We start from the raw sequence: 55,437 nt of genomic DNA on the forward strand, positions 1-55,437 counted from the left end.
CAAGACGCTCGACTGGGATACCCCAGCCGAGCGTCTACGTGATCTACTCACCACCTGAAACCAAGTGGTGTTGCGACGACCCCTTGAACCCAAGCTCACGCGAGGGGCCTTGCCGTGCTGTGCGCCGCCAGGGACTCGAACCCCGGACCCGCTGATTAAGAGTCAGCTGCTCTAACCAACTGAGCTAGCGGCGCCCGACTCGTCCGCCGCTCGGCGGCCGACGGCATCCACCATACCGGTTCCCGGAGGGTGGTCCCGACCACGGGCGTCCCGGCCGGGGCCCGGTCCGGATCCGAGGGGACGCCCGCCCGCCGGCCGTGGGGTGGTATCACCCGTTCCGTGGCGGTACGGCCGGGTGGACGGTGTCAGATCGCCAGGGAGAGCACCACCGGTGCCGCCCTGCGGTTGAGGGTGTCCGCGGCCTGCCGCAGCCGGTGGGCGTGCTCGATCGGCAGGGACAGGGCCAGGCAGCCCACCGCGGACCCGGCGGTCAGCGGGACCGCCGCGCACACGGTGCCCACCGCGTACTCCTGGAGGTCCAGCACGGGCACGGTCGGGGGCTGTGCGTCGAGCTTGGAGAACAGCAGCCGCTCGCTGGTGATCGTCCGGGAGGTCAGCCTGGCGATCTTGTGGCGGGAGAGGTGGTCACGGCGGCCGTCGACGTCGAGCTGGGTGAGCAGGCACTTGCCGACCGCGCTGGCGTGGGCCGCCGAGCGGAAGTCGACCCATTCGTTGACCTTGGGGGTGCCCGGGCCGTCCGCGAACTGGGTGATCTTCACCTCGCCGTCGATGTACCGGCTGATGTAGACGGCCGCCCCCACCGAGTCCCGCAGCTCGGCCAGGGTGTCCTGGAGTTTGGCCGCGAGGGCCTCCTTGCGGGTCGACCCCGAACCCAGCAGGACGAGCGACTCGCCGGTCACGTACGCCCCCTCGGCCGTCTGCTCCGCGTAGCCCTCGCGGCGGAGCATGGCGAGCATCGGGGCGAGGTGGCCCGGCGGCAGTCCGGTCTCGCGCGCGATCTGGGCGTCGCTCACGCCGCCGCCGTGGCGTGAGATGGTCTCCAGGACGCGCAGGACGTAGTGCACCGAATGGAACGGCGCGGTCGGCTCGGGCTTCAGCGCCACGGTTTCCCCCTACCAGGTTGTTACCGCAACTTCCCCTCCACGATAGCGGCCAAGGACCCCTCGGCGGCGGGGTGTTGGCGCAAAAGGAGCGGCGCCCCAGCGGCCTGCGCTGGGGCGCATCTCCTTGGCATATGCCAAAGGCATACGTCTTCGGCGGGTCGGGTGGTCAGAGCACCGCGCCGAGGAACTCGCGCGTCCGTGCCTGCTCCGGATCCGAGAAGATCTTCTCCGGCGGGCCCGACTCGATGACCTTGCCGCCGTCGAACATCAGGACCTCGTCGGAGATGTCGCGGGCGAAGCCCATCTCGTGCGTCACGCACACCATGGTGATGTCCGTGGTCCGGGCGATGTCCCGCAGCAGGTCCAGGACCCCGGCGACCAGCTCGGGGTCGAGCGCGGAGGTCACCTCGTCCAGCAGCAGCACCTGCGGGCGCATCGCCAGGGCGCGGGCGATCGCCACCCGCTGCTGCTGGCCCCCGGAGAGCTGGCCGGGCTTCGCGTCCGCCTTCTCGCTCAGCCCCACCAGCTCCAGGAGCTCCCGGGCGCGTGCCTCGGCCTCCTCCTTGGAGAGCCCCAGCACCCGCACCGGCGCCTCGGTGATGTTGCGCAGCACCGTCATGTTGGGGAACAGGTTGAACTGCTGGAAGACCATGCCGATCTTCTTGCGCGCCTCGCGGCGCTCCTTCTCGGCGGCCGGGAACAGCTTCCTTCCGGCCACCGTGATGGTGCCCTCCTCCGGCGACTCCAGGGTCATCAGCAGCCGCAGGATGGTCGTCTTCCCGGAGCCGGACGGGCCGATCAGGGTCACGTGCTTGCCCGGCTTCACCGAGAAGCAGAGGTCGTCGAGGACCGTGTTGTCCCCGAACCGCTTGGTGACGTTGTCGAAGCGGATCAGCTCGCCGTTCGGCGTGCCGCCGGTCTCGGGGGCCGTGTCGGTGGCGGTGTCAGCGGGCAAGGCGGCGCTCCAGGGCTCGTACCAGCAGGGAAGCCGGATAGGCGATCAGGATGAAGGCGATGCCGATCACGGTGAGCGGCTCGGTGTACTGGAAGGTCGAGGCGCTCTCCAGCCGGGACTGCTGGAGCAGCTCCAGCACGCCGATCGCGGCCAGCAGCGGGGTGTCCTTCAGCATGGCGATGACGTAGTTGCCGAGCGCCGGGGTGATGCGCCGGACGGCCTGCGGCAGGATCACCGCCGACCAGGTCCGGTGGGCCGGCAGGCTCAGGGCCGTCGCCGCCTCCCACTGGCCCTTCGGCACGGCGTCGATACCGGCGCGGTAGACCTGCGCGGTGTACGTCGAGTAGTGCAGTCCGATCGCGATCGTGCCCGTCACCAGGGCGGAGAAGCGGATGCCCCACTCCGGCAGGACGAAGTACAGGAAGAACAGCTGCACCAGCAGCGGCGTGCTGCGGACGAACTCGGTGAAGGCGTTCACCGGCCAGCGCACCAGCCGGCTCGGGGCCCGGAAGGCCAGGGCCCAGACCAGGCCCAGGGAGAAGGAGAGCAGGGAGCCGAGCACCAGCACCTGAAGGGTGACCAGCAGCCCTTCCCAGAAGCGCGGCATGAAGTCCCAGACGGCGGACCAGTCCCACGTCACTTCGACGCACCCCCCGCCGCCTCGGTACCGCGGACCGGTTGGGCGCCGCGGCGCGCCAGCAGGCCGCCCAGCAGGCCGGGCTCCTGCTCGATGCCGATGTTCCGCTTCGACCGGCGCTCCAGCGCCTTCATCGACCGGGTCACCAGCAGGGCCAGCACGAAGTAGATCACCAGGCTGACCGTGTAGATCTGCGCGCTCTCCTGGGTCGCCAGGCGCACCAGGTAGGCGGCGAAGGAGACGTCCCCCACGCCGAGCAGCGACACCAGCGCGGTGCCCTTGAGCAGCTCGACCAGCAGATTGCAGAAGGACGGCATCATCTCGGGCACCGCCTGCGGGAGCAGGATCAGCCGCATCCGCTGCCAGGGGGTGAAGCTGAGGGCGACACCCGCCTCACGCTGGGCGGTGGCCACCGAGTTCAGTGCCCCGCGCACGATCTCCGCGCCGTAGGCGCCGTACGACAGGCCCAGCGCGAGGACCGCGGCCCACATGGGGACCAGCTGCCAGCCCATCAGCGGGGGCACCACGAAGAAGAGCCAGAACATCAGCACCAGGGCCGACGTCCCGCGGAAGACCTCGGTGTAGAAGCCCGCCAGGAAGCGCACGGACGTCGAGCGATGGGTTCGCGCCATGCCCACGGCGAAGGCGACGAACGCGGCCAGCGCGGCGCTGTAGACCAGCAGCTGCACGGTGATCCAGATACCGGGGAGCACCCAGTTCTGCCAGAGTCCGGCTGTCATTTCCGGCACAGCTCCTCGGCGGTCAGGGTGGTCATCTCGGACTCGGTGAAGCCGAAGGGCTTCAGGATCCGGAACAGCTCACCGCTCTTCTTCATCGCGAGGATCTCGTCGTTGAAGGCGTCGCGCAGCTCGGTGTCGGTGGGACGGAAGGCGAAGCCGCCCCCGTCGATCTGCTCCTTGCCGTCGACGACCGCGGCGAAGGCCTCGGTGGCCTCGGCGCGCGAGCTCCTGCGCACCACCTCGCGGGCCGTCAGGGCCGTTCCGGCGAAGACGTCGACGCGGCCGGACTCCACCGCGTTGAGCCCGGCCACCTGGTCCTGGAGGATGACGATGTCCTTCTCGGGTATCCCCGCGGCGACGGCGTAGCCGATCTCCGCGTAGCCCGTCCCGGTGGCGAACCGGGCCTTGGTCCGCACCACGTCCTCGTAGTCGTGCAGGTTCTTCGGGTTGCCCTTGCGCACGATGAACGCGTCGAGCATCTGGTACTCGGGGTCGGAGAAGATGACCTGCGCGCACCGGTCCTTGTTGATGTACATCCCGGCCGACACCACGTCGAACTGCTGGGAGTTCAGACCGGGGATGAGGGAGGCGAAGTCCGTGGCGACCGGCTGGATGGTGTCGATCCCCAGGCGCCTGAAGACGACCCGGGCCAGCTCCGGGGCCTCGCCCGTGAACTCGCCCCGGTCGTCCACGTAGCCGTACGGCACCTCCCCGGCGATCCCCAGGCGTACCGTTCCCTGGGACTTCAGCCTGGCCAGCGCGTCACCGGAGGGAACCCGGCCGCACCCCGCGGCCCCGAGCGCCCCGAGGGTGCCGACGGCCGCGGTGCCGAGGAGCACCGAGCGTCTGCTCATTGGTCGTGCGTGTCTAGTACGAGCCATGGCCGCGCGGCTACCCGGGTCCGCGTGGGGTATGCGTAGAAGATGGCCGACCGATATCTGACCGTGTCCCTTGACCGGCGCGGTGCCCGCTGCACCGCCCGGCTGCTCGACGACCGGGCCCCGGCCGCCTGCGCCGCCGTGTGGGGGGCGCTGCCGCTGAGCGGCGAGGTCTACCACGCCAAGTACGCCCGCAACGAGGTCTACGCCCTCTTCCCGCCCTTCGCCGACGCCGAGCCCCCGCTGGAGAACCCGACGGTCACCCCGATCCCCGGCGACCTGTGCTACTTCACCTTCAGCGGGGAGCAGCTCGGCACGGCCTCGCACGGCTACGGTGCCGCCCGGCCGGGGCCGGTGACGGTGGATCTGGCGCTGTTCTACGAGCGCAACAACCTGCTGCTGAACGGGGACACCGGCTGGGTGCCGGGCATCGTCTGGGGCGAGGTGGTGCAGGGGCTCGGGGAGATGGCCGCGGCCTGCCAGGACCTGTGGCGCACCGGCGCGGCGGGGGAGACGCTCTCCTTCCGCCGCGCCTGAGGCGCCGCCGGGCCCCGGGCGTCAGCGCGGCCCGCCCGGGGCGGGCGCCACCGCGGCCCCCGCCCCGTGCAGCGCGTGCGCCGCGCGCAGCACCAGCGCGTCCCGGTGGCGTGCCGCCACCAGCTGCGCGCCCACCGGGAGGCCGTCCCCGTCGGTCCCGCAGGGCACGGTGGCGGCGGGCTGCTGGGTCAGGTTGAACGGGTAGGTGAACGGCGTCCACCCCGTCCAGCGGTGGAGGCCCGAGCCCGCGGGCACCTCCGCGCCCGCCTCGAAGGCGGTGATCGGCAGGGTGGGCGTCACCAGCAGGTCGAAGCGGGTGTGGAAGCGGCCCATCCGCCGCCCGAGCGCGGCCCGCGCGTCCACCGCCGCCAGGTAGTCCAGGGCGCTGCGCCCCGCCCCCTCGGCGCAGATCTCCGCGAGGCCCGGATCCAGCAGCGCCCGCTGCCGCGGCCCCAGGTGCTGCACCACCCGGGCCGCGCCCGTGAACCACAGGGTGTGGAAGGCGTCGACGGGGTCGGCGATGTCGGGGTCGGCCTCCTCCACATAGGCGCCGAGGTCGGCGAGGGCGGCAGCCGTCCGCCGCACGGCGGCCGCCACCGCGGGCCGTACGGGCACCTGCCCGCCGAGGGTCGCGGAGTAGGCGACCCGCAGCCCCTCGACCCCCTCGGCCAGGTGACCGCGCAGCTCGCCCTCCGCCGGGGACTGGGTCCAGTCGCGCCAGTCGGGTGCGCTCATCGCGTCGAGCATCAGCGCCGCGTCGGCGGCGTCCCGCGCCATCGGGCCCACATGCGCCAGCGTCCCGAAGGGACTGGCCGGGTACAGGGGCACCCGGCCGTAGGTCGGCTTCAGCCCGAAGACCCCGCAGAACGAGGCCGGGATGCGCACGGAGCCGCCCCCGTCCGTCCCGACCGACAGCGGCCCGGCACCCAGGGCCACGGCCGCCGCACCGCCGCCGCTCGACCCGCCGCTGGTCCGCGAGGGGTCGTGGGGGTTGCGGGTGACCCCCTGGAGGGGGGAGTCGGTCACGCCCTTCCAGCCGAACTCGGGGGTCGTGGTCCGGCCCAGGAAGACCGCCCCGTGGCGGCGCAGGGCGGCGACCGAGGGGGCGTCCTCCGTCCAGGGGCCCTTCGGGTCCACGGTCCGCGAGCCGCGCAGGGTGGGCACCCCGCGCTGGAGCAGCAGGTCCTTGACGGTCACGGGTACGCCGTCCAGCAGGCCCCGCGGCTCCCCCCGCAGCCAGCGTGCCGCCGACTCCCCCGCCCGGGCGAGGGCGTCCTCGGCATCGATACGGACGAAGGCATTGACGGCCGGCTGGACGGCCTCGGCCCGTTCCAGGCACTCCCGGACGGCGTCCACGGGGGAGAAGTCCCCCCGTGCGTAGCCGGCCAGCAGCCGGTGTGCGGTCAGGTCAGTCAGGCGCGTGGTCATGCATGGGCACGTACCCACGTTCCTTGTCGACCACGTTCGGCAGGGGTTCTCCCGCGGCCCACAGCTCGAACAGGGAGACGAACTGCTCGCTCAGGCGGTCGCGCCAGCCGACCGTGTCGCCGCTCATGTGCGGGGAGACGATCAGGCCGGGGGCCTCCCAGACGGGGCTGTCCGGCGGAAGGGGCTCCTGCTCGAAGACGTCCAGCGCGGCGCCGCTGATCGTCCGGTCGCGCAGGGCGGCGACCAGGTCGGCCTCGACCACCAGGGGGCCGCGCCCGACGTTGAGGAAGCGTGCGGAGGGCTGCATCAGGGCGAAGCGCCGGGCGTCGAACATCCCCCGGGTGGCCTCGGTCAGCGGGGCGGCGCACACCACCCAGTCGGCCCGGGTCAGCAGCAGGTCGAGGTCCTGCCCGCCGTGGATGCCGGGCCGGGCGGTACGGCCGACCACGGCCGTGCGGACCCCCAGGGCGCGCAGTGCCCCGGCCACCGCGCGGCCGATCGGCCCGGCCCCGGCGACGACCGCGCGGCTGCCCTGGACCGGAAGGGTCTCGCGGTGCTGCCAGCGCCGCTCGCGCTGCCGCTCCAGGGTGGCGGGGAGGTCCTTGGCCATGGCGAGGACCAGGGCCGCCACGTACTCCGCGATGGGCTGCTCGAAGACGCCCCGGGCGTTGGTGACCACGGTGTCGGAGGCGGCGAGCTCCGGGCAGAGCAGGCGGTCCACCCCCGCGCTGGGCGTGTGCACCCAGCGCGGTCTGGACCCCTCGCCGGGCCAGGCCCGGCGGACCGCCTCGGAGGTGAAGTCCCACACCAGCAGCGCGTCCGCGCGGGGGAGTTCGCCGGCCAGGCGCGCCTCGTCGGTGAAGCGGACGTCCGCCTTCCCGGTGAGGGCGCCGAGGCGCGGAGGGGGGTCGGCCGCGAGGACCAGGAGTGAGGGTCGGGACATCGACCGGAAACCGCCTCGAAAAGTCTGGGATGTATGGATTGACCCACGCTTGCACTCGAATCTACCGTCGTCAACAAGGCGTCTGAAGGGCACGGTCATGGACGTCGCCTTCCTCGGTGGGCCCCTGCCGCAGCACGGTGTCGGCGTGGTCGCCCCCTTCGATTTCGCACTGGACCGCGAGCTGTGGCGCTGGGTCCCGGACGAGGTCTCGCTGCGCCTGACGCGCACCCCCTTCGTGCCGGCCGGTGTCTCGCTCGACCTGGCCCGGCTCGTCAGCGAGCACCACACGCTGCGCGAGGCCGTCCGGGCGCTGAGCGCCTCCCAGCCGAGCGTGGTCGCCTACGCGTGCGCCTCCGGCAGTTTTGTGGGCGGCGTCCTCGGGGAACGCGCCATGTGCGAGGTGATGAGCGCGGCCGGCGAGGTACCGTCGCTGACCACGTCCGGCGCACTGATCGAGGCCCTGCAGGAGCTGGGGGCACGCCGGATAGCCGTGCTCACGCCCTACACGGAGTCGGTGACCCGGGCGCTGGAGGACTTTCTCGCCCAGGCGGACGTGGCGGTCACGGGCCGGGCCTTCCTCGGTCTGACCCGCCACATCTGGAAGGTGCCGTACCGCGAGGTGGCGGACATGGCCCGCCGGGTGGTGTCGGCGGACGCGGACGCGCTCTTCGTCAGCTGCACCAACCTGCCCACCTACGACGTCATCCCGCAGCTGGAGGCCGAGCTGAGGATGCCGGTGGTCTCCGCCAACCAGGTCACGATGTGGTCGGCCCTGCGCGCCATCGGGGTGCGCGCGGTCGGCCCCTACCAGGCTCTGCTGATGGACGCTGCTGCGAGACCGGCCGAGCCGGAAGGACAGGAGGGCGTGACATGACCACCGTGGGGCTGCTGTACCCCGGGCATTCCGCAGAGGACGACTACCCGCGCATCGAGGCCCTGCTCACCGGGGTCAACGTGCCCGTGGTCCACACCGACATCGGCGAGGACGCCCACCGGGTGGACGCCCTGCTGCGGATGGGGGAGGAGGACCGCCTCGCCGCCGGGGTGGAGGAGCTGCGGCTGTCCGGGGCCGAGTCGGTGGTCTGGGCGTGCACCAGCGGATCCTTCGTGTACGGGTGGGCGGGCGCGCGCGAGCAGGTGCGCTCCCTGGCGCTGGCGGCGGGCCTTCCGGCGTCCAGCACCTCCTTCGCCTTCGTCCGTGCGGCCCAGGCCGTCGGGGCGGCTCGGGTGGCGGTCGCGGCCAGCTACCCGGAGGACGTGGCCGAGCTGTTCGCGCAGTTCCTCGGGGAGGCCGGGGTGGAGGTCGTGGCGACGGTGACCGGCGGGGTGGCGACCGCGGCCGAGGCGGCGCGCTGGGGGCCGGGGCAGCTGCTCGCCCTGGTGCGGGCGGCGGACCGCCCGGAGGCGGAGGCGGTCCTGGTGCCGGACACCGCGCTGCGCACGGTGGCGCTGCTGCCGGAGCTGGAGGAGGCGGTGGGCAAGCCGGTCCTCACGGCCAACCAGGTGACGGTCTGGGAGGGGCTGCGGCTGGCCGAGCGGCACGGTGTGCGCGCCGACGAGCTCGGCGCCCTCTTCGCGGGCCGGGACTGACGCCCGGTCCGGGTCGCCCGCCCCGCCCCGGTCCCGGTCCGGTCCGCCCCGGGGAATAAGCGGAGACTGCCTCCTGTTTCCTCGCGGAGTACCCGCGACACGCAACAGGAGGCTCCCCGGTGAACGCAGTGGACGAGATCCGAGGCACGGCGGCCGGCTCCGCCCCGGTACCGCTGTCCGTGCTGGACCTGGTCACCGTCGGCAGCGGACGCACGGCGGGGCAGGCGCTGCGGACCAGCGTGGAGCTCGCCCGGCTGGCCGAGCGCCGCGGCTTCCACCGCCACTGGGTCGCCGAGCACCACTCCATGCCGGGCGTCGCCTCCTCGTCCCCGGCGGTGATCCTCGCCCATCTCGCCGCGCACACCGGGCGCATCCGCCTCGGGTCGGGAGGGGTGATGCTGCCCAACCACGCCCCGCTGGTCGTCGCCGAGCAGTTCGGCACCCTGGAGGCCCTGGCGCCGGGACGGGTGGACCTGGGGCTGGGGCGCGCCCCGGGGACGGACGGGGCGACCGCCGCGGCGCTGCGCCGCACCGGTACCGCCGAAGAGGGGGCGGACGACTTCCCCCGGCACCTCGGCGAGCTGCTCCGCTTCCTCGACGACGACTTCCCCGACGGCCATCCCCACGCCCGGATCCACGCGGTGCCCGGCCCGGTGCAGAGCACCGTGCCGGGCGGGGTGCAGTCCCCGCACCGGCCGCCGGTCTGGCTGCTCGGCTCCTCCGGTTTCAGCGCCCGGCTGGCGGGGGAGCTGGGGCTGCCCTTCGCCTTCGCCCACCACTTCTCCGCGCGCCACACCGTCCCGGCCCTGGAGCTGTACCGGGACAGCTTCCGCCCCTCCGCCGTGCTGGACGCCCCCTACGCCCTGATCGGCGTCGCGGCGCTGGCGGCGGAGGACGAGCGCGAGGCCCGGCGGCAGGTCCTGACCGGTGCGCTGGCGATGCTCCGGCTGCGCACCGGGCGGCCGGGTCTCGTCCCCACCCCCGAGGAGGCGGCGGCGTACCCGTTCACGGCCGCGGAGCGCGAGTTCACCGAGGCGTGGCTCGCCGACGTCGTCCACGGCACCCCCGACGCGGTCCGCGAGGGCCTCGACGCACTGGTGGCGCGCACCGGCGCCGACGAGCTGATGCTGACGGCGAACGTCCACGGGGCCGAGGCCCGGCTGCGCAGCCACGACCTCCTCGCGGACGCGTACGGGCTGCCCGCCGGGGTCCCCGGGGACGTTGCCGCCGGGTAAAACCTGGGGGCCTCGCCGGCGGGTGGTCCAGTGGTCAACATCCGGCCCCGCCGCCGCTTAAGAGATCCTTAAGCCGCTCGTCACCCCGGTGACGAGCGGCTGATTTCTGTCAGCTCACCGCTCTGACAAGGGGTTTCGCCGCGGGAAAGGTCTAGTTCCCGGTTTGGTTCAGACCATTGACGGGGGCGTCCGCGGATCGCTATCACTGCTCCAGTCCCCCTGCTCCACCGTCCGATCCGCACCCCCCGGAGGCTGCACATGCGCTCCCGCAGACCGATGCTCGCGGCACTCACCACCGCCGCGCTCGCCGCAGGCGCCCTGGCCGGCTTCGCCGGCCTCGGCACCGCCCAGGCGTCCGACACCGCCTCCGCGGCCGCCTCCGACGGCGGGGTCAGGATCGCCTACTACGACCAGTGGAGCATCTACGGCAACGCCTTCTACCCCAAGCACCTGGACACCCGGGGTATCGCGGGCAAGCTCGACGTCATCAACTACTCGTTCGGGAACATCCACCCGACCGATCTGACGTGCTTCATGGCCAACAAGGCCGCGGGTGACGACAACAACCCCAGCGCCGGTGACGGCGCGGGCGACTCCTACGCGGACTACCAGCGCTCCTTCAGCGCCGCCGACAGCGTCGACGGCGTGGCCGACAGGTGGGACCAGCCCATCGTGGGCGTCTTCAACCAGTTCAAGGAGCTGAAGGCGAAGTACCCCCACCTGAAGATCAACATCTCGCTGGGCGGCTGGACGTACTCCAAGTACTTCCACGACGCGGCCAAGACCGACGCGAGCCGCAAGAAGCTGGTCTCCTCCTGCATCAAGCAGTACATCCAGGGCGACCTGCCGGTCGAGGGCGGCTTCGGCGGCCCGGGCACCGCCGCGGGCATCTTCGACGGCATCGACATCGACTGGGAGTACCCGGGCTCCTCCGGCGGCCACCTCGGCAACCACCACGGTCCCGAGGACAAGCAGAACTTCACGCTGCTGCTCGCCGAGTTCCGCAAGCAGCTCGACGCGTACGGCGCGGCCCACGGCGGCAAGCAGTACCTGCTGACCGCGGCCCTCCCGGCCGGCCAGGACAAGATCAGGTACCTGGAGACCGACAAGATCGGCGCGTACCTGGACTACGCGAACATCATGACGTACGACATGCACGGCGCCTGGGACGGCGACGGGCCCGCGTACCACCAGTCGCCGCTGTACTCCCCGGCCTCCGACCCGACCGACCCGATCGCGCCGGGGACCGCGAAGTACTCCGTCGACAACGCCATCGACGCCTACATCGACGGCGACGCGGCCTACGGGATCACCGGCGGCTTCCCCGCGGGCAAGCTGACCCTCGGCTACGAGTTCTACTACCGCGGCTGGAAGGGCGTGCCCGCCGCGAACAACGGCCTCGCCGGCACCGCGACCGGCGCCTCGGCGGCCCGCCCGCTGAGCCGCCAGGCCGGCATCGCGCACTACAAGGAGCTGGGCGGCATCGTCGACAACCCGGCGACCACCTTCTGGGACGACGAGGCCAAGGCCGCGTACTTCTACAAGGACGGCGAGTTCTTCACCGGCCTCGACAAGCGGGCGATCCAGGCCCGTGCCGACTACGCCCGCCAGCGGGGCCTCGGCGGCGCGATGATGTACTCCCTGCTCGGCCTGGACGAGAACACCACGCTGCTGAACGAGATCGTGGCCGCGACCGGCGGCACCACCCAGCCCCCGGTGACCACCCCGCCCACGACCACGCCGCCGACCACCACGCCGCCCACCACGACCCCGCCGACCAGCCCGCCCCCGTCCGGCGGCTGCACGGCCGAGGCGTGGGCGCAGGCCACCGCCTACAGCGGCAACGCCCAGGTCTCCCACAACGGCCGTACCTGGAAGGCCAAGTGGTGGACGCAGGGCGAGGAGCCGGGGACCACGGGTGAGTGGGGCGTCTGGCAGGACCTGGGAGCCTGCTGACCCGCCACCCCTCCGCCCCCCACAGGCCGCCGCCCCCGCTCGGTATCCAACCCGGACGGGGGCGGCCGGCGTCCTCACGGGTGCCCACCCGTCCGGGCCGGTGCCCACCCGTTCCGGCCGGTGCCCGCGCGGGTGCCGACTCGTGTCAGCCCGCGGCCGCGGTGTGCCGGGGGAGCGCGGTGAGCATCTCGTGGATCCGCTCCGGCGCCACGGCCCGCGAGTACAGCCACCCCTGGCCGGTGTCGCAGCCGATCCGGCGCAGCCGGGAGGCCTGGCCCGAGGTCTCCACGCACTCCGCGGTGACCGTCAGGCCCAGCCGGTGGGCCAGCTCCACCAGTGCCTCGACGATGGTCTCGTCGGCGGGGTTGGCATGGGCCTCGTCCTGGAAGCCGCGGACGAAGGACCCGTCGAGCTTCAGGGCGGAGACCGGCAGGCGGCTCAGATAGGCCAGGTTCGAGTAGCCGGTGCCGAAGTCGTCGATCGCGATGCGCACGCCCATGGCGCTCAGTGCCTGGAGCGCCTGGAGGGGGCGGCCGGCTGACCCCATCACGGCGGACTCGGTCAGCTCCAGCTGGAGCAGCCGGGGCGGCAGGCCGGTCTCCGCCAGGATCTCCGCGACGTCCGCCACCAGGTCCGAGTCCCAGACCTGCCGCACGGCCACGTTCACCGAGACGAACAGCGGCTCCACCTCCGGGTGGTCGAGCTGCCAGCGGCGCGCCTGGCGGCAGGCCGTGTGCAGGACCCACCGCCCGAGCTGCACGATCGAGCCGTCCTCCTCGGCGATCGCGACGAACCGATTCGGCGTCAGCGTGCCGAAACGGGGGTGGTTCCAGCGCACCAGCGCCTCCACCCCGCGGGTCACGCCGTCCGCGAGACCGACCAGCGGCTGGTACTCCAGGGTGAACTCCCCGCGCTCCACCGCGGGGCGCAGGGTGGAGGCCAGCGCCTGCCGGGTCATCCGGGTGGCGTTGCGCTCCGGGTCGAACAGGGTCCAGCGCGACCTGCCGTCCTCCTTGGCCCAGTAGAGCGTGGTGTCCGCCGCCTGCATCAGCCCCGTGGCGCTCGTCCCGGCGGCCGCGCGCTCCACGACGCCGATCGACGCCGACACGGACAGCCGCTGGCCCGCCAGGTCGAAGGGGCGCTGGAGTGCGGCGAGCACGGAGCGGGCCAGGTCGGCGAGCTGCTCGGTGCCGGTGGAGTCCTCGACCAGCAGGGCGAACTCGTCCCCGCCCAGGCGCGCCACGAGATGGCCGCCGCGTTCGGCGCAGGCGTTCAGCCGGGCCCCGACGGCCGCCAGCAGCCGGTCGCCGACCCGGTGGCCGAGGGTGTCGTTGACCGCCTTGAACCCGTCCAGGTCCAGATAGCACAGGCCGATCCGCCCGGTGGCGCCGTGGTCGTAGGGGGTCGATTCCAGGGCCGCGGTCAGCCGCTCGAAGAACAGGGCGCGGTTGGGCAGCCGGGTCACGGGGTCGTGCAGCTGGAGGTGGCGCAGCCGGGCGTGGAGCTCCCGGCGGTCGCTGATGTCGGCGACGGAGAGCAGCACGTCGCCGGTGTCGGGCACCGGGGCGACGGTGACCTCGGCCCACAGGGTCCGCCCGTCGGCGTGCTTCAGCCGCCGTGTGCAGCGGAAGCGGGAGCGGCTGCCGCGCAGCACCTCCCGGTAGGCGTGCCAGGTGCGGGCGTCGGACGCGAGGTCGACGAGGTCGGCCGCGCAGCGTCCGCGCAGTTCGCCGGGGCGGCCGCCGAGCAGGGTGGCGAGGGCGTCGTTGGCGCGGATGACCAGGCCCTCGGGGTCGACGACGGCCATGGCGAGCTGGGCCGCGTTGAAGGCGGCGCGGTAGTCGCACAGCTCGGCGAAGCTCTGGCCCGGATCGTAACCGTGGGTGATGACATGACGGCCGCCCTGCGGAACTCCGATGCCCGGGGGCTCCTGTCCTTCGGGGATACCGCTCACCGCTCACTCCCGCATGCAGCGCGTCGTCCAGGGTCGTACGCATCCGGTCGGCGGCGGGCCGGCCGGGGCGTTCGGTGCAGAAATCCCGGTGGATGTCGGGGAAAGTGTGCCGATCATAGAGGCTGCCGAGCGGGCCGTTCCAGCGTCGCCCAGGGGGGCGAAGGCGCCACGTGATCATGGTCGATCGTTTCTGCGCGGGTCATGACCGGGGTCGGATGCGGTCCGACCGAATGTGACGTTGCGTGAGTCGTCGGAGTGTCGCGGCGATCCGACGGCCCCTCCGGCGCCCGGGCGCACCGCTCACCCGTGTGGTGCACTGGAACAGGCCAAGTCCGTACGAACCGGCACAGGGTGGGTGAGGCATCCCGCAATCCCGAGCCGGAGGTCCACGTGGAGGGTCAGCAGCCGCCCCGGGGAACACCCGGGAGAGTGGAACGGGTGCGCCCCCGCAGCGCCGCCGCGGCTCTCACCTCCCTGATGGCGTTCACGGCGACCTCCCTCGTGGCGGGCCCGGCGGTGGCCGCGACGCCCGCCGGACCCTGCGCCCTGCCCCGCACCGCCGCCCACCACTCGCTCGGGCTGGACACCTGGAACGCCGCCTACCCCAGGCCCGCCTCCTCGCTGGAGGCGGTCATGGTCTTCCTCTCCTTCCCCGACTCCGCGCCCCTGACCACCCCCGCCGACCTGGTGGCGGACCACTTCCCGGCCACCGCCGACTTCTTCCACCGCGCCTCCTACGGGGCCTTCGAACTGCGCACCAGCGCGCTCACCGAATGGATCCCGATGCCCCGGGCCTCGGTGTTCTACGACATACGGCGCGACTGGGCCCCGGACCGGCGCAGCGCCTATCTGAAGGACGCCCTCGCGGCCGTCGACCCGGCCGTCGACTTCTCCCGCTACGACGTCGTCTACCTGGTCGCCGACCCCGACGCCCCCGGCGTCGACTCCGACGCCACCAAGGTCGTCAACTTCGACCGCCCCCTCACCGTCGACGGCACCGAGATCCGGCGGGTGGTCACCGTCTTCGAGCGGCACCCCCCGGACCGCAACGTCCTCGCCCACGAGACCGGCCACGTCTTCGACCTGCCCGACCTCTACCACCGGCCCGTGGACGGCAACGGGGACTGGGACACCCATGTGGGCGACTGGGACGTCATGGGCAGCCAGTTCGGACTCGCCCCCGACCTCTTCGGCTGGCACAAGTGGAAGCTCGGCTGGCTCGGCCCCGCGGAGGTGCGCTGCGTCAACGGCGGCGGCGCGGCCCGCGTGGCGGCCGGGCCGCCGGGCCGCCGGGGGAGGATCGTCACCCTGGAGCCGCTCGCCGCCGCGCCCGTGCCCGGCGGCAGCGTCGGAGGGCGGCTCGCGGTGGTCCGCACCGGTCCGGACAGCGTGCTCGCCGTCGAGGCGCGCGCCGCGGTCGGCAACGACGCGGACACCTGCACCGAGGGCGTGCTGCTCTACCGGGTGCGCGGCGACGAGGCGTCCGGCGGGGGGCCCGTCGAGGTGATCGACACCCACCCCGAGACCGAGGCGTGCACGGACCGGTCGGTCTACCCGCCGCTCGCGGACGCGCCCCTGCGGGAGGGGGAGACCTTCACCACCCGCGACCCGGACGGCGGGCGCACCCGCGTGGAGGTGATGGACCGCACCGCCACGGGGGCCTGGACGATCAGGATCACGACCGATTGACCGGCCGGAGCCCTGCGGGAACGCCGGAAGGCCCCCCGCTCTCGCGAAGGGCCTTCCGGTGTCTGTGCGCCGCCAGGGACTCGAACCCCGGACCCGCTGATTAAGAGTCAGCTGCTCTAACCAACTGAGCTAGCGGCGCCTGCTGACGTCGTAGACCTTAGCACCCGGATCGGCGGGAGGAGAAATCGATACCCGCACGTCGTGCCGGGCGTCCGCGCGGGCCGCGCGGACGCACGCCCACAGCAGGACCTCGGGGCCGGGGAGCCACGGGGTGCGGGTGTCCGGCGCGACCAGCCAGCGGGGCGCCCCCGGGGTCTCGGCGGGCGCCGGCGGCGGCACCGTCACCGCGTCGCCCGGGCCGTGGCAGATCAGGGGCGGCACGCTCCGCCCCCAGGTGCCGCCCGACCGCGTCGGGGGCTCGCCGGTCCAGCGCAGCAGGGCCCGCAGCCGCTGGGCGGTGCCGGGAGCGGCGAAGAGCATCGTCCGGCCCCGGTGCAGGGCCACCGGCCCCGACCCCGGCCCCTCCTCCCACAGGCGGTCGAGCATCCGCCGCCCGAAGGTGCCGGGGGCGTTCACCACGTCGAACACCGTGCCGCAGGGGAGGACCGCCGGTGCCGAGGGGCGGCTCTCCCAGAACGCCAGCACCGTGCGGGGGAACGCCTCGGCGGAGGCGAGCCAGGCCGCGCCCGGGGGAGTGACCTCGGCGGCCGCACCGGCGTCGGCCCCGTGCGGCGGGGCGACGGTACCGGTGGCGCAGGTTCCGGTCCCCGTGCCGGCGGTGGCGGTGCCCGGGTCTCGCAGCCATGTCGTCATGTCCACCAGATGTACCCCGGGTAACCGGAGGATTCCGGAGAGTTCCCGGAAAAGGGGGCGCGGCCCCCCGGAAAGGGGTACAGTGCCGCGCCACGTGTGGCTGGCATATGCGGGAGCGCGGCCCGCGGGCCGCTCAGCCCGGCTGGGCGAGCAGCTCCCGGCCGAACTCGATCATCTTCCGGGCGTAGTCCTCGGTCCAGCCCGCCCGCGCACCGATGTCGCCCGGCGTCAACCGGTCGAACCGGCGCGGGTCGGCGAGCTGGGCCGCGGCCATCGCCTGGTACTCCACCGCCCGGTCCGAGGCCGCGCGGAAGGCCAGCGTCAGCTCGGTGGAGCGGGCCAGCAGCTCGTGCGGGTCCTCCATGGACTCCAGGTCGAAGAAGTGCTCCGGATCGGCGGCCGCCTCCGACGGCTCGAAGAGCAGCGGGGCCGGCCGCAGCCTGCGCTCGGTCGTCCGCTCCGGTTCCGCCATGTCCGTACTCCTCCTCGTCCCCGGCCCGGAGGCCCGGACCGTCCTCCATTGTCCCGCGCCGTGCAAGGGTGCCTCAGGGCCGCCAGGACACCCGGTGCTCCGCCAGGTGCGCCAGGACCGCGTGGTTGGCCTCCCAGCCGTCCGGGAACTTGAGGGAGACCCCCAGCTGCACCGGCTCCGTCGACGGGTGCTCGTCGAGGAGCCCGGACACCCCCGCCCGGCACACCACGACGCAGGCATGCCGGTGCCGGGAGGCCAGCACGCACAAGCGGCCCGTCTCCAGGTGGAACGCCGTCGCGTCCGGCCGCCCGGAGAGCGGGTGGAGCACCACCGTCACGTCGTACTCGCGGCCCTGGAGGCGGTTGGCCGTGTCCACCGTGACACCGGCGGCCCCCAGACCCGCCAGCGCCGCGCGCACCGCCGCCGCCTGGTCCCGGTGGGCCGTGCCCACCGCGATCCGGTCGGCCGTCAGCGGCACCGGGTCCCCGGAGCGCTCCGACACGGTGGACCCGCCCCGGTCCAGCAGCCGCCGCACCACCATGGCGACCGCCGCGACCGCCTCGGGGTCGGTGCGCGGCGTGAGCCGCGCCGGCAGTTCCAGCAGCCCCCACCCCGACCGCGCCGCCTCGTCCAGCACCCGGTCGGGCCCCGATGAGTCGGAGGGCACCCCGAAGGCCAGCCGCCGCTCGCCCGGCCCCGTGCCGCTGCGGAAGGGCGTGTAGGGGTAGAAGGCCTCGGACACCAGCGGCGCCGCCGAGGCGGGCAGCCGCCAGGACACGGGCAGCCGGTGCTGCGGCAGCTCGGGGTTGTGCGCGAGCAGCGTGGAGACCGCACTGGCCGAGGGGTCGTACGCCAGCCCCGCCCACTGGTCCGCCCCGACGACGGAGAACGGGTCCAGCTGGCCCGGGTCGCCGACGAACAGCGCCCGGTCGAACAGGCCCGCCACGGCCAGCAGCGCATCCGAGCGCATCTGGTACGCCTCGTCGACGATCGCGTGCCCCCACGGCTCGACCCCCTGCACATGCGCCCACTTGGCCGCGGTCGACACGACCACGTCCACCCCGGCCAGGTCGCCCGCCCTGGCCGAGGTGCGGACGTTGTCCAGGGCGTCCAGCGCCCGGTCGTAGGGATCGGAGTCGTTGGAGTGCAGCCGGCCCAAAGGCAGCGCCGGCTCCTTCTCCGCGAGCCGCAGCACCAGGTCGTCCACCTGCGCGTTGGTCTGCGCCACCACCATCAGCGGCCGCCCGGCCGCGGCCAGTTCGAGCGCGGCGCGCACGACCAGGGTCGACTTGCCCGCGCCGGGCGGAGAGTCCACGACCACCCCGCGCGCCCGGCCGCCGAGGGTGTCGTCGAGGATCTCCGCGGTGGCCCGGGCCGCCGCCGCGGCCGGGTCGAAGGGCTCCGCCGCCCCGGCACGGCGGGACACGGCGTACTCGGCGGTCACAGCAGGTCCTCCGGGGTCACGGCATCGGGGCTCTCGGGGTCGGTCCGCGGCGGTCCGCCGTGGGTCCACGGCGTCTCCTCGGGGTCGGGGAGCTTCGGCCCGCCGCGCTGGTCGTGCGCGAACAGCGTCCAGGAGATCCGGTCCCCCTTCTCCGGTACGCTCCCCGCCGCGGGCTCCCGGCCCCGGCCCATCCGGTCCAGCACGCGCAGCACCAGCGTCCCGTCCTCCTCGACGCCGGCCACCTCGGCGGTCTGCGGCCTGCCGTCCAGCGAGCGGTAGGCCCTGGTCCGCTCCTCCAGGTGGGGCCGGTCGTCGGTGCGCAGCCGGACCAGCGGCCGGGGGCTCGGGCGCTTCGACTCCGACCAGGCCATCTCCACATCCAGCACCTCGCCGGCGAACGCCTCGCCCGACAGCCTGAACCCGGCCATCACCAGCGGGTCGTCCAGCGCCTCCTGGGCGTCGAGCCGGGCCTGCGCCGTCTCCCGCGCGGCCAGCTTCCGCGCGGCGGTGACCGCGTCGTCGTGCCGCGGCTGCGGGGGCTCGCCCGCCCGCACCCGGTCCCGGTGGGTGGTGAAGGACCAGCGGTCCCGCGTCCAGCGGTCGGCCACCCGGGAGCCCTCGGGCAGCGCCCGCAGCAGCTCCAGCGCCCGCCACACCGCTCTCCAGGTGGGCAGCAGCTGCCCGGCCACCAGCCGGCGCACCTCCCGTTCGGCGCGGTGCAGTTCACCGAGGAGGTCGTCGGCGCTGGCCCCGTCCTCCGCGGCCTGAAGCATCCGGCGGGCCCGGTCGAAACGCTCCATCGCGGGCGCGAGGAGACGGTTGTCGAAGGCCGGATCGGTCGCCGGACCGGCCGGAGGGCACAGCAGCTGCCCCTCCTCGTCCCGGGCGGTCCCGGCCCGCAGCGCGGCCTCGGCGCCCGGAACGCCGCCGGCCGGGTCGATCCAGGCCAGCAGGGCACCGAGGTGCTGGTCCTCCAGCGAGGACTGGCCGGTCGCCCAGTGCCGGTTCAGCAGGTCGGTCGCGGCCGCCAGCAGCGAGGAGCCGGGGACCCGGGCACGCTCCCCGTAGTGGGTGAACCAGCGGCCCAGCAGCGGGACCCGGGGCGGGGCCGGGTAGGGGTTCTCCGGGTCCTCGTCGGCCGTGCGGCGGAAGCGCATCGAGCGCCCCAGCAGCCTCAGGTACTCGACACCGGCCCGGCTCGGCACGATCACCTGCGGGGCGTCCGCGCACAGCTCGGCCTCGACCTTCACACGCTTCCCGGACTCCGGGTCCGTCTCGGAGCGCTCGGCGGGTTCGACCCGCTCCGCGTAGCGCTCCAGGTGCGGCAGGAACACCTCGGCCAGCTCGGCGAGGAACTGCGCCCGCAGGTCGCGGTCGCGGGGCTGGGCCACCACCAGCAGCACCGGCTCCCCGGGATCGGTGCCGACCAGGGCCCCCAGCGGCGCGCCCGCCTCGCCCGCGGTGGTCAGCGGGACGAACACCAGCGGCCGGTCGGACAGATGGCGGTGGCGCACCGTGGCCGTCGGCTGCGCCCGGCCCGACTCGACCGCCTCCAACCGGGCGAGGGTGGAGATCAGCGACATGCCGCCCCCTCCGCCTCCCGGGCCCCCCGCGCGGCGGGGACCCCGGCCGGGGCCAGGGCCTCGGAGCGCAGCGCGGCCGCGCGGCGCAGCGCGGCGACCGCCGGGTCGTCCGGCTCGCCGGCCTCGCCGCGGGCGGCGGCCAGCACCTCCCCGACGGTGCTCAGCCCGCCCAGCTCGCCGCGCACCGAGCGCCCCAGCGCCTCCACCGCCCCGGCCAGCCGGGCCCGGTCGCGGCAGTGGAACGCCAGCTCGCAGGCGGCCAGGCACTCGGGGGCGTAGGCGTGCGGAACCTGCTCCACGGCCTCGCACAGCTGCTCCGCGGAGCGGCCGTCGAGGTCGAAGGTCAGGCCCTCGGGCAGCGCCGCGGCGATGTCCTCGACGCGGGTGAGCCGGGCCAGCTGCCGCCGGGTGACGGACAGCTGCTTGCGCACGTCCACGGCGGAGGCGGTGGGCAGGTTGGTGAAGTCCTTCGGGCACACCAGCAGCACGCGGTGGGCGACCGAGGCCCCCGGCACCGCCCCGGCGACCCGCTCCAGGGCCAGTACGTAGACCGCCGCCTGCCGGGCGGCGGCCCCCACCTTGGCGGCGTCCGCCGAGGCGTCGATCATCGGGAAGGACTTGATCTCCACCACCGTCCACCGGCCGTCGGGGTGCACCACCACGGCGTCGGGCTCCAGGTAGGCGGGGGAGCCCGCCACCTCGAGCGCCAGCATCGGGTGGTCGAGCAGGCTGACGGCCCCCGCCCCGGTGGCCTCCCGCAGCGCCAGCGCCGTACGGGCCGCGCGGCCCTCCGGGCCCGAGGCGCCGAGTTCCGGGAGGCGGACCTCGCCCGCCTCCTGAAGCCCCAGCAGGCGCAGCAGCTCCCGGCCGCCGTCGGCCTTGACCCGGGCCTCGAAGGCGTTCCCCCGCATGAACGCGAACTGCGACTGGCCGTAGCCGGAGGGAGAGCCGAGCGCAGCGGCGAGCGCCGACTTGTCCACCCCCGCGCCGTCGAGCAGGGCACGGCGGCGGCAGCCGGGGTTGGCGGCGAGTGCCGCGAGCGCCCGGGCGTCCAGGGGGTGCGGCTGCGCGGACGGCCCGCGCAGCTCGGCGAGCCGCTGCCTGAGTGCTGTCGTCGGCGCCTTCGGGGGAGGTGCGCTCTCCGGGGATTCGCTCACCCGCGGAAGTCTCGCATCCGCCACCGACATCGCGGGCGGGAACGGCGCCGGGAGCCGTCGGCGACGGGGCCCGCGGCGGGCCCGCCCGCGCATGCCGCCGGCCCGGACGGGGCCGCCGCGGGCGTCCCCCGAGCCGCCTGGGGGTGAGGTGCGGGATGATGGAACGGAACGCGCCCGTGAACCACGGGGCCGGCACCGGCCCCGGCCGGGCGGCCGTTCACGGGGTGCGCGCGGCCGCGCACCCGGCACATCGGACGTCTCACCAGGAGAGCCCCTCATGGCACCGCGGATACTGCTCGCCCGGCACGGCCAGACCGAGTGGTCGCTGAGCGGCAGGCACACCGGCCGTACGGACATCCCGCTGCTGGAGGAGGGGCGGCGCGGCGCGAAGCTGCTGGGGGAGCGGCTGCACCGCGCGCCCTGGTCGGGCCTGGAGGGAGTCGAGGTGCGCACCAGCCCGCTGGTGCGTGCCAGCGAGACCTGCGCCCTCGCCGGGTTCGGGGAGCGGGCGCAGCCCTGGGACGCGCTGATGGAGGTCGACTACGGCGCCTACGAGGGGCTCACGCCGGCGGAGATCCACGCCGAGCGGCCGGGCTGGGTGCTGTGGAAGGACGGCGTTCCCGGCGGGGAGACGCTGGCCGGGGTCTCGGCGCGCGCGGACGAGGTCGTGGGGTGGGCGCGCTCGGCCGAACGCGATGTGCTGGTCTTCGCCCACGGCCACATCCTGCGGTCCATCTGCGCCCGCTGGCTGGGCGAGGACGTCTCCTTCGGCTCGCGGATGCGCCTCGACCCCACCAGCCTGTCGGTGCTGTCCTGGGCCTACGGCGAGCCCGCGGTCGAGCGCTGGAACGACACCGCCCACCTGGAACTCTGACCGGACCGCCCCGCCGCCCCGGATGCGCGCCGGCGACCGGGAGAAGGGTCAGGCGCGGCGGGCGGAGGTCCCCTCGTACCGGTCCAGGAACCCAGCCACCCCGGGCACCGAGCGGTGCGGGCGCAGCACGGAGGCCGTGTCGGCCAGCATCCCGCTGATGCGGGCCGACCGGACGCCGCCCAGCAGCACCAGCACCTGCTCGCCCGCGGCGGCCGCCTCGTCGGGCGCCCCGGCCCGGGCCAGATCGGCGGCGAGTTCGGCCCGGTAGAGCGCCAGGTTCCTGGTGAAGCGGTGGTCCTGCAGGGCGGCGGCACGCCGGGCGTGCGACGCCGCCCGCGGCCACTGCCCCAGCGCCGCCCAGCACTGCGCCTGCAGCGCCTCCGCCTCGGGCTCGGCGAAGAACGACATCCACTCCGGGTCGCGGGCACCGGCCCCCCGGGCGAAGTGGTCGTGGGCGCGGCCGAGCGCCTGCTCGCAGCCCGCGCGGTCCCCCAGCCCCGCCCAGCCGCCCGCCTCGCGCAGTGCCAGCAGCGACAGCAGCCGGGCCGAGCCCACCCGCCGGGCCGCCTGCTGGCCCGCCTGCGCGGTGCGTACGGCCTCCCGGTGGCGCCCGGCGTCCCGCGCCAGGAAGGAGGTGTTGCAGAAGGCATGCGCCTCCAGCGCCGGGTCCCCGGCCACCCGGGCGGTGGCCAGCGCCTCGGCGTAGTGCGAGCGCGCGTCCTCGAAGCGGCCCGAGTCATGGGCCAGCCAGCCCACCGAGAGGGCGAGTTCGCCCGCACCCGCGTGCAGCCGGTCGGCCACGGCGGACCGGGTGGCGGCCCCGGAGTCCAGGAGGGCGTAGGCGGCGTGCAGCGGCTGGGCGGCGCGCACGTAGAGCCCGTCCGCGCCGTGCCGGTCGTCCAGCAGCCGGATGCGGCGCACCGCGTCCTCGACGGCCCGGACCTCGCCCTCACCGACGCGGCGGCGCTGGGAGGGCACCCCGCCGCCTCCGAACCCGAAGGAGGCGGCCGCCACCGTGGCGGACCCGCTGGTCATGAACGCGCGACGCAGCACGTCGCTCTCCTCGTCGATCTCGCTGTCGGTACGGCACCGGCCTCCGCCGGTGGTGCAGGGGCAGCACGGCGGCGGCGCTCCCGCGGGGCCGGTCCCGGCCCCCGGGTCCGGCGGGGCGGCCGCCGGGCGCCTCCGCCCCCGGACCTCCTCCCGGGCGGCGAACCCGAGGTCGGCCAGGGAGCGGCCGGGGAACATGTGCAGGAACACGCGCTCGTAGGCGTAGTTGGGGCAGCGGATCTCCCCGGACTCCACCCGCCCGATGTAGCGGGCGTCGCAGGACACCTGCTCCCCGATCTCGCGCGCGGCCCGTCGGACCGCCGTGGCGAACTCGCCCGGCGAGCGGCTTCCGCGCAGCCGGCGGAAGACGAGATTGGGATGCGCGGGACGGGCCCGTGATGCCCGAGACGACGCCATGGCCGTGCCCTCTCCTGGTGCAGCCGTGTTCCGGCGGGCAAGAACGTACCTGCTGTGGTCGGGGGCTCACACGGGGTTTGACTGCAAAAGGGACATCTCGCCGGTGATCTGCCATGAACCGCCACGCTTTGCGGCGGCGTGCCGCCGTAGCCCCTGACGCCCGGCGGCGTTGAACCACCCGGAGGCCCGCACGGCGCCTCTTCGGGAAGGACGCGCGAGGAGGGGATCCTCTTGGTGGAGCTCGGCATGGAGACCGGCACGGCGCCCCCTGCCGCGGCGGGCCACCGCGCCGCGGCGGACGGCGTCCGCCCCCACGGGCCGGTCGCGCCCCCGCCGTGCGACCTGGTGACCGTGCCGGCCCGCCAGGGGCTGGAGGCGGTCGACATCCTGCGCCGCGGCGGCGACGCCCCCGGGGTGGGGCCGGTCCTCCACGACGGCACGTGCGACACCCTCGGCTTCCTCGTCCCGCCGGGCACGGCCGACTGCTGGGACGTGCCGGGCAGCGCCTGCACCCGGACGCCGGGCCGGGGCCTGCGCCTCGCGGACGTACCCTCCTCGGCTCCTCCCCTCCCCGGCTCGGGCTGGCTGCTGCCCCCGGAGGACGCGGCCGGTGCGCCGCTGACGGACCCGGCGGTGCTGCGGGCCGCGCTCGGGGAGGCGGCCCGGCTGATCGAGGCGGCGGACAACTGCCGCTGAGCGCCCGCCCGGCGCCCGGCCCCCGGGCCCCCTGCCGGCGGCGGGCGGTGCCCCGGCGATAATGGGCCCGTGGGACGGCGCAGGCACAGGGAGCGGGACGGCGGCGTGTTCGTCGAGCGGGTCGACGGCGGCGTCGCCGAGCTGGTGGCCGACCCCGACCGGCCCCGCGCCTGGACCCTGCTGATCGACGGCGCCCCGCAGTCGCACGTCGACCTGGACGACCCCGCCCGCCTCTCCTTCGCCTACCAGCGCCGCCTCGGCCACCTGGTCGACCTCGCCGCACCGCCCGGACGGCCCGTGCACGTCCTGCACCTCGGCGGCGGGGCCTTCACCCTCGCCCGGTACACCGCCGCCACCCGGCCCCGCTCCACGCAGCAGGTCGTGGAGGTGGACGCCGCCCTGGTGCGCCTGGTGCGCGAGAGGCTGCCGCTCGATCCGGGCGCGCGGATCCGGGTCCGCTCCGCCGACGCCCGCGCGGCACTGGCCAAGGTGCCCGAGGGCTGGGCGGACCTGGTGGTCGCGGACGTCTTCGGGGACGCCCGCACCCCGGCGCACCTGACCAGCACCGAGTTCCTCGGCGAGGTGTCGCGCGTGCTCCGGCCCGGCGGACGCTATGCGGCCAACGTCGCGGACGGCCCCCCGCTCGCCCATCTGCGCGGCCAGATCGCCACCGCCGCCGCCGTCTTCCCGGAGCTGGCGCTCGCCGCCGACCCCGCGGTCCTGCGCGGCCGCCGCTTCGGCAACGCCGTGCTCGTCGCCTCCGACGCCCCCCTGCCCGTCGCCGAGTTCACCCGGCGGGTGGCGGGCGACCCCTTCGCCGGACGGGTCGAACACGGGCGGTCCCTGGCCGACTTCAGCGGCGGGGCGGCCCCGGTCGCGGACGCCGCCGCCACCGACTCCCCGGCGCCACCGGCCGACGCCTTCGGCTGAAGGGAGGGCCGGCCCGGCTCACCGCTCGTCGAACTGGACCATCGGCGGGTGGTCGTGCCAGGTACAGAAGACCGACACCTCCCGCCCGTCCCGGGTGAACGTGACCCGGATCCACGTGGGCTGGGTCCACACCTGCATCTGCCACCCCGCCTCCGGCGTGGCCGACACCAGGTCGGCCGCGCTCGCGCCGATGTCGAAGACCACCCGGCCGCCTTCGACGGTGTAGCCCCGCACATCGCCCGCGGCCTCCTGCCGGGCGGGGGAGGGCGAAGGCGCCGGCTCCGCCGGGGCGCTGCTCGCGGGGGACGCCGGGGACGGCGGGGACGCCGGGCCGCTCGGGCCGCGCGGCGAGGGCGTGGGCGACGGCGCCGGCGACACCGGGGACGGCCGCGGCGTGGACGCCGCCTCCGGCGGGCGGGGCGGCGACGCGGTCGCCGTCTGCGCGGTGATCGGCAGGGCGCGCGGACGGTCGTACGCGGTGCCGGCCATGACCGAGTGGACGCCCCACCAGGACAGCGTCACCGCCGCACCGGTGGACAGCGACCACGCCAGGGCGTGTACGAGTCCTCTGCTCACCGGCTCATGGTGCACCACGCAGCCCCCCGCTGTCCCGGCTCCCGGGGTTCACCTCCCCGGAGGACCCGCATCCTCCGGATGGCGTACGGTGCGGCCCATGGCAAGTGTGCTCGTGGTCGAGGACGACCAGTTCGTGCGCTCCGCTCTCATCCGGCACCTCACCGAGGCATCCCACACCGTACGGAGCGTCGGAACGGCCCTGGAGGCGCTGCGGGAGGTCGCCCACCACCGTTTCGACCTGGTCGTCCTGGACCTCGGACTGCCCGATCTGGACGGCGCCGAGGCGCTGAAGATGCTCCGCGGCATCACCGACGTCCCTGTGATCATCGCCACGGCCCGCGACGAGGAGGCGGAGATCGTCCGGCTGCTGAACGACGGCGCGGACGACTACCTCACCAAGCCCTTCTCGGTGGAGCACCTGTCCGCGCGGATGTCGGCCGTGCTGCGCCGGGCCCGCGCCCGGGGCGCCGCGCAGCCTCCGAGCCGGCTCCTGCGCGTCGGCGGCCTGGCCGTCGACCCGCTGCGCCGCCAGGCCGAACTGGACGGCCGCCCCATCGATCTGACCCGCCGTGAGTTCGACCTGCTCGCCTTCCTCGCCGGGCGCCCGGGTGTGGTGGTCCCGCGCAGGGAACTGCTCGCCGAGGTGTGGCAGCAGAGCTACGGCGACGACCAGACCATCGACGTCCACCTCAGCTGGCTGCGCCGGAAGCTCGGCGAGACCGCCGCCCGGCCGCGGTATCTGCACACCCTGCGCGGCGTCGGGGTGAAGCTGGAACCGCCCCCCGACGCCCGGGCCCACCTGCCGGCGGACGTCGCCCACCCGTCCCCGGGCGGCACGGACGGCGGACCGCGGCGATGAGATGGGCCCTGGTCAAGGTGGCGCTCGCGGTCACCGTGATGGTCGTGCTCGCCTTCGCGCTCCCGCTGGGCATCGTCGTCAAGGAGATGGCCCGGGACCGGGCGTTCTCCAACGCCGAGCGCCAGGCGGCCACCATCGCCCCGACGCTCACCGTCACCACCGAGCGCCGGATGCTCGACCGGGCCGTCGAGTCCACCCCGGCCGGGGCCGACGGGCGGATGGCCGTGCACATCCCCTCCACCGGTGAACTCGGCGCCGTCCCGCTGGAGATCGGCATCCGGCGGGCCGCCGTACGCGACATCGCCACCGTGCGGCGCATCGGCCGGGCCTCCATCACCGAGGTCTCCGGCGGCTTCGCCCTGCTGGCCCCGACCGCGATCGGCGCCGGGCGGATCGCGGTGGTCGAGATCTTCGTCCCCGAGGGCGAGGTCTCCAACGGCGTGGACACCGCCTGGCTCGTCCTCGCCGGTGTCGGCACGGCCCTGGTCCTCGGCTCCGTCGCGGTGGCCGACCGGCTCGGCCTGCGCATGGTGCAGCCCGCCCGCCGCCTCGCGGGCGCCGCCAAGGAACTGGGGGAGGGGCGGCTGGGGGCGCGGGTGCCGGAGGAGGGCCCGCCCGAACTCCACTCCGCGGCCGTCGCGTTCAACTCCATGGCCGACCAGGTGGTGCAACTGCTGGCCAACGAGCGGGAACTGGCCGCCGACCTGTCGCACCGGCTGCGCACCCCGCTGACCGTGCTGCGCCTGAACGCCGCCTCGCTGGGCGACAGCGCCGCGGCCGAGCAGACCCGCGAGGCCGTGGCCCAGCTGGAACGCGAGGTCGACACCATCATCCGCACCGCCCGGGAGGCCAAGCCGCAGACCTCCGCCGCGGGGCCGGGAGCCGGCTGCGACGCCGGCGAGGTGGTGCGCGAGCGCATGGGGTTCTGGTCGGCCCTCGCCGAGGACGAGGGGCGCACGGTGCGCGTCGCCGGGGTGGAGCGCCCCGTGCGCATCCCCGTCGCCCGCCCCGAACTGGCCGCGGCCCTGGACGCCCTGCTGGGCAACGTCTTCCGGCACACGCCGGAGGGGACGGCGTTCTCCGTGGACGTCCACAGCACCGAGGAAGCGGTCATCGTCCTGGTCTCCGACGCGGGTCCCGGCATCAGCGACCCCGCGGCCGCCCTGGCCCGCGGCAACAGCGGGGCCCGGGAGGGCTCGACCGGGCTGGGCCTGGACATCGTCCGCCGGGTCGCCGAGGGAACGGGGGGCGATGTGCGCATCGGCCGCTCCGTGCTCGGCGGCACCGAGGTACGCGTCTGGATCGGCCGCGGCACCGGCGCCCGCGCCCGGGGCGAGGGCCGCCGCACCCGGCGGGCCGGGCGGGGGCGCCGGCGGACCGCGGAGGTCTGAACCCGCGTGCGGGCCGGCCGCGCAGCGCCCGGGCGGCAGCCCTGCGGCTTGCGCGAAGGGCTTTCCGTGCTCGGCCGGCCGAGCCGCTCACTGCCGGGGATACGCTCACCCGGTTGGTGACATGGAGGTGAGGGGGAATCGTGGGTTCTCCGTACAACTCCGAGGGAGGCGCACGCTGATGCGGCGACGGCACGGCGCCACAGTGGCGTCGAGCGCGGCGGCGGCCGTCCTGCTCCTGGTGGCCTCCTGCGGGACAGCCGGCCCCGGGGCGCGCGACCAGACGTCGGCCGGTCGCGTGGCCGACCCGTCCGCCTCGGCCCGGTCGGCGTCCCGGACCTGTGAGATCAGCGAGGAGAGGGCGTCCTGCTGTCGGCACCGGCCCGGGAGGCCGGGCCCGTCGTGCTCCCGGCGGGCGAGGGCGTGGGGGCGGCCCAGGGCCCGCCGAGCGGCCCTCTGTTCCCAAGGCGTTCCCGAGAACCGGGAAACGATCAAGGGCTGACCCGTTTCCACAGGTCAGCCCTTGATCTTTCAGGGTGAGTGACGGGACTCGAACCCGCGGCATCCTGGACCACAACCAGGTGCTCTACCAGCTGAGCTACACCCACCATGACCGGTCGTTCTCCCGACCGGCCGAGAAAAAGTGTACAGGGTCCCGGAGGGTGCTCGCGCCACCCTTTTCCCGGAGTGCTCCCGGTCACCCGGAGGGCCGTCCGTGCTCCTCTCCGCCCCGCGGCCGCGGGGCGGAGAGGCACGGGTCAGGAGGGTTCGGCCGGCAGGACGTGCCGGGCGGCGATGGTGCGGGCCGTCTCGCTGTCCGGGCCCGGCTGGGGGACGAAGACCGCCTCCCGGTAGTAGCGCAGCTCCGCGATGGACTCCCGGATGTCCGCGAGGGCCCGGTGGTTGCCGGACTTCTCGGGGCTGTTGAAGTAGGCCCGCGGGTACCAGCGGCGCGCCAGCTCCTTGACGGAGGAGACGTCGACGATCCGGTAGTGGAGGTGCCCTTCCAGGGCGGGCATGTCCCGGGCGAGGAAGCCCCGGTCGGTGCCGACCGAGTTCCCGCACAGCGGGGCCTTGCCGGGCTCCTTGACGTGCTCGCGGACATAGGCGAGGACCCGGGCCTCGGCGTCCTGGAGCGTGGTGCCGCCCGCGAGCTCGTCGAGCAGTCCGGAGGAGGTGTGCATCTGGCGCACCACCTCGGGCATCGTCTCCAGGGCCCCGTCCGGCGGGCGGATCACGATGTCCACGCCGTCGCCGAGCACGTTCAGTTCCGAGTCGGTGACCAGTGCGGCCACCTCGATGAGTGCGTCGTCCGCCAGCGAGAGCCCGGTCATCTCGCAGTCGATCCACACCATGCGATCGTTCATGCGCCCTACCCTATGGGGCGGGACGCGTACGGGCCCGGGGTCGTGTACACCCCGGGCCCGTACCCGTCCCTGTCCTACGGCAGTCCGCGCTGCCCGGGCAGGCCGACCCGGGCGTAGACCTCGGGTCCGCCGCGGCCCGGCTCCGGAGCGCCCGGCAGGCCGGGCGCTCCCCGCCGTCCCACCGCCTGGGCCTGCACCGGCACGGCCGTGTCGGCCAGGGGCACGGGCCCCGGGTCGCCCTGCGGCCGGCGCGCGCGGTAGGCCGCCCGGTAGGCCGCCGGGGACGAGCCCAGCTGCCGCCGGAAGTGGCCGCGCAGGGCCACCGGCGAGCGGAAGCCGCACCGGCCCGCGACCTCGTCGACGGAGTAGTCGGAGGTCTCCAGCAGGCGCTGCGCCTGCAGCACGCGCTGGGTGATCAGCCACTGCAGCGGTGCCGAGCCCGTCAGCGAGCGGAAGCGGCGGTCGAACGTCCGGCGGCTCATGTACGCGCGGGCCGCCAGCGTCTCCACGTCGAACTGCTCGTGGAGGTGCTCCAGCGCCCAGGAGACCACCTCGGCCAGCGGGTCGGAGCCGATCTCCTCCGGCAGGGACCGGTCGAGGTACCGCTCCTGCCCGCCGCTGCGGCGCGGCGGTACGACGAGCCTGCGGGCCAGTGCGCCGGCAGCCTCGGTGCCGTGGTCGGTGCGCACGATGTGCAGGCAGAGGTCGATCCCGGCGGCCGTGCCCGCCGAGGTGAGGACGTCGCCGTCGTCGACGAAGAGCTCCCGCGGGTCCACGTGGACCGACGGGTAGCGCTTGGCGAGCGTCGGCGCGTACATCCAGTGCGTGGTCGCCGGGCGGCCGTCGAGCAGCCCGGCCGCGGCCAGCACGAACGCACCGGTGCACAGCCCGACGATCCGGGCGCCCTCCTCGTGCGCCCTGCGCAGGGCCTCCAGCGCCTCGGGCGGTGGCGGCGAGGTGATCGACCGCCAGGCCGGGACCACCACGGTGCCCGCCCTGCTGATCGCCTCCAGGCCGTACGGCGTGGACAGTTCCAGGCCCCCCGTGGTCCTCAGCGGGCCGTCCTCGCCACCGCAGACAAGCAGGCGGTAGCGCGGCACTCCGGCGTCCTGGCGGTCGATCCCGAACACCGAGAGCGGAATGGAACTCTCGAATATGGGGCCGCCGCTGAACAGCAGCACAGCAACGACTTCCCGGCGCCGGCGGCCGGAGAGCTTCCGTGCTGCCTCCGGTGCGGCGGAGTCCTGACTCATGACGCTAAGCCCCCCTCGAAGTGCGCGTCTCCCCGTTCGTTTCGGGCCTTTCGCTCCTGCACGTTTCCCCTCGGTTCTGCACGAGTCCCCCGGCCTTCGATACTCATGATCGAATCTACTGTGTCGCGTGGCGCCGTTGTGCCAAGTTCGGTGTGACCCGCTATGTCGACTTGGCCACTTGGCGTGATGCATTCGATCACGAAGCGTTCCATCCGAGGGGCCCGCAGGGAAGTGGCAGCGCCGGTCATGGCCCGTCCCCGTAGGGTGCCTGAGCCGCCCATACGCCTCTTCTCGCTGGTGGCGCAGGGGTTGGAGGGGGGTTTCGCCATGTCGGCCCCGATGACGTGAAGTTGGCTGAAACACGACCCCTTGTGCGCTCGTGATGCGCCGAATTCGTGTGCGCCGTTCCGTGCGCCGTGCGCGCCCCGGCCGGACGCCCGAGGTGCGCCGCTCCGCGGCCCCGGTCCTCCGCCCCTCCGTGCCCCCGCGCCCGGACCCCTCCGGTCAACGACCGCCGTGGTGGCCCGGTCACGGTGGGTCGCCACGTACCGGCGGCGTGCGCGCGGCCCTCCGCCCCGCGCGGTGCGGTCTGGGGGCTCCGGGACAAGCTGCATCGGCCATGCGGCGTTGCCATCGCCGGGAGGCTCGGGCATGCTCCCCTGAAGCCCGGTGCATGAGGCGCCGGGCTTCTGGGCAGGAGAGGAGTGGCGCCGTACCCTTGGGGTACGGGTTGGGAAGATGATTCCCGGACACCGCCCCGCCGCCTGTCCACCCCGAGACCCCGCCCCTCCCACGAGGATCTTCTTCGCCGAGACACCGATGGCCGGTCACGAAACCCCCGAACCCGCGGACCGCAAGCAGGCGACCGACGCACTGTCGGGCCTGCAGGCGGCCGAAGAGGCGTGCCACGCGTGTGACCCCGCCTTCCAGCACGGCGTCGTCGTCGGCTTCGACGGTTCCACCTCCAGCGAGCGGGCCCTGGCCTACGCCATCGGGCTGGCCAGCCGTTCCGGCTCGGGGCTGATCATCGTCCATGTGGCGAACCGCCTGCCCACCACGGTCTGGGCGGGCTGCGAGCCGCCCGTCTTCGTCGACGTCCCGGACCACCGCACCGAGGTGCTGGGCCTGGAACTCGCCTGCGCCGACTACCTGGCCGAGGTGCCCTGGATCCTGGTCGAGCGGGGCGGGGACATCTGCCACGAGCTGGAGGAGGTCGGCCGCGAGTACTCGGCCGACGCCATCGTCGTCGGCTCCACCCACGGTCTGGTGGGGCGGCTTTTCGGCTCGGTCGCCGGACGCCTCGCGCGCCGCGCGCAGCGGCCCGTGATCGTGATCCCCTAGCGCACCGTCCCGCAGCCCGCAGCCCGCAGCCCGCAGCCCGCAGCCCGCAGCCCGCAGCCCGCAGCCCGCAGCCCGCAGCCCGCAGCCCGCACCGCCTCCGGCGCCCGCCCCTGCCCGCGGACGGACGGGGGGCCCGGCGGGCCGACTCCCTCCGCCCTGCAGCCGGTTCCGGGCTCCCCGCGGGGCCGCGGCCCCCGCAGGGACCCGCCGGTGCTCCGGGACCGGCCGGCGCCCGCAGGGACCTGCGGAAGCCAGCCGGCCCCGTCGGGAAGGGGAACGCCCTCCTGCGCGCAGGAGGGCGTTCCCGTGACCCGTGCCCGTCCCCCCCCGCCCCGCGGGCGGAGCGGCGGGCCGGGCGCGGCTACTCCACGGTGACGGACTTCGCCAGGTTGCGCGGCTTGTCGATGTCCCGGCCCAGGGCCAGCGCCGTGTGGTAGGCCAGCAGCTGGAGCGGGATGCCCATGAGGATCGGGTCCAGCTCGTCCTCGTTCTTCGGCACCACGATGGTGTGGTCGGCCTTCTCCTGCTCCCGGTGGGCGACGGCCAGTATCCGGCCGGAGCGGGCCTTGATCTCCTCCATGGCCGCGCGGTTCTTCTCCAGCAGCTCGTCGTCCGGCACGATCGCGACGGTCGGGAGCGCGGGCTCGATCAGGGCCAGCGGGCCGTGCTTGAGCTCGGAGGCCGGGTACGCCTCGGCGTGGATGTAGGAGATCTCCTTGAGCTTGAGCGAGGCCTCCAGGGCCACCGGGTAGCCGCGCACCCGCCCGATGAACATCATCGACTTGGCGTCCGCGTACTGGGCGGCGAGCTTCTTGATCTCGTCCTCGGTCTCGAGGATCTCGCTGATCTGGGCGGGCAGCTTGCGCAGGCCCTCGATGATCCGCTTGCCCTCGGCCACCGAGAGGTCGCGGATGCGGCCGAGGTGAAGGGCGATCAGCGCGAAGGCCACCACGGTGTTGGTGAAGCACTTCGTGGAGACGACGCAGACCTCGGGGCCGGCGTGCACATAGGTGCCCCCGTCCGCCTCGCGGGCGATCGCCGAGCCGACCACGTTGACGACGCCGAGGACGCGACCGCCCTTGCGCTTGAGCTCCTGGACGGCCGCCAGCACGTCGTAGGTCTCGCCGGACTGGGAGACGGCGATGTAGAGGGTGTCGGGGTCCACCACCGGGTTGCGGTAGCGGAACTCGGAGGCGGGCTCGGCGTCGGCCGGGATGCGGGCCAGGGACTCGACGAGCCCGGCGCCGATCAGGCCCGCGTGGTAGGAGGTGCCGCAGCCGAGGATCTTGACGCGCCGGATGCCGCGGGCCTCGCGGGCGTCCAGGTTGAGTCCGCCGAGGTGCACGGTGCTGAAGCGGTCGTCGATCCGGCCGCGCAGCACGCGGTCCACCGCGTCCGGCTGCTCGCAGATCTCCTTGTGCATATAGGTGTCGTGGCCGCCCATGTCGTAGGACTCGGCCTCCCACTCCACGGTGGTGGGCGTCGCCGTGGTGGTCGAGCCCTCGGTGGTGTAGGTGCGGAAGTCGTCGGCCTTGAGGGTGGCCATCTCGCCGTCGTCGAGGGTGACGACCTGGCGGGTGTGGGCGACGAGCGCGGCGACGTCGGAGGCGACGAACATCTCCTTCTCGCCGATGCCGAGGACGACCGGAGAGCCGTTGCGGGCGACGACGATGCGGTCCGGGAACGCGGCGTGCATCACGGCGATGCCGTAGGTGCCCTCGACCAGCCGCAGCGCCTCGCGCACCTTCTCCTCCAGGGTCTTCGCCTGGGAGCGCGCGATCAGGTGGGTGAGGACCTCGGTGTCGGTCTCCGAGGCGAAGACGACACCGTCCGCCTCCAGCTTGGCCCGCAGCTCGGAGGCGTTGTCGATGATGCCGTTGTGGACGACGGCGACCTCGCTGTCCGGGGACAGGTGCGGATGGGCGTTCTCGTCACTGGGGGCGCCGTGGGTGGCCCAGCGGGTGTGGGCGATGCCGGTGGTCCCGGAGAAGCGCTTGGGGACGCGGGCTTCCAGGTCGCGGACGCGCCCCTTGGCCTTGACCATCTTCAGGGCCGCCGACTTGGGGCTGTTGATCACCACGCCCGCCGAGTCGTAGCCCCGGTACTCCAGCCGCTGCAGGCCTTCGAGCAGCAGCGGCGCCACGTCGCGCCTGCCGATGTAACCGACGATTCCGCACATATGAAGAGATGCCCTCCGTAGTTCCGGTGTGTGCCCGGGTGGACGATCCTGCCGTCAGCCGTAGACCATGCGGCGCAGCTGCCGGAGCGAGAGCTCCGGCGGTGCGACGGCGCGGTGCGGCAGCTCGGCCGCGATCCGCTCGAAGATCTCCGTGTTCACCGCGCCGCCGGACTGCATCTCGCGATGACGGCGGCGGACGAACTCCTCCGTCGTCTCGTCGAAGTACGCCAGCACGTCGAGGACCACGCGGGCGGCCTCGCCGCGAGGGAGCGGCGTGGTGCGCACCAGATGGTCGACGAGGTCGTCGTGGGACGACGGGCGGTGTTCGAGCACCCGTAGATAGTGGGCGACGGGGCCTCTCCACGCAAGAATCCTGCCCGGTATCGGGCAGGATTCTGGGTTTCCCAGGGTTTGATGCTGCGATATGCCCTGTTTCGGGGGATTCTCCGGGGTCCCGGGCGTGCGGTCGGTCCGGGTGACCCCGGTCACCCGGCCGGGCGGCCGTCGCAACCGGGCCCGGCGGCAACCGTGCCCGGCGGCAACCGGGCCCGGAGCCCGCACCGGCGCCCGGCGGCAGGGACCGTGTCCCGCCGGGCACCGGCCGTGCCGAGGGGGCGTCCGCGCGGCCCTGCGGCCGGGCGCGGACACCCCGGGCTCAGCGCGCGAAGCGCGCGACCGGGTTCGCCAGCGTGCCGACGAACTGGAGGGCGGCCGAGGGGTCGGCCAGGTCCACCATCTGCTGGTTGTTCCGCAGCTGGAGCCGGTTGAGGCAGGACAGCGCGAACTCCCCGGCGAAGACGTCGTACCGGGCGAACCGGTCCGCGAACTGCGGCATCGCGTCCTGGTAGCCGTGCACGCACTCGGCGACCGTGCCCCAGAACTCCTCCTCCGCCAGCACGCCCTCGGCGGCGAGGGTCGCCCCGAGGAAGCGGAAGAAGCAGTCGAAGACGTCCGTGAAGACCGACAGGATCCGCTCCTCCTCGGGGATGTCGGCCCGGATGCGCTCCACGGCCGGCGGCAGGACCGCGTCCGGGTCCATCACCACGATCTCCTCGGCGATGTCCTTGAAGATCGCGCGGTCCACGGCGCCGTCCTCGCCGATGACCAGGATCACGTTCTCGCCGTGGGGCATGAACACCAGGTCGTAGGCGTAGAAGGTGTGCAGCACCGGCACCAGGTAGGCGTCCAGGTAGCGGCGCAGCCACTCCTTCGGGGAGAGCGGCGAGCGGGCGATCAGCGCCCCGGCGTAGGAGGCGCCCTCGCGGTCGGTGTGCAGCAGCGCGGCCATGGTGGCCAGGCGCTGCCCCTCGTCCAGGGAGGGCACCGGGCTCTCGCGCCACAGCGCGGCGAGCATCTTGCGGTAGGGCGAGTAGCGGTCGGTGGCTGCCTCGTACTCCAGGTGCCGGTAGCCCACCGCCGCCCGCTCCCGGATGATCGAGAAGCGCGCCTTCCGCAGCACGTCGTCCTCGTCGACCAGCCGTGCCAGCCAGTCGTTGATGGCGGGGGTGGCCTCCATATAGGCGGCCGACAGGCCCCGCATGAAGCCCATGTTGAGGACCGACATGGCCGTCTTGACGTAGTGCTTCGCGGGGGCGCTGGTGTTGAAGAAGGTGCGGATGGACTGCTGCGCCAGATACGTGTCGGCACCGGTGCCCAGGTAGACCAGGCGCTGCTGTGCCACCTCCGCCGCGAAGGTGACCGAGATCTTGTTGCGCCACTGCCAGGGGTGCACGGGGATCAGCAGGTAGTCCGCGAAGTCCAGGCCCCGGGCGGCGAGGGTCTCGGCGAAGCCGTCGACGGCGGCGTCCCCGAGTTCGGCGCGGACGAAGGCCTCGTACTCGATCCCGGCACCCGCGGTGAAGGCGGCACGCTCGCGCGAGGCGGCCAGCCACACCAGGTGGACGTCGGAGGCGGCCTCGGGAGCGTAGGCGTGGTACTCCTCGATGTCGAAGCCGAGGCGGCCGTTGTTGGCGACGAAGCAGGGGTGGCCCTCGGTCATCCCCGTCTCGACCGCCTGGAAGCCGGCCTCCGCGAGCTCGGCCGCGCTCAGGGCGGGCGCCGCCGCCTTGTAGGCGCTGCCCGCCAGGGTGGAGGAGATCTCCTCCAGGTACACGGGCAGGACCGCGTCGCCCAGCCCGAGGGCGCCGCGCAGCTCGATCACGAACTGCAGCGCGTCCAGCGGGAGTACGGCCCCCTCGCGGTGGCGGGTGATCGACCCGGGGTCGATCACCCAGTGGTCCAGGGCGTAGCGCTCGGCGGTGAAGCGGTACTCGGTGGCGCCGTCGTCGGAGCGCACCCGGTAGCCGCCCCCGGCGAGGGCCACGGGGGTGAGCAGGCGCTCGTGCGCGAACTCGGCCAGCGCCTTGCGGACGAGCAGCCGGTTGGCGAGGGCCCAGCGGTCCGGGGTCAGATGGGCGACGGGGTTCATGCGGCACCTCCCGTGGCCCGTTCGAACTGCTCCCGGGTGCAGAAGCTGAGCAGGGCCTCCTTCTCCGGCTTGGTGATCTTCTCGACGGGCACGAAGCCCACCGCCTCGTTGAGCCGGTGGACGGCCGTGTTGGCGACGTCGGGTTCGACGACGACCCGCCGGGTCGCCGGGTCGGCGAACAGCTCGCGCATCACGGCCGTGATCACCGCCAGGGTGAAGCCGTGGATCGGGGTGTCCGACGGTGCGACGAGGAAGTGCATCCCCACGTCCCCCGGCTGCGGCTCGTAGAGGCCGACCAGTTCGACGTGGCGGGGGTCGTAGTGCTCCATCAGGAAGGCGGGCTCCCCGTCGTGGAGCCCGAGGAGGGCGTGGTGGTGCTCGTGGGCGGCGATGCGCAGGTACTCGCTCTCGACGTCCTCCGGGCGGGCGTCCTGCATCATCCAGTAGGCCGCCTTGGGGTGGGTCACCCAGCGGTGCAGTACGTCCGCGTCGGCCCGGGGGTCGAGCGGGCGCACGGTGAGGCGGCCGACGGCCTGCGTGCTCATACGGAGAACTCCTGGAAGGCGATGGTCTTCTCGACCGGGTAGTACGCGGTGCCGAGCAGCTCGCGGATGATGCAGGCGTTGCGGTACGGGCCCATCCCGAGGTCGGGCGAGGTGATCGAGTGGGTGTGGACACCGGCGTTCTGGAGGAAGATCTCCCGCCCCGCGGTGTCGATGCTGTAGTTGCGCGCCACGTCGAAGCGCCCGCGGCCGTCGAGGCGGATGCGGTCGGCGACCGGCTTCAGGAACTCCGGCGCGGTGTAGCGGTAGCCGGTGGCGAGGACCAGGCCCTCGGTCTCGATCGTGTAGTCCTTGCCCTGCTCCTGCTGGCGCAGCCCGAGGGTGTACACGCCGTCCTCGTGGGTGACGGACTCCAGGGAGGAGTTGGTCAGCAGGCGGGTGGGCACGGGCCCGGAGAGGTTCTTCTGGTAGAGCAGGTCGAAGATCGCGTCGATCAGCTCCGAGTCGATCCCCTTGAACAGGCCCTTCTGCGCGGTCTCCAGCGCGTAGCGGGTGTCCTCGGGCAGCGCGTGGAAGTAGTCGATGTACTCCGGGGAGGTCATCTCCAGCGTGAGCTTGGTGTACTCCAGCGGGAAGAAGCGCGGGGAGCGGGTGACCCAGTTGAGCCGGTAGCCGTGGACGTCGATCTCGGAGAGCAGGTCCTGGTAGATCTCGGCGGCGCTCTGGCCGCTGCCGACCACGGTGATGGAGCGCTTCCGCCGGAGCGCGTCCCGGTGCTCCATGTAGCGCGAGTTGTGCAGCAGGTCGCCGCCGGCGCCCCGGCACGCCTCGGGCAGGTGGGGCGGGGTGCCGGTGCCCAGGACGATCCGGCGCGCCGCGTAGGTCTGGTCCGCGGTGCGCACCAGGTAGACCTCGCCCTCCGCGTCGTACTCGACGGCGGTGACGGTCGTGGAGAAGCGGATGCTGCTCAGCCGGGCCGCGGCCCAGCGGCAGTAGTCGTCGTACTCCACCCGCAGCGGGTAGAAGTTCTCCCGGATGTAGAAGGAGTACAGCCGGCCCTTCTCCTTCAGGTAGTTGAGGAAGGAGTAGGGAGAGGTCGGGTCGGCGAGCGTCACCAGGTCGGACATGAACGGCGTCTGGAGGTGGGCGCCCTCCAGGAACATCCCGGAGTGCCACTCGAAGTCCGGCTTGGACTCCAGGAACAGGCCGTTCAGCTCGTCGATGGGCTCGGTGAGGCAGGCCAGACCCAGGTTGAAGGGGCCGAGGCCGATCCCGATGAAGTCGTACGCCTCGTGGGCACGCGCGGCACGCGGGGGACGGGCATCAGGAAGCGTGGACAAGGTTCTCTCCAAGGAACTGCTCGGCGTGGCCGGCTATCAGGTCGAGGACGGCCGTGATGTCGCCGACGGTCGTCTCGGGGTTCAGCAGGGTGAACTTCAGGTACTGGCGGCCGCCCACGGTGGTGCCCGCGACCACGGCCTCGCCGGAGGCGAAGAGCGCCTTGCGGGCGTGCAGGTTGGCCTGGTCGACGAGCTCGGGGCGGGTTCCGGCCTCCGGGACGTACCGGTAGACCAGGGTGGACAGGCTGGGGCGGACCACCACCTCGTAGCGCGGGTCGGCGTCGAGGAGCTCCCAGCCGGCGGCGGCGAGCTCGCACACCTCGTCGAAGAGCCGGCCCACGCCGTCGGCGCCCATCACCCGCAGCGTCATCCAGAGCTTGAGGGCGTCGAACCGCCGGGTCGTCTGGAGCGACTTGTCCACCTGGTTGGGGATCCTCTCCGCCACCGTGCGGCGGGGGTTGAGGTAGTCGGCGTGGTACGTGGCATGGCGCAGCGTGGCGGCGTCGCGGACCAGCAAGGCCGAGGAACTCACCGGCTGGAAGAAGGACTTGTGGTAGTCGACGGTGACGGAGTCGGCGCGCTCGATGCCGTCGAGCAGGTGGCGCCGGGTGGGGGAGGCGAGCAGTCCGCAGCCGTAGGCGGCGTCGACGTGCATCCAGGCGCCGTACTGCGCGGCCAGGGCGGCGATCTCGGGCAGCGGGTCGATGGATCCGAAGTCGGTGGTGCCGGCCGTGGCGACCACGGCCATGGGCACCAGGCCCTCGCTGACGCAGCCCATCAACTCGGCCTCCAGCGCGACGGCCTGCATGCGCTTGTGGCCGTCGGTGGGGACGGAGACGACGGCGTCGGGGCCGAGCCCGAGCAGGGTGGCGGACTTCTGGACGCTGAAGTGGCTGCACTCGGAGGTGAAGATGCGCAGCCTCGACAGCTCCGGGGCCGACGCCTCCTGCCGGGCCAGGAGGAGCGCCTGGAGGTTGGATTGGGTGCCGCCGGAGGTGAACACGCCGTCCGCGGCCGGGCCGAGGCCGATCCGCTCCGCGGTCCAGTCGATGAGCCTGCGCTCGATCAGGGTGCCGCCGGCGCTCTGGTCCCAGGTGTCCAGGGAGGAGTTCACGGCCGAGAGGACCGCCTCGCCGACCACGGCCGGGATGACCACCGGGCAGTTGAGGTGGGCCAGGTAGCGGGGGGAGTGGAAGTAGACCGCGTCGCGGAGGTACAGCTCCTCCAGCTCGTCGAGCGCGGCACCGGTGTCGCCGAGCGGCCGGTCGAGGTCGACGGCGTCGACGGCGGGTGCGAGGGCGTCGGGGGTCACTCCCGTGAACGGCCGCCGGGTCGCGGCGAGTTTGGCCGCCACCCGCCCGACTCCGTCGGCCACGGAGCGGCGGTAGTGCTCGGCCGTCGTGTCATTGAGCAGGTGCGAGCGCATGCATGGCCCTTCCGGGTGCGGGGGGTGGTCGTTCCTGGACGGAGGACGGGGCGGAACGCGACACGGGAACGAAGACTTAGGTTAGCCTAACCTATGGTCCGAACGGGCTTGATTCGGCGGCCCGTTGTCCGGCTGTGCTGTTCTTCACACGGCGCCTCCGCCCGCCCGGTACGCGCGGACGCGCGTCCCGTTCCGTCGGTGCGGGTGCGGGTGCGGGTGCGGGTGCGGGTGCGGGGGTGCCGTGCCGGTGCGTGCTCGGTCCGGGGCTCAGTCCGCCGCGGGCTGCTGCCGCAGCCCGTCCTCGCTGAGGCCGCGCTTCCAGTAGCCGACGAAGGTCACCCGCCCCTTGTCGATGCGGCGCTCGTTCACCAGATGGCGCCGGAGCCGCTTCACGCTCCCCGACTCGCCGGCGATCCACGCATAGGGCACGCCCCGCGGGAACCCGGCCGCGGCCACCGCCTCCGCGGCACCGGGCGCCTGCTCGTCGCGGACCAGCCAGGTGACCTCGGCGTCCGCCGCGGTGGGAAGCTCCGTGCGGTCCCCGGCGTGCGGCACCTCCAGCCATACCCGGGCGGGCATGCCCTCCGGCAGCCACCGGAGGATCGCGGCGGCGGCGGGCAGCGCCGTCTCGTCGCCCCACAGCAGCACCCAGTCGGTGCCCTCGGGAGGACGGAAGCGCACCGCGGTGTTGTCCGCGACGGCCGGGCCGAGGACGGTGACCCGGTCGCCCGCCGCGGCGGAGAGCGCCCAGCGGCACGCGGGGCCGCCGTCCTCGTGCACCGCGAAGTCGATGTCCAGCTCGCCCGCCCCGGGGCGCTGCTCCCGGACGGTGTAGGAGCGCATCACGGCCCGCTCGCCCTCCGGCAGCGCGCGCCAGGCGCCGAGCACGGCGTGCATGTCGCCCGCCTCGCGGGGCACCACGGGGGCCTGCTGGCCGGGGTGCGGGAGGAACAGCGACAGGGACTGGTCGCGCCCTCCGGCGGCGAAGTGCTCCAGCTCCTCGCCGCCGAAGGTGACGCGGACCAGGGACGGGCCGAGCCGCCTCGTCCGGTCGACCCGCAGGTCGAAGAAGCGGAACGGGGCCGGCCCGGCCTGCGGCCGCATCGTCAGGAGACCTTCCTGGCGTTCTCGATGGCCTCGGCCAGGTCCTCCAGGATCGGAGCGCACTTGGCGTAGGAGTAGACGGGCTCGGTGACCCGCGGGACGACCTGGCCGGCCTTGACGGCCGGCAGCCCCGCCCAGGTGGGCTTGCCCTTCTTCAGGTCCGCGTCCTGGAGGGTGCCGGTGCGGTTGTCGAGCATGATCACATCGGCCTTGTAGGTGGCGACGTTCTCCCAGCTCAGCTCCTCGAAGAAGCCCTGCTCGTTCGGCTTCGGCTCGACGAACTTCAGGCCCAGCTCCTGGAAGTAGAGCGTGTCGGCGCTCATCTTCGGGACGGAGACGTAGAACAGGTCCTGGGAGCCGGAGCCGATGAGCACGGTGATCTCGGGCTTGGACTTGGCGGCCCGGCGCAGGCGCTCCGCGGCGGCCTCGAAGCGCGCCTTGGCGTCCGCGACCTTCTTGTCCTTCAGGTCGGCGCCCAGCGACTCGGCCAGCTCGGCGCGGCGGGCCAGAGCCTTGGGCATCGTGGTCCCGGCGGCCCACAGGGCGACGCTCGGGGCCAGGCCGAGGATCTTGTCCTTGGACTCGTCCGGCACGTACCACAGGGAGTCCTGCGTCCACATGTCGGTGACGAGGAGCTCGGGGGCGAGGGCCGCGTACTTCTCGACGTTGAACTCGCCCCAGACGTTGCCCAGGATCTCCAGCTTGTCCACGTTCAGGTCGCCGGCCTGGACGTCGGGCTTGCCCTCGGGGGTCTTGGTCGGGCCGAACACGCCCTTGACCTCGACGCCGTAGTCGTACAGCGCGGCGGCGGTGCCGGTGAAGGCGACGATGTTCTTCGGGACGGACTTCTGCTCGGCGGTCCGGCCGCGGTCGTCCTTGAAGGACCAGGCGCCGGTGTCCTCGGCGGCCTTCTCCCCGCTCTTGCCCGTGCTCTCGGTGTCGTCTCCGCCGCCGCAGGCGGCGAGCGCGGCGCCGAGCCCGAGGGCGCCGCCGGCGGCGAGGAGGCCGCGGCGAGTGAGGTGGGAAGCTCGGGCGTTGGGCATGATGAGTCCGCTTTCGTGCGTGCCGATTCGGCCACTCCGGCCAGGTCCGAAGGTAGGTTAGCCTAACCTCAGATCTTGTCCATAGGGGCCCGGAGCGCCCGGCCCGTGCCGCCGTGTGACCTTGGCCACGGGCCGCGCGACGCGCCCCTGCGCGGACGAACCGGCCGTGCTGCGCCGCGAGGACGTGCGGCAGGTGACGGCGCGCCCCCGTGCGGACGATTCGGCAGGGGCGCGCCGCCGGACGGGTCGCGGGGCCCGTCCGGCGGGATCGGCTGCGGGGGCGGCGGCCCGGGCCGCCGCCCGGCTCAGGAGGCCATCAGGCCCAACTCCCGCGCGATCAGCATCCGCTGCACCTCGCTGGTGCCCTCGCCGATCTCCAGGATCTTGGAGTCCCGCCACATCCGGGCCACCGGGTACTCGTTCATGAACCCGTAGCCGCCGTGGATCTGGGTGGCCTCGCGGGCGTTGTCCACGGCCACCGTCGAGGAGTACAGCTTCGCCAGCGCGGCCTCCTTCTTGAACGGCTCGCCCAGCACCAGGCGGGAGGCGGCGTCGCGCCAGCCGACCCGTGCCATGTGCGCCCGCATCTCCATGTCGGCGATCTTGAACTGCACGGCCTGGTTGTCGCCGATCGGGCGGCCGAACGCCTCCCGCTCGCGGGCGTACTTGACCGACTCGTCCACACAGCCCTGCGCCAGGCCGGTGGCCAGCGCCGAGATGGCGATCCGGCCCTCGTCGAGGATGCGCAGGAACTGGGCGTACCCGCGGCCCTCCTCGCCCAGCAGGTTCGCCGCCGGGACCCGGACGTCGCTGAAGGACAGCTCGCGGGTGTCGGAGGCGTTCCACCCCACCTTGGAGTAGGGGGCGGCCACCGTGAAGCCGGGGGTGCCGGAGGGGACGATGATGGAGGAGATCTCCGGACGGCCGTCGGCCTTGCGGCCCGTCACCGCCGTGACCGTGACCAGGCCGGTGATGTCGGTGCCGGAGTTGGTGATGAAGCACTTGGAGCCGTTGATCACCCACGCGTCGCCGTCCCGGACGGCGGTGGTGCGGGTGCCGCCCGCGTCCGAGCCGGCGCCCGGCTCGGTCAGCCCGAAGGCGCCGAGCATCTCGCCCGAGCACAGCTTCGGCAGCCACTCGCGCTTCTGCTCCTCGGTGCCGAAGCGGTAGACGGGCATCGCGCCGAGCGAGACGCCCGCCTCCAGGGTGATGGCGACCGAGGAGTCGACCCGGGCCAGCTCCTCCAGCACGATGCCCAGCGCCAGGTAGTCACCGCCCATGCCGCCGTACTCCTCGGGGAACGGCAGGCCGAACAGGCCCATGCGGCCCATCTCGCGGATGATCTCGTACGGGAACTCGTGGCGCTCGTAGAAGTCGCCGATCTTCGGAGCTATCACGTCGTGCGCGAACTCCTCGACGGTGCGACGGAGTTCCTCGTGCTCCTCGGAGAGCCGGTGGTCCAGGGACATCGTGTGTCACTCCTTGTGGGAGAGGGCGCGGACGGTACGGGAGGGGCTGGGTCGGCCCAGCTGGTCGGCCATCCAGACACTGGTGTCGATGAGGCGGCCGAGGTCGACCCCGGTCTGGATGCCGAGGCCGTCGAGCATCCACACGAGGTCCTCGGTGGCGAGATTGCCCGTGGCGCTCTTGGCGTAGGGGCAGCCGCCCAGGCCGCCCGCCGAGGCGTCCACCGTGGTGACGCCGTGCTGGAGCGCGGCCAGGGTGTTGGAAAGGGCCTGGCCGTAGGTGTCGTGGAAGTGGACGGCGACCGACGACACCGGAACCCCCGCCTCCGTCAGCGCGCCCAGCAGCGCGCCCACATGGCCGGGGGTGGCGACGCCGATCGTGTCGCCGAGGCTGAGCTCGTCGCAGCCCATCGCCACCAGGCGGCGGCACACCTCGACCACCTGGCCGACGGGCACCGCGCCCTCCCAGGGGTCGCCGAAGCACATCGACACATAGCCGCGCACCCGCAGGCCGCTCTCCACGGCCCGTATGGCGACCGGCTCGAACATGGCCAGCGAGGCGTCGACGGTGCGGTTGAGGTTGGCCCGGGCGAAGGACTCGGTGGCGCTGGCGAACACGGCCACCTCCCGCGCCCCGAGTGCCAGGGCGCGGTCCAGGCCGCGGTCATTGGGCACCAGTACCGGCAGCCGGACCCCCGACAGCCCGGAGAGCATCGGGTACAGCTGCTCGGCATCCGCCAGCTGGGGGACCCACCGGGGATGGACGAAGCTCGTGGCCTCGACCGTGTCCAGGCCGGCGCCGGCCAGGCGGTGGACGAACTCCGCCTTGACCTCCGTCGGCACCACGGACGCCTCGTTCTGCAGGCCGTCGCGCGGGCCGACTTCGTGGATGCGGACCCGCTCGGGGAGCCCCGGGGCCCGGACCGTCATCGGAAGGGCCGTCACTTCTCCTCCCGGGCGGGCGTCCCGGCGGTGTCCCCGGAGCCCTCGGTGTGCTCCTCGGGGACGACCACGGCCAGCACCTGGTCCATGGCGACCGTGGAACCGGCGGTCACGTCGAGTTCGGCGACCGTCCCGGCGTGCGGCGCGGAGATGACGTGCTCCATCTTCATCGCCTCGACCACCAGCAGGCTCTGCCCGGCCGCCACCGTGTCGCCGACGGCGACCTTGACGACCGTGACCGTGCCCGGCATCGGGGCCGCCAGGGTGTCGGCACCGGCGTGCCCGGCTCCCGACAGGGAGGCCGCGACCGGGTCGTGGTCGGCGACGTGCCAGGAGTCGCCGTCCCGCCCGAGCCAGTCGCCCGCCCGCCGGAAGGTGTGGGTGACGCCGTGCAGCTCCACGGTGACCGCGTCGTGCGACACGCGCGGCGCGGCCGAGGGGGCCGGTGCGTGGACGACGGGCTCCCGCCCCGGCACCCGCAGCGGGAAGGCCGGTGCGGCGTGGGCGCCGCCCATCCGCCAGCCGCTCGGCACCGAGAAGGGGTCCGTCCAGCCGCCGCCCCGCGGGGCGAGCGCCTCGGCGCGCACGGCGGCCGCCGCCTCGTACACCTCGGCGGGGACCCCCTCCGGGAGGAGCGAGTCGACCTCCCGCTCCACCAGGCCGGTGTCCATCTCCCCGCTCACCACGTCGGGGTGGGCGAGCAGGCGGCGCAGGAACCCGGCGTTCGTCGGCACACCGAGGGTGACCGTCGCGGCGAGCGCGGCGCGCAGCCTGCGCAGCGCCGTCGCACGGTCCGGGCCGTAGGCGATGACCTTGGAGAGCATCGGGTCGTAGAGGCTGCCGACTTCGGCGCCCTCGCTGAGACCCGAGTCGGTGCGCACGCCCTCGCCCTGGGGCTCGTGCAGCCGCAGCACCGTGCCGCCGGAGGGGAGGAAGCCCCGCGAGGGGTCCTCGGCGCAGATCCGGGCCTCGACCGCGTGGCCGGTGAGGGCGATGTCCTCCTGGCCGAAGGGCAGCGGCTCCCCGGCCGCGACCCGCAGCTGCCACTCCACCAGGTCCAGGCCGGTGACCAGCTCCGTCACCGGGTGCTCCACCTGGAGGCGGGTGTTCATCTCCATGAAGTAGTACTGCGAGGGGTCGGTGCCCGGCACGATGAACTCCACCGTCCCGGCGCCGCGGTAGCCGCAGGAGCGGGCCGCCTGCACGGCCGCCTCGCCCATCGCGGCCCGGGTCGCCTCGTCCAGCAGGACCGAGGGGGCCTCCTCGATGATCTTTTGGTGGCGGCGCTGGAGGGAGCACTCGCGCTCCCCGAGGTGCACGACGTTGCCGTGGCCGTCGGCCAGGACCTGGATCTCGATATGGCGGGGGCGGTCGATCCAGCGCTCCACCAGCAGGGTGTCGTCGCCGAAGGAGGCGCGGGCCTCGCGCCGCGCGGCGGCGATCTCGTCCCTCAGGGCCGACTCGACCCGGGTGAGCCGCATGCCCTTGCCGCCGCCGCCCGCGGAGGGCTTCAGCAGCACCGGCATGCCGATGCGGCGGGCGGCCTCGGCCAGCTGCTCGTCGGTCAGTCCGCTCCCCGAGGAGCCGGGGACGACGGGCACGCCCGCCGCGCGCACCGTCTCCTTGGCGCGGATCTTGTCCCCCATCAGCGAGATCGCCGACGCGGGGGGCCCGATGAAGACCAGGCCCGCTTCGGCGCAGGCCTGGGCGAAGCCCGCGTTCTCGGCGAGGAAGCCGTAGCCGGGGTGGACCGCCTGGGCGCCGGTGCGGGCCGCCGCGTCCAGCAGGCGGTCGGCGGACAGATAGCTCTCGGCGGCCGGCGCGGGGCCGATGCGCACGGCGGTGTCCGCCTCGCGGACATGGCGGGCGCCGGCGTCGGCGTCGCTGAAGACGGCGACCGAGCGGACGCCGAGGGAGCGCAGGGTGCGGATGACCCGGACGGCGATCTCGCCCCGGTTGGCCACGAGCACGGTGTCGAACATCGTCATGGTGGAAGGTCCCTCACATCCGGAAGACGCCGAAGCCGGCGCCGTCCCGCTCGGGCAGCGGAGCGTTGGCGCAGGCCGTCAGGGCCAGGCCCAGCACCTGCCGGGTGTCCATGGGGTCGATCACGCCGTCGTCCCACAGCCGGGCGGTGGCGTAGTACGCGTTCCCCTGGGTCTCGTACTGGGCCCGGATCGGGGCCTTGAAGGAGTCCTCGTCGTCGGCCGGCCACTCCTCGCCCCGGCCCTCGATCTGGTCCCGCTTCACGGTGGCCAGCACGGAGGCGGCCTGCTCGCCGCCCATCACCGAGATCTTGGCGTTGGGCCACATCCACAGGAAGCGGGGGGAGTAGGCCCGGCCGCACATGGAGTAGTTGCCCGCGCCGTAGGAGCCGCCGACGACCACCGTCAGCTTGGGCACCCGGGTGCACGCCACGGCGGTGACCATCTTGGCGCCGTGCTTGGCGATGCCGCCGGCCTCGTAGTCCCGTCCGACCATGAAGCCGGAGATGTTCTGGAGGAACAGCAGGGGGATGCCGCGCTGGTCGCACAGCTCGATGAAGTGCGCGCCCTTCTGGGCCGACTCCGCGAACAGGATGCCGTTGTTGGCGACGATGCCCACCGGGTGCCCGTGGACACGGGCGAAGCCGGTGACCAGCGTCTGCCCGAACTCGCTCTTGAACTCGGCGAACCGGGAGCCGTCCGTGATCCGCGCGATGACCTCGCGGACGTCGTAGGGGGTGCGGGAGTCGACCGGCACCGCGCCGTAGAGCCCCGCCGGGTCGGCCTTGGGCTCCTCGGCGGGCTCCACCGTCCACGGCAGCGCGCCGCGGGCGGGCAGTGTGGAGACGATGGTGCGCACGATCCGCAGCGCGTGGGCGTCGTCCTCGGCCAGGTGGTCGGTGACCCCGGAGACACGGGAGTGGACCTCGCCGCCGCCCAGCTCCTCCGCGGTGACCACCTCGCCCGTCGCCGCCTTCACCAGCGGCGGTCCGCCGAGGAAGATCGTGCCCTGGTTGCGCACGATCACGGCCTCGTCGCTCATCGCGGGCACATAGGCGCCGCCGGCCGTGCAGGAGCCGAGGACCGCGGCGATCTGGGGGATGCCCGCCCCGGACATGCGGGCCTGGTTGTAGAAGATCCGCCCGAAGTGCTCCCGGTCGGGGAAGACCTCGTCCTGCATCGGCAGGAAGGCCCCGCCCGAGTCCACCAGGTACACGCAGGGGAGGCGGTTCTCCAGGGCCACCTCCTGCGCGCGCAGGTGCTTCTTGACCGTCATCGGGTAGTAGGTGCCGCCCTTGACGGTGGCGTCGTTGGCGACCACCACGCACTCGCGGCCGCTGACCCGCCCGATCCCGGCGATCACCCCCGCCGCCGGGGCCTGCCCCTCGTACATCCCCTCGGCCGCGAGGGGGGCCAGCTCCAGGAAGGGCGACCCCGGGTCGAGGAGGGTGTCCACCCGGTCGCGCGGCAGCAGCTTGCCGCGCGCGGTGTGGCGCGCCCGGGCCCTCTCGCCGCCGCCGAGCCGGGCCGCGGCGAGGCGGGACCGCAGGCCGTCGGCGAGCTCCCGGTGGGCCGCCTCGTTGGCCTGCCACGCCTCGGAGGCCGGGTCCGCGGCGCTCGTCAGCACTGGTGCCTGCTGCATCGGTCGAGCTCCCTTGCTCGGTTAATGAGCGTTAACGTGTTGCGCCAAGGTTAACGACCGCTAACCCGCCCTGTCTAGAATGAATGGTCATGAGCACCAGGACGTCGGCCCCGACCCGCCGCGAGCAGATCCTCAGGGAGGCCGCCCGCCTCTTCGCCGAGCGCGGCTTCCACGGCGTGGGCGTCGACGAGATAGGCGCCGCGGTCGGCATCAGCGGCCCCGGTCTGTACCGGCACTTCCCCGGCAAGGACGCCATGCTGGCGGAGCTGCTCGTGGGCATCAGCGAACGCCTCCTGAGCGGTGGGCGGCGCCGGGTCGCGGAATCCGGCGGGGATCCCGAGGCGCTGCTCGCCGCGCTCATCGACGGCCACATCGACTTCGCCCTCAACGACCGCCCGCTCATCACCCTGCACGACCGCGAGCTCGACCGCCTCCGGGAGGCCGACCGCCGCCGGGTGCGGCAGCTCCAGCGGCAGTACGTGGAGCTGTGGGTGCAGTCGGTGCGCGAGGTCTACCCCTCGCTCACCGAGGCCGACGCCCGCTCAGCGGTCCACGCCGTCTTCGGCCTGCTGAACTCCACGCCCCACCTGGGGCCCTCCGGAGCCCCCGCCGGCCTGCTCCGGCGCCTGGCCCGGGGCGCCTTCGCGGCGGCGGACGGGGGGTGAGGGGGCGGGCAGCCGCCACCTCACCCCCGCGGTGGGGCCGACCCGGTACCGGCCGCCGGCACCCGGCGCGCCCGCGCCCCGCCAGGCGGACCGGCCGGACGTCCAGCGCCGGGCGCCCGCCCCGCGGCAGGGCATCCGCCCTCTCGCACCCGCCCTCGCCCCCTCCTGCCGGTGGACACGGGGCGCTCGGGAAGGAACCCCCGGAGGCCCGGGCGTCGCTCGGGAAGGAACCCCCGGAGGACCGGGCGTCGCTCGGGAAGGAACCCCCGGAGGCCCGGGCGTCGCTCGGGAAGGAACCCCCGGAGGCCCGGGCGGCACCCCCCGGTCCGCCGCACCCGCCCCCGCCCCGCGCCCGGCGCAGCCCGGCCCGGGCGGGGGCGCGGTGTCCGGCGGGTGGTAAGGCCAGCACGCTCCGCGCACCGCGCGGCACAATGGGCGCATGCCGATACCCAGCCGTGCCGCCCTCGTCGACCACCTCGTCCGCTCACGTATCGCCGGTGACGTCGCCACCCCCCGCGACAACAACCTCTCCCACTACCGCAAGCTCGCCAACGGAGACCGGCACTTCTGGCTCGGTCTGGAGCTCGGCGACCGCTGGACCGACGAGCAGGACGTGCTCGCCGTGATGGCCGAGCGCTGCGGGGTGGTCGACGACCCCGGGCACCGCGCGGGCCAGGACACCATCGACCCGGAGCTGACCGTCTCCGCCCTGGAGCGCATGGCCGCGCGGCTGCGCAAGGCCGTGGCGGGGCGGGAGCGGGTGCTGCTGGCGACCGGGCACCCGGGCGGGCTGCTGGACGTCCACCGGCACACCGCCGCCGCGCTGCGCGCCGCGGGCTGCGAGGTCCTGCGCGTCCCCGGCGGGCTCACGGCCGACGAGGCCATGGTCGTCCAGTTCGCCGACGTCGCCGTGCTGGAACGCGGCGCCACCCTGTGGCACACCCACTCGCCCGCGCCGATGGCCGCGATCCTCGACGGCTTCGAGCGCCAGGGCACCCCGCCGCCGGACCTGGTCGTCGCGGACCACGGCTGGGCCGGCTGCGCGGGCCAGCGCGGTCTGGACTCCGTCGGCTACGCGGACTGCAACGACCCGGCCCTGTTCATCGGCGAGGCCGAGGGCCGCCTCCAGGTCACCGTGCCCCTGGACGACCACGTCACCGACCCGCGCTTCTACGACCCGATGACCGCCTACCTGCTCGACGCGGCGGGCCTGGACCTCCCGGCGGGGCTCGACCCCGGCGCGTGAGGCGGGGCGGCCGCGGGGCAGCGCGCGCGGCGCCGCCCGGGCCCGGTCCGGGACCCCGGATGCGGCGTACCGTCCGCGCGGCCCATGGGGGAGGCCACGCGGACGGCCGCCGTCCGCCGGACGGTCAGTCGCGCCATCTACCGCGCACGACGCAGTACGTACCGCCCAGCAGCATCAGGAACACCGCGCCGCGCAGGCCGAGCCCGAGGGCGTAGCGCACGCCCGTGGCAAGGTCCTCCGCCCAGTGCCGGATGCCGATCAGCAGGGCCACCGCGCCGACGATCAGCACGGCCCCCGCGGCGAACCACAGGGTGCGCTCGCCGCGGGGGGCACATGCCCACCGCGCGGTCCCCGCGGCCGCGTCGGGCGGACGGTCACCGCCCGACGGTTCCTCCTCGGCCGTCGGTCCTGCGCTCACTGGTCCGTTCCCTTCGACGAATCGGCCCGGTGGCCGGACTCGGCGTCCGGGGCAGCGCGGTCCCGGGGCCTGGTCGAGGGCCCCGGGCGATCCGGGCGGGCGCTCGTGGCGTCCTAGGATCTGCATCCAGGCTCGCAGCCGCGACGGCACCAACGCTCACACCTCAGGACGACCTTTGCTCTACGACTTCAGGCCGGTGCGTGTGCTGGTCGTCGACGACGAGGAACTCGTACGCACCGCTCTGCGCCGGATCCTCGACGCCGCCGACGGCGTGGCCGTCGCCGGGGCCTGCGACGGCCCCGAGGCCCTCGCGGCGGCCCGCGCCCTCCGCCCCGACCTCGTCCTCCTCGACGTCGACATGCCCGGGGCCCCCGGACTGGACGTGCTGCCCGCGCTGCGGGCGCTGCCCGAGGCGCCCGCCGTCGCGATGCTCACCGCCCTGGACACCGCCGACCACGTGGCCGCCGCGCTGCGGCTCGGCGCCTCCGGCTTCCTACTGAAGACCATGGAGCCGCGCCTGTTCGGGGACGCCGTCCGGCTGCTCGCCGCGGGCGGGGTGTTCTGCACGCCGCCCGGCAGCGCGCGGGCGCTCGCCGCCGCGGTCACCCGGCCGCTGCCGGTCCCCGAGCCACCGCCCGCCGGGGGGCGGCTGGACGGGCTCACGGCTCGCGAGCAGGAGGTCCTGACGCTCATCGCGGCAGGGCTGTCCAACACGGACATCGCCACCCACCTGGGCGTCGGGGTGACCACGGTGAAGACCCACATCGGCGCACTCAAGCGGAAGCTCGGCGCCGACAGCCGGGTCGGCCTGGCGGCGGCCGCCCACCGGGCCGGGCCCCGGTGAGCGGCGCGCGTCCGGAGGGCGCAGAGGCCGTCCCCCGGCAGAGCCCGGCCGTCCCCCCGGCACCGGAAGCGGCCCCCGGCCCCGGCGGAGCGCTGCGGCGGGCGGCCGCCGCCGTGCGGCGGTGCGCCGGGAGCGCCCTGCGCCGCGCCGAGGGGCCCGACCGCCTGCGGACGCTCGCCACCGAGACGCTCGTGGTGACCGCCTCGGTGGCCGAGGCGCTGGCCACCCGCGTCTACCTGCCCGGCGCCCTGCTGCCCGCCGCGCTGGCCGTGGCGGTGCTGCTGCCGCTGCGCAGGTGCTTCCCCCGGGTCCTGCTGCTGCTCGCCCTGCCGACCCTGGCCACCGGGGTGCTCTGGCTCCCGGCGATGGCCGCCCTCCACGCCGTCGCCGCCGACCGGTCGCGCCGGGAGGCGGCCGCCGGTGCCGCGGCCGTGGCGGTGGTGTCCTTCGTGCCGTGGCGGGGAGTCGGCGACTACCCCTGGACGTTGCCCGACATCACCCTGGGGCTGCTGCTCTCGGGGCTGCTCGCGGTGGCCCCCGCCGCGCTGGGACGGCTGTCCCTGGCCCGGCGCGAGCTGGCCGCCCGCCTCGCCGAACTCGCCCTCTCCCGCGAGCGCGAGCGCAGGTGCGCCGCCGAGCAGGCGGCGCTGCGCGAGCGGGAGAGGCTGGCCCGCGAGGTCCATGACACCGCCGCCCACCACCTGAGCCTGATCAGCCTGCACTGCGCCGACCTCGTGGCGGGGGCCGAGTCCGCCGAGTACCGGCGCCGGGCGGAGGCGCTCGGCGCGCTCAGCCGCCGGGCCGCGGCCGATCTCCGGGAGACCGTGCACCGGGAGGGGCCGGGGCTCGCGGAGCTCCCGGGCCTGCTGGAGGCCGCGGGCGCCGCGGCGGTCCGCCTCGACACCGGTGACTGCCCGCCCGCCGTCGGGCGCGCGGCCTACCGCGTCGTTCAGGAGGGGCTGACCAACGCCCGCCGCCATGCGCCGGGCGCACGGGCCGAGGTGGACATCCACCGGGAGGCCGGTGAGCTGCGCCTGCGGGTCAGCAACGGCCCGCCGCACCGGACCGTCCCCGCCGCCCCCTCGGCCGCCGGCGGACAGGGACTGCCGGGGCTGCGCGCCCGCGCCGCCGAGCTGGGCGGCACCCTCTCCGCGGGCCCGGCCCCCGGCGGGGGCTTCCTGCTGGAGGCGGCGTTCCCCCTGGGGTGAGGCGTCGCGGCGGGGAGACGGCCCCGCGAGAGCGGGCCGCCCCGGCGGGGGCGCCTCGGCCGCCGTGACGGGGGTGCGCGGCGAGGAGGGGGCTCGCGGCGGCGACGGGCCGCCGTGACGGGGGCTGCGCGGCGCGCCGCCGCGTCAGGCGGCGCCGGGCTCGTCGGCGAGATAGGGCGGAGCGGGCTCGTACTGGATGTAGCGGCGCACGGCCCGTGCGTGGTCGCGGCCGTGGAGTCGGCCGACGAGCCAGAGGGCCATGTCGATCCCCGCGGAGACGCCCTGACTGGTGACCAGGTCGCCGTCGACCACGTACCGGGCGTCGCGCACCACGGTGACCTCGCCCCGGTCCTGGAGGGCGTCCTCGAACTGGTGGTGGGTCGCGACCCGGCGGCCGCGGGCCGGGCCGGCCTCGTGGAGCAGCAGGGCCCCGGTGCAGACGCCGGTGGTCCAGGCGGCGCGGTCGGCGGTGCCGCGGATCCAGTCGGTGAGCCGGGTGTTGGCCACCTCGCGGCGGGTCCCGTTGCCCCCGGGGACCAGCAGGACGTCCAGCGGGGGGTGGTCGCCGAAGGTGTGGTCCGGCAGGACCCGCATCCCCTTGTTGCAGCGGACGGGGCCGGGGCGCTCGGCGACGAGCACCGCGGTGTCGGCGTGCTCGCGCAGCATGGAGGAGGCGGTGAACACCTCCCACGGTCCGACGAAGTCGAGTTCCTCGGCTCCGTCGAAGACCAGCAGTCCGTAGGTGGTCATGTGTACTCCCTGGTGGATCGGAATCGTCGGCGGTAGTCGGACGGGGCGACGCCCAGGCGTCGGTGGAACGCGCGGCGCAGCGTCTCGGTGGTGCCGAAGCCGTACCGGCGGGCGATGGTCTCGACGGGGCGGTCGCTCTCGGCGAGCGCCCGTTTGGCGGCCTCCACGCGCACGGTCTCGACGTAGGCCGCGGGCGGGGTGCCGAGCTCGGCCGTGAACCTGCGCTGGAGGTGGCGGGGGCTCAGCCCGGCGTGCGCCGCCAGGTCCGCGATGCCGTGCCGGGCGCCGGGGTCGGCGTGGATCGCGGCGACCGCGGCGCGCAGCGGGTCGCCGGACGGCTGGTCCGACCACAGCGCCACGCTGAACTGGGACTGGTTGCCCGGCCGGCGCAGGAACATCACCAGTTCCTGCGCGACCGCGTGGGCCACCTCCCGCCCCTGGTCGTCCTCCACCAGGGCGAGGGCGAGGTCCATCCCCGCCGTCACCCCGGCCGACGTCCACACCGGGCCGTCCCGGAGGAAGATCGGGTCGCAGTCGACGGCGAGGTCGGGGTACTCCCGCGCGAGCTGTTCCTCGCGTGCCCAGTGGGTGGTCACCCTGCGCCCCCGGAGCAGGCCGGCGGCGGCCAGCAGGAACACGCCGCTGCACACCGAGGCGACCCGCCGTGCGGAGGCCCCCGCCCGGGCGATCCAGCCCGTCAGCTCCGGATCGAGCCGGGCCAGGTCGACCCCGCCGCCCCCGGCCACGACCACCGTGTCGATCCCGGCGGGATCCAGGTCGGCCACGCCGTGGGGGGCGTGCACGGGGACGCCGCTGCCGGAGCGCACCGGGCCCGGCAGCGGTGCCGCGATCGAGCAGGAGTACCCGCCGGTGAGGCCCGCGGCGTGCTGGAAGACCTCGTAGGGGCCGAAGAGGTCGAGGGACTGGAAGCCGTCGAAGACGACGAAGACGATGCGGCGCTGTTCCACCCCTCCACCCTGCGAGCCGCCCCGGATGGCGTCAACGACGGGCATCCCACACTTCGCGCCATCGAGGGCCCGTCCGCCCCGGCGCGGCCTCCGTCGCTCAGCCCCCGCGGCCGGCCCCCGGGCCGGTGCCCGCCTCCCCGCCCAGCCCGGGCGTCGGGTCGAGGTAGACCCGGCGGATCGCCGGGTAGCGCTCCCGCAGCTGCTCCTCCGCCTCCTCGCAGGCCCACTCCACCTGTCGGGCGCTGGAGGCGTCGCGGAAGTCGACCTTCGCCGCGACCAGCACCTCCCGGGGCCCCTGGACGAGCGTGGTCAGCTCCAGCACGTCCACGATGTGGGGCACGGAGAGGATCTCCTCGCGCACCCCCGCCCGCAGGTACGGCGGCAGCGGGCGTCCGATGAGCAGGCGCGCGTTGGCCGCGCCGAGGACCCATGCCACGTACACCAGGAGGGCGCCGATGAGGATCGAGGCCACCCCGTCCCAGACGCCCGAGCCGGTCAGCTGCCCGCCCAGCAGCCCTCCCGCCGCGAGCAGCAGCCCGGCGAGGGCGGCCGAGTCCTCCAGCACCACGGCCTTCACCGCGGTGTCCGGGGTGCGCCGCAGGTACCGGCCGAAGCCCAGCGACAGCAGCCGCGCCTCCGCCCGCGCCTGGCGCAGCCCGGTGCGCAGCGACAGGGACTCCAGGACGAAGGCCACGGCGAGCACGACGTAGGAGAGCAGCGGGTCGCCGGGCTCCTCGCCGTGGGCGAGGGCGCGGATGCCGTCGTAGACGGAGAAGACCGCGCCGCCGACGAAGGTGGCCACCGCCGCCAGCAGGGCCCAGATGTAGCGTTCGGGGCCGTGGCCCAGCGGGTGCTCCTCGTCGGCCGGCTTGTCCGCGCGGGTGACCGCGACGAGCAGCATCAGCTCCGTGACGGTGTCCGCCAGGGAGTGGGCGGCCTCCGCGAGCATGGCGCTGGAGCCGCCGAGGAGGCCCGCGACCGCCTTCGCCACGGCGATGCCGAGGTTGGCGAGCGCCGCGACGATCACGGTGACGGCGCTCCCGGGCCGCTGCTGGTCGTCCATGGCCCGGACGCTATGCCCGATCCGCCCCGGGGTGGGGGACCCGGCGCGGGCCGGGTCCCGGCCGGGGGCTACCGGGGGACGCGGACCACGCCCTCCTGGATCACCGAGATCGCCAGCCGTCCGTCCCGGGTCCAGATCCGGGCCTGGCCCAGCCCCCGTCCGCCCGAGGCGGAGGGCGACTCCTGGTCGTAGAGCAGCCACTCGTCCGCCCGGAAGGGCCGGTGGAACCACATCGCGTGGTCGAGCGAGGCGCCCACCACGTCGCCGACCGCCCAGCCGCCGCGCCCGTGGGCCAGCAGCACCGAGTCGAGCAGCGTCATGTCGGAGACGT

The 55,437-nt window shown here is 74.3% G+C and carries 50 protein-coding genes and 3 tRNA genes (1 of these 53 only partly in view); 16 read left to right on the forward strand and 37 right to left on the reverse strand.

Annotation, left to right across the window (positions count from 1 at the left end; genetic code table 11):
• Positions 1–120: 120 nt before the first annotated feature.
• The 6 genes from ACGF15_RS23425 to ehuB form a co-directional block, all read right to left on the reverse strand.
• Positions 121–194 (reverse strand) — tRNA-Lys (locus tag ACGF15_RS23425).
• Positions 195–365: 171 nt separating this feature from the next.
• On the reverse strand, positions 366–1,124 hold the full coding sequence (locus tag ACGF15_RS23430; protein WP_345611060.1) for an IclR family transcriptional regulator C-terminal domain-containing protein: 759 nt from the start codon (positions 1,122–1,124) through the stop codon (positions 366–368).
• Positions 1,125–1,290: 166 nt separating this feature from the next.
• Positions 1,291–2,079, reverse strand: a complete 789-nt coding sequence (locus ACGF15_RS23435) for an amino acid ABC transporter ATP-binding protein (RefSeq protein WP_345611058.1) — start codon at positions 2,077–2,079, stop codon at positions 1,291–1,293.
• Positions 2,069–2,719, reverse strand: a complete 651-nt coding sequence (gene ehuD, locus ACGF15_RS23440; RefSeq protein ID WP_345611054.1) for an ectoine/hydroxyectoine ABC transporter permease subunit EhuD — start codon at positions 2,717–2,719, stop codon at positions 2,069–2,071. Before ehuD ends, ACGF15_RS23435 begins: the two co-directional genes overlap by 11 nt.
• On the reverse strand, positions 2,716–3,456 hold the full coding sequence (gene ehuC, locus ACGF15_RS23445) for an ectoine/hydroxyectoine ABC transporter permease subunit EhuC (RefSeq protein ID WP_392801656.1): 741 nt from the start codon (positions 3,454–3,456) through the stop codon (positions 2,716–2,718). Before ehuC ends, ehuD begins: the two co-directional genes overlap by 4 nt.
• Positions 3,453–4,310: an ectoine/hydroxyectoine ABC transporter substrate-binding protein EhuB gene (gene ehuB / locus ACGF15_RS23450; protein WP_345611049.1), complete on the reverse strand. Its 858-nt coding sequence runs from the start codon at positions 4,308–4,310 to the stop codon at positions 3,453–3,455. Before ehuB ends, ehuC begins: the two co-directional genes overlap by 4 nt.
• 69 nt (positions 4,311–4,379) lie before the next feature.
• Between ehuB and ACGF15_RS23455 the strand changes: the two genes are divergently transcribed.
• The gene (locus ACGF15_RS23455; protein WP_345611046.1) at positions 4,380–4,871 is read left to right on the forward strand and encodes a DUF3830 family protein; all 492 of its coding nucleotides are present in this window, start codon (positions 4,380–4,382) and stop codon (positions 4,869–4,871) included.
• Between the two features lie 21 nt (positions 4,872–4,892).
• Here ACGF15_RS23455 and ACGF15_RS23460 read toward each other — a convergent pair whose 3' ends face one another.
• Both ACGF15_RS23460 and ACGF15_RS23465 read right to left on the reverse strand, forming a co-directional pair.
• The gene (locus ACGF15_RS23460; protein ID WP_392801660.1) at positions 4,893–6,299 is read right to left on the reverse strand and encodes an amidase; all 1,407 of its coding nucleotides are present in this window, start codon (positions 6,297–6,299) and stop codon (positions 4,893–4,895) included.
• Positions 6,280–7,242, reverse strand: a complete 963-nt coding sequence (locus tag ACGF15_RS23465) for a D-2-hydroxyacid dehydrogenase (protein WP_392801663.1) — start codon at positions 7,240–7,242, stop codon at positions 6,280–6,282. Before ACGF15_RS23465 ends, ACGF15_RS23460 begins: the two co-directional genes overlap by 20 nt.
• Positions 7,243–7,339: 97 nt before the next feature.
• Between ACGF15_RS23465 and ACGF15_RS23470 the strand changes: the two genes are divergently transcribed.
• The 4 genes from ACGF15_RS23470 (at position 7,340) to ACGF15_RS23485 (ending at position 12,023) form a co-directional block, all read left to right on the forward strand.
• Positions 7,340–8,116: an aspartate/glutamate racemase family protein gene (locus ACGF15_RS23470; protein WP_345611040.1), complete on the forward strand. Its 777-nt coding sequence runs from the start codon at positions 7,340–7,342 to the stop codon at positions 8,114–8,116.
• Positions 8,113–8,832: a decarboxylase gene (locus tag ACGF15_RS23475; protein WP_345611038.1), complete on the forward strand. Its 720-nt coding sequence runs from the start codon at positions 8,113–8,115 to the stop codon at positions 8,830–8,832. The genes ACGF15_RS23470 and ACGF15_RS23475 overlap by 4 nt, the downstream gene beginning before the upstream one ends.
• A 119-nt stretch (positions 8,833–8,951) precedes the next feature.
• The gene (locus ACGF15_RS23480) at positions 8,952–10,067 is read left to right on the forward strand and encodes an LLM class flavin-dependent oxidoreductase (protein ID WP_362607032.1); all 1,116 of its coding nucleotides are present in this window, start codon (positions 8,952–8,954) and stop codon (positions 10,065–10,067) included.
• A 258-nt stretch (positions 10,068–10,325) separates the two neighbouring features.
• Positions 10,326–12,023: a glycosyl hydrolase family 18 protein gene (locus ACGF15_RS23485; RefSeq protein ID WP_392801667.1), complete on the forward strand. Its 1,698-nt coding sequence runs from the start codon at positions 10,326–10,328 to the stop codon at positions 12,021–12,023.
• A gap of 145 nt (positions 12,024–12,168) precedes the next feature.
• Here ACGF15_RS23485 and ACGF15_RS23490 read toward each other — a convergent pair whose 3' ends face one another.
• The gene (locus ACGF15_RS23490) at positions 12,169–13,977 is read right to left on the reverse strand and encodes a putative bifunctional diguanylate cyclase/phosphodiesterase (protein WP_392801670.1); all 1,809 of its coding nucleotides are present in this window, start codon (positions 13,975–13,977) and stop codon (positions 12,169–12,171) included.
• Positions 13,978–14,367: 390 nt separating this feature from the next.
• Between ACGF15_RS23490 and ACGF15_RS23495 the strand changes: the two genes are divergently transcribed.
• Entirely contained in the window at positions 14,368–15,666 is a 1,299-nt protein-coding gene (locus ACGF15_RS23495) for a M6 family metalloprotease domain-containing protein (protein WP_345611032.1), read from the forward strand.
• A gap of 65 nt (positions 15,667–15,731) precedes the next feature.
• Here the strand turns inward: ACGF15_RS23495 and ACGF15_RS23500 are convergent.
• The 6 genes from ACGF15_RS23500 to ACGF15_RS23525 form a co-directional block, all read right to left on the reverse strand.
• Positions 15,732–15,805, reverse strand: a tRNA-Lys gene (locus ACGF15_RS23500).
• Positions 15,796–16,479, reverse strand: coding sequence for a bifunctional DNA primase/polymerase (locus tag ACGF15_RS23505; protein WP_345611030.1), 684 nt, complete (start codon positions 16,477–16,479; stop codon positions 15,796–15,798). The genes ACGF15_RS23500 and ACGF15_RS23505 overlap by 10 nt, the downstream gene beginning before the upstream one ends.
• A gap of 133 nt (positions 16,480–16,612) precedes the next feature.
• Positions 16,613–16,951: a hypothetical protein gene (locus tag ACGF15_RS23510; protein WP_345611027.1), complete on the reverse strand. Its 339-nt coding sequence runs from the start codon at positions 16,949–16,951 to the stop codon at positions 16,613–16,615.
• A gap of 73 nt (positions 16,952–17,024) precedes the next feature.
• Complete coding sequence (locus tag ACGF15_RS23515) at positions 17,025–18,395, reverse strand: AAA domain-containing protein (protein WP_345611024.1); 1,371 nt, start codon at positions 18,393–18,395, stop codon at positions 17,025–17,027.
• A complete protein-coding gene (locus ACGF15_RS23520; RefSeq protein ID WP_392801675.1) occupies positions 18,392–19,978 on the reverse strand; it encodes a hypothetical protein in 1,587 nt (528 codons plus the stop codon). Before ACGF15_RS23520 ends, ACGF15_RS23515 begins: the two co-directional genes overlap by 4 nt.
• On the reverse strand, positions 19,969–21,135 hold the full coding sequence (locus ACGF15_RS23525) for a hypothetical protein (RefSeq protein WP_345611022.1): 1,167 nt from the start codon (positions 21,133–21,135) through the stop codon (positions 19,969–19,971). The genes ACGF15_RS23520 and ACGF15_RS23525 overlap by 10 nt, the downstream gene beginning before the upstream one ends.
• A gap of 277 nt (positions 21,136–21,412) precedes the next feature.
• On the opposite strand from ACGF15_RS23525, the gene ACGF15_RS23530 reads away from it, so the two are divergent.
• Entirely contained in the window at positions 21,413–22,009 is a 597-nt protein-coding gene (locus ACGF15_RS23530; protein ID WP_345611020.1) for a histidine phosphatase family protein, read from the forward strand.
• Positions 22,010–22,057: 48 nt separating this feature from the next.
• On the opposite strand, the gene ACGF15_RS23535 is transcribed toward ACGF15_RS23530, so the two are convergent.
• Entirely contained in the window at positions 22,058–23,476 is a 1,419-nt protein-coding gene (locus tag ACGF15_RS23535; RefSeq protein ID WP_345611018.1) for a tetratricopeptide repeat protein, read from the reverse strand.
• Positions 23,477–23,722: 246 nt separating this feature from the next.
• On the opposite strand from ACGF15_RS23535, the gene ACGF15_RS23540 reads away from it, so the two are divergent.
• A complete protein-coding gene (locus ACGF15_RS23540; protein ID WP_345611016.1) occupies positions 23,723–24,172 on the forward strand; it encodes a hypothetical protein in 450 nt (149 codons plus the stop codon).
• A 69-nt stretch (positions 24,173–24,241) separates the two neighbouring features.
• Positions 24,242–25,102: a spermidine synthase gene (locus tag ACGF15_RS23545; protein ID WP_392801680.1), complete on the forward strand. Its 861-nt coding sequence runs from the start codon at positions 24,242–24,244 to the stop codon at positions 25,100–25,102.
• A gap of 18 nt (positions 25,103–25,120) precedes the next feature.
• Here ACGF15_RS23545 and ACGF15_RS23550 read toward each other — a convergent pair whose 3' ends face one another.
• Positions 25,121–25,678, reverse strand: coding sequence for a hypothetical protein (locus ACGF15_RS23550; protein WP_345611009.1), 558 nt, complete (start codon positions 25,676–25,678; stop codon positions 25,121–25,123).
• Positions 25,679–25,775: 97 nt separating this feature from the next.
• Here ACGF15_RS23550 and ACGF15_RS23555 point away from each other — a divergent pair, with 97 nt between their 5' ends.
• Together ACGF15_RS23555 and ACGF15_RS23560 are read left to right on the forward strand one after the other, a co-directional pair.
• A complete protein-coding gene (locus ACGF15_RS23555) occupies positions 25,776–26,537 on the forward strand; it encodes a response regulator transcription factor (protein ID WP_362607051.1) in 762 nt (253 codons plus the stop codon).
• Positions 26,534–27,928: a sensor histidine kinase gene (locus tag ACGF15_RS23560; RefSeq protein ID WP_392801684.1), complete on the forward strand. Its 1,395-nt coding sequence runs from the start codon at positions 26,534–26,536 to the stop codon at positions 27,926–27,928. Before ACGF15_RS23555 ends, ACGF15_RS23560 begins: the two co-directional genes overlap by 4 nt.
• A gap of 532 nt (positions 27,929–28,460) precedes the next feature.
• Here the strand turns inward: ACGF15_RS23560 and ACGF15_RS23565 are convergent.
• The 3 genes from ACGF15_RS23565 to ACGF15_RS23575 form a co-directional block, all read right to left on the reverse strand.
• Positions 28,461–28,533: transfer RNA gene (locus ACGF15_RS23565), tRNA-His, on the reverse strand.
• A gap of 150 nt (positions 28,534–28,683) precedes the next feature.
• Entirely contained in the window at positions 28,684–29,292 is a 609-nt protein-coding gene (gene orn, locus ACGF15_RS23570; protein ID WP_345610997.1) for an oligoribonuclease, read from the reverse strand.
• A gap of 74 nt (positions 29,293–29,366) precedes the next feature.
• Entirely contained in the window at positions 29,367–30,545 is a 1,179-nt protein-coding gene (locus ACGF15_RS23575) for a helix-turn-helix domain-containing protein (RefSeq protein WP_362607058.1), read from the reverse strand.
• 819 nt (positions 30,546–31,364) lie between these two features.
• Between ACGF15_RS23575 and ACGF15_RS23580 the strand changes: the two genes are divergently transcribed.
• Positions 31,365–31,886, forward strand: coding sequence for a universal stress protein (locus tag ACGF15_RS23580; protein ID WP_256523243.1), 522 nt, complete (start codon positions 31,365–31,367; stop codon positions 31,884–31,886).
• A 361-nt stretch (positions 31,887–32,247) separates the two neighbouring features.
• On the opposite strand, the gene glmS is transcribed toward ACGF15_RS23580, so the two are convergent.
• From glmS to ACGF15_RS23640, 12 genes are all read right to left on the reverse strand, one after another.
• On the reverse strand, positions 32,248–34,065 hold the full coding sequence (gene glmS, locus ACGF15_RS23585) for a glutamine--fructose-6-phosphate transaminase (isomerizing) (protein WP_362607061.1): 1,818 nt from the start codon (positions 34,063–34,065) through the stop codon (positions 32,248–32,250).
• Between the two features lie 54 nt (positions 34,066–34,119).
• Positions 34,120–34,398: a hypothetical protein gene (locus tag ACGF15_RS23590; protein WP_345610988.1), complete on the reverse strand. Its 279-nt coding sequence runs from the start codon at positions 34,396–34,398 to the stop codon at positions 34,120–34,122.
• Between the two features lie 322 nt (positions 34,399–34,720).
• Complete coding sequence (locus tag ACGF15_RS23595) at positions 34,721–36,493, reverse strand: IucA/IucC family protein (RefSeq protein ID WP_392801691.1); 1,773 nt, start codon at positions 36,491–36,493, stop codon at positions 34,721–34,723.
• On the reverse strand, positions 36,490–37,038 hold the full coding sequence (locus ACGF15_RS23600) for a GNAT family N-acetyltransferase (protein WP_345610982.1): 549 nt from the start codon (positions 37,036–37,038) through the stop codon (positions 36,490–36,492). The genes ACGF15_RS23595 and ACGF15_RS23600 overlap by 4 nt, the downstream gene beginning before the upstream one ends.
• Positions 37,035–38,336, reverse strand: coding sequence for a lysine N(6)-hydroxylase/L-ornithine N(5)-oxygenase family protein (locus ACGF15_RS23605; protein ID WP_376427672.1), 1,302 nt, complete (start codon positions 38,334–38,336; stop codon positions 37,035–37,037). The genes ACGF15_RS23600 and ACGF15_RS23605 overlap by 4 nt, the downstream gene beginning before the upstream one ends.
• A complete protein-coding gene (locus tag ACGF15_RS23610; protein ID WP_392801695.1) occupies positions 38,320–39,762 on the reverse strand; it encodes a pyridoxal phosphate-dependent decarboxylase family protein in 1,443 nt (480 codons plus the stop codon). The genes ACGF15_RS23605 and ACGF15_RS23610 overlap by 17 nt, the downstream gene beginning before the upstream one ends.
• 267 nt (positions 39,763–40,029) lie before the next feature.
• Entirely contained in the window at positions 40,030–40,866 is an 837-nt protein-coding gene (locus tag ACGF15_RS23615) for a siderophore-interacting protein (protein WP_345610977.1), read from the reverse strand.
• Between the two features lie 2 nt (positions 40,867–40,868).
• Positions 40,869–41,909: an ABC transporter substrate-binding protein gene (locus ACGF15_RS23620; RefSeq protein WP_392801699.1), complete on the reverse strand. Its 1,041-nt coding sequence runs from the start codon at positions 41,907–41,909 to the stop codon at positions 40,869–40,871.
• A 305-nt stretch (positions 41,910–42,214) separates the two neighbouring features.
• Positions 42,215–43,378 carry an acyl-CoA dehydrogenase family protein gene (locus ACGF15_RS23625; protein WP_392801703.1) on the reverse strand — a complete coding sequence of 388 codons (1,164 nt, stop codon included), beginning with the start codon at positions 43,376–43,378 and terminating at the stop codon, positions 42,215–42,217.
• Between the two features lie 6 nt (positions 43,379–43,384).
• A complete protein-coding gene (locus ACGF15_RS23630; protein ID WP_392801937.1) occupies positions 43,385–44,305 on the reverse strand; it encodes a hydroxymethylglutaryl-CoA lyase in 921 nt (306 codons plus the stop codon).
• 11 nt (positions 44,306–44,316) lie between these two features.
• Entirely contained in the window at positions 44,317–46,299 is a 1,983-nt protein-coding gene (locus tag ACGF15_RS23635) for an acetyl-CoA carboxylase biotin carboxylase subunit (RefSeq protein WP_392801940.1), read from the reverse strand.
• Positions 46,300–46,318: 19 nt separating this feature from the next.
• A complete protein-coding gene (locus ACGF15_RS23640) occupies positions 46,319–47,944 on the reverse strand; it encodes a carboxyl transferase domain-containing protein (RefSeq protein WP_345610970.1) in 1,626 nt (541 codons plus the stop codon).
• A gap of 89 nt (positions 47,945–48,033) precedes the next feature.
• On the opposite strand from ACGF15_RS23640, the gene ACGF15_RS23645 reads away from it, so the two are divergent.
• Positions 48,034–48,609 (forward strand): TetR/AcrR family transcriptional regulator, encoded by a 576-nt coding sequence (locus ACGF15_RS23645; RefSeq protein ID WP_345610966.1) that lies wholly within the window; start codon positions 48,034–48,036, stop codon positions 48,607–48,609.
• 439 nt (positions 48,610–49,048) lie between these two features.
• Positions 49,049–49,855 carry a phosphatase gene (locus ACGF15_RS23650; RefSeq protein WP_345610962.1) on the forward strand — a complete coding sequence of 269 codons (807 nt, stop codon included), beginning with the start codon at positions 49,049–49,051 and terminating at the stop codon, positions 49,853–49,855.
• Positions 49,856–49,979: 124 nt separating this feature from the next.
• On the opposite strand, the gene ACGF15_RS23655 is transcribed toward ACGF15_RS23650, so the two are convergent.
• Complete coding sequence (locus tag ACGF15_RS23655; RefSeq protein WP_345610959.1) at positions 49,980–50,273, reverse strand: hypothetical protein; 294 nt, start codon at positions 50,271–50,273, stop codon at positions 49,980–49,982.
• Positions 50,274–50,448: 175 nt separating this feature from the next.
• Here ACGF15_RS23655 and ACGF15_RS23660 point away from each other — a divergent pair, with 175 nt between their 5' ends.
• Together ACGF15_RS23660 and ACGF15_RS23665 are read left to right on the forward strand one after the other, a co-directional pair.
• Positions 50,449–51,117 carry a response regulator transcription factor gene (locus tag ACGF15_RS23660; protein ID WP_362607072.1) on the forward strand — a complete coding sequence of 223 codons (669 nt, stop codon included), beginning with the start codon at positions 50,449–50,451 and terminating at the stop codon, positions 51,115–51,117.
• Positions 51,114–52,325: a histidine kinase gene (locus ACGF15_RS23665; RefSeq protein WP_362607074.1), complete on the forward strand. Its 1,212-nt coding sequence runs from the start codon at positions 51,114–51,116 to the stop codon at positions 52,323–52,325. The genes ACGF15_RS23660 and ACGF15_RS23665 overlap by 4 nt, the downstream gene beginning before the upstream one ends.
• Before the next feature lie 144 nt (positions 52,326–52,469).
• On the opposite strand, the gene ACGF15_RS23670 is transcribed toward ACGF15_RS23665, so the two are convergent.
• The 4 genes from ACGF15_RS23670 to tesB all read right to left on the reverse strand — a co-directional run.
• On the reverse strand, positions 52,470–53,075 hold the full coding sequence (locus ACGF15_RS23670; RefSeq protein WP_345610948.1) for a DJ-1/PfpI family protein: 606 nt from the start codon (positions 53,073–53,075) through the stop codon (positions 52,470–52,472).
• Positions 53,072–54,043 carry a DJ-1/PfpI family protein gene (locus ACGF15_RS23675; protein ID WP_362607077.1) on the reverse strand — a complete coding sequence of 324 codons (972 nt, stop codon included), beginning with the start codon at positions 54,041–54,043 and terminating at the stop codon, positions 53,072–53,074. The genes ACGF15_RS23670 and ACGF15_RS23675 overlap by 4 nt, the downstream gene beginning before the upstream one ends.
• A 97-nt stretch (positions 54,044–54,140) precedes the next feature.
• Positions 54,141–55,106, reverse strand: a complete 966-nt coding sequence (locus tag ACGF15_RS23680) for a cation diffusion facilitator family transporter (protein ID WP_345610943.1) — start codon at positions 55,104–55,106, stop codon at positions 54,141–54,143.
• Positions 55,107–55,174: 68 nt separating this feature from the next.
• Positions 55,175–55,437, reverse strand: partial view of an acyl-CoA thioesterase II gene (gene tesB / locus ACGF15_RS23685; protein WP_362607080.1) — the end only. The gene runs 610 nt beyond the window's last position; the window shows 263 of its 873 coding nt (coding positions 611–873); the start codon falls outside the window, past its right edge — the gene reads right to left on this strand; it ends in the stop codon at positions 55,175–55,177.

The sequence above is a fragment of the Streptomyces sp. NPDC048001 genome (assembly GCF_043203115.1).
GTDB classification, from domain to species: Bacteria; Actinomycetota; Actinomycetes; order Streptomycetales; family Streptomycetaceae; genus Streptomyces; species Streptomyces sanyensis.

Excerpts from the sequence above, each read along its gene's own strand:
- ACGF15_RS23645 (WP_345610966.1), top strand. The coding sequence starts at position 48,034 with ATGAGCACCAGGACGTCGGCCCCGACCCGCCGCGAGCAGATCCTCAGG.
- glmS (WP_362607061.1), bottom strand. The coding sequence starts at position 34,065 with ATGTGCGGAATCGTCGGTTACATCGGCAGGCGCGACGTGGCGCCGCTG.
- ehuC (WP_392801656.1), bottom strand. The coding sequence starts at position 3,456 with ATGACAGCCGGACTCTGGCAGAACTGGGTGCTCCCCGGTATCTGGATC.
- ACGF15_RS23575 (WP_362607058.1), bottom strand. The coding sequence starts at position 30,545 with ATGAGTCAGGACTCCGCCGCACCGGAGGCAGCACGGAAGCTCTCCGGC.
- ehuB (WP_345611049.1), bottom strand. The coding sequence starts at position 4,310 with ATGAGCAGACGCTCGGTGCTCCTCGGCACCGCGGCCGTCGGCACCCTC.
- orn (WP_345610997.1), bottom strand. The coding sequence starts at position 29,292 with ATGAACGATCGCATGGTGTGGATCGACTGCGAGATGACCGGGCTCTCG.
- ACGF15_RS23680 (WP_345610943.1), bottom strand. The coding sequence starts at position 55,106 with ATGGACGACCAGCAGCGGCCCGGGAGCGCCGTCACCGTGATCGTCGCG.
- ACGF15_RS23475 (WP_345611038.1), top strand. The coding sequence starts at position 8,113 with ATGACCACCGTGGGGCTGCTGTACCCCGGGCATTCCGCAGAGGACGAC.
- ACGF15_RS23485 (WP_392801667.1), top strand. The coding sequence starts at position 10,326 with ATGCGCTCCCGCAGACCGATGCTCGCGGCACTCACCACCGCCGCGCTC.
- ACGF15_RS23615 (WP_345610977.1), bottom strand. The coding sequence starts at position 40,866 with ATGCGGCCGCAGGCCGGGCCGGCCCCGTTCCGCTTCTTCGACCTGCGG.
- ACGF15_RS23580 (WP_256523243.1), top strand. The coding sequence starts at position 31,365 with ATGGCCGGTCACGAAACCCCCGAACCCGCGGACCGCAAGCAGGCGACC.
- ACGF15_RS23600 (WP_345610982.1), bottom strand. The coding sequence starts at position 37,038 with ATGAGCACGCAGGCCGTCGGCCGCCTCACCGTGCGCCCGCTCGACCCC.
- ACGF15_RS23640 (WP_345610970.1), bottom strand. The coding sequence starts at position 47,944 with ATGCAGCAGGCACCAGTGCTGACGAGCGCCGCGGACCCGGCCTCCGAG.
- ACGF15_RS23630 (WP_392801937.1), bottom strand. The coding sequence starts at position 44,305 with ATGACGGTCCGGGCCCCGGGGCTCCCCGAGCGGGTCCGCATCCACGAA.
- ACGF15_RS23530 (WP_345611020.1), top strand. The coding sequence starts at position 21,413 with ATGGCACCGCGGATACTGCTCGCCCGGCACGGCCAGACCGAGTGGTCG.
- ACGF15_RS23510 (WP_345611027.1), bottom strand. The coding sequence starts at position 16,951 with ATGGCGGAACCGGAGCGGACGACCGAGCGCAGGCTGCGGCCGGCCCCG.
- ACGF15_RS23635 (WP_392801940.1), bottom strand. The coding sequence starts at position 46,299 with ATGTTCGACACCGTGCTCGTGGCCAACCGGGGCGAGATCGCCGTCCGG.
- ACGF15_RS23540 (WP_345611016.1), top strand. The coding sequence starts at position 23,723 with ATGGAGACCGGCACGGCGCCCCCTGCCGCGGCGGGCCACCGCGCCGCG.
- ACGF15_RS23535 (WP_345611018.1), bottom strand. The coding sequence starts at position 23,476 with ATGGCGTCGTCTCGGGCATCACGGGCCCGTCCCGCGCATCCCAATCTC.
- ACGF15_RS23520 (WP_392801675.1), bottom strand. The coding sequence starts at position 19,978 with ATGTCGCTGATCTCCACCCTCGCCCGGTTGGAGGCGGTCGAGTCGGGC.
- ACGF15_RS23470 (WP_345611040.1), top strand. The coding sequence starts at position 7,340 with ATGGACGTCGCCTTCCTCGGTGGGCCCCTGCCGCAGCACGGTGTCGGC.
- ACGF15_RS23650 (WP_345610962.1), top strand. The coding sequence starts at position 49,049 with ATGCCGATACCCAGCCGTGCCGCCCTCGTCGACCACCTCGTCCGCTCA.
- ACGF15_RS23460 (WP_392801660.1), bottom strand. The coding sequence starts at position 6,299 with ATGACCACGCGCCTGACTGACCTGACCGCACACCGGCTGCTGGCCGGC.
- ACGF15_RS23465 (WP_392801663.1), bottom strand. The coding sequence starts at position 7,242 with ATGTCCCGACCCTCACTCCTGGTCCTCGCGGCCGACCCCCCTCCGCGC.
- ACGF15_RS23455 (WP_345611046.1), top strand. The coding sequence starts at position 4,380 with ATGGCCGACCGATATCTGACCGTGTCCCTTGACCGGCGCGGTGCCCGC.
- ACGF15_RS23505 (WP_345611030.1), bottom strand. The coding sequence starts at position 16,479 with ATGACGACATGGCTGCGAGACCCGGGCACCGCCACCGCCGGCACGGGG.
- ACGF15_RS23620 (WP_392801699.1), bottom strand. The coding sequence starts at position 41,909 with ATGCCCAACGCCCGAGCTTCCCACCTCACTCGCCGCGGCCTCCTCGCC.
- ACGF15_RS23610 (WP_392801695.1), bottom strand. The coding sequence starts at position 39,762 with ATGCGCTCGCACCTGCTCAATGACACGACGGCCGAGCACTACCGCCGC.
- ACGF15_RS23625 (WP_392801703.1), bottom strand. The coding sequence starts at position 43,378 with ATGTCCCTGGACCACCGGCTCTCCGAGGAGCACGAGGAACTCCGTCGC.
- ACGF15_RS23560 (WP_392801684.1), top strand. The coding sequence starts at position 26,534 with ATGAGATGGGCCCTGGTCAAGGTGGCGCTCGCGGTCACCGTGATGGTC.
- ACGF15_RS23595 (WP_392801691.1), bottom strand. The coding sequence starts at position 36,493 with ATGAACCCCGTCGCCCATCTGACCCCGGACCGCTGGGCCCTCGCCAAC.
- ACGF15_RS23670 (WP_345610948.1), bottom strand. The coding sequence starts at position 53,075 with ATGACCACCTACGGACTGCTGGTCTTCGACGGAGCCGAGGAACTCGAC.
- ACGF15_RS23555 (WP_362607051.1), top strand. The coding sequence starts at position 25,776 with ATGGCAAGTGTGCTCGTGGTCGAGGACGACCAGTTCGTGCGCTCCGCT.